Below are 53,968 nucleotides of genomic sequence, written 5' to 3' on the forward strand. Positions count from 1 at the left end.
CCGCGCGCCTTGGCTTCCTGCTTGCTCTCGCGCAGCAGCGTCTCGGAGCAGGTGTCGATCTGCGCGGGCACCACCATGCCGAAGAGACGGCCGCATTCATGCTGCTCGGCGCGCTCGATCAGGGTGAAGGCCTCCGCCATCGCCTTCTCGCCGGCGGCCTCGTCCCATTCGTATTCGACAACGTGGCCGTTCTTGGTGAACCAGCGCGCGGAGCGGAACATCGGCGCGATGCAGACGCGCATCCCCGCCTCCGCCAGAAGGTCCAGCCAGCCGGGATGCGCCATCGACAAATCGGCGACGGTGGTCACGCCCGAGAGCAGCAGCTCGCTCATCGCCACGCGCACGCAGGAGGGCACAGCCTCCGCATCGGCGCGGAAGATGGGCAGGTATTCGTACAGCGACGAATTGTAGAGGCCCGGCGTTCCGACCTCATCCGTGAAGCCCTTGTTCATGGGCTCGCTGGAGGGATGCGAGTGGATGTTGACCAGGCCCGGCATCACCATCAGCCCGGCGCCGTCGATCTCCGCGTCCGGCGTGCCCACGTAGCCGCGCCCGACGAAGGTCAGCACGCCATCCCTGAAGGCGATGTCTGCGTCGGGGAGGTAGGTGTGTTCCTTCGCCGTCGCGTCCCAGGCGATGGCGAGGTCGGCGTTGCGGATGAGCGTCGTGGTCATTCCTGGTCTCCTGATTGGCCAGGCGCGTGGCACACGGCTTCGATGTTGTGGCCATCCGGGTCGATGACGAAGGCAGCGTAGTAGTTCGCGTGGTACTGCGGCCGCAAACCCGGCCCGCCATTGTCGCGCCCGCCGGCCGCGAGTGCCGCGGCGTGGAAGGCGTCCACGCTGGCATGGTCGGGCGCGGTGAAGGCGAAGTGGAAATGCCCGGGCGGCGGACCGGCGAGAGACGCCGCACCGATCCACAGCTCGGGCTCGCCGGCGCCCGCGCCGAGCATCAGCGAGTCCGCCGTCTCCTTCTTCACGCTGAAACCGATGGGCTTCAGCGCGGCGATGTAGAAGGCGCGGCTCTTCGTGAAATCGCTGACGGAAAAGCCGAGATGATCCAGCGCCATGGAGCTCCTCCCTTACCGTGTCAGGCGGATATCGAGGCCCTTGTAGAGCCCGACGCCATAGATGCCATGCGCCCGGGCACCCTCGACCCGCTGCGCCGAAGCGACCCAAAGATTCTCCCGCGCGATCGGCAGCCAGACGTTGTTCTCGGCGGCGATACGCTGCGCCTCCGCGATCGCGGCCAGGCGGACGGTTGCGTCGAGCGCAGTCTTGGCGGTGTCCAGCGCGGTGTCAGTGCGCGGGTCGGACCAGTTCATGCGGTTCGGCGTCGGGCGGTTGCGGCTGTCGAAATACAGCCCGAACGCGTCCGTCGCGGAGATGTAGGGGTACGACATCACGAAGGCATCGAACTCCTGCGTCGCCAGGCGACCCCAGCCGACGGTCGCATCCCAGAGCTGGATGCGCATCTCGATCCCGATGCGGCGCAGATCGGCCTGGATGGCCTCGGTCGCCTGGCGCCACTCATTGGTCTGCAGGCCGTAGAGGAGGAAGGTGGCACGCTGACCGTCCTTCACGCGGATGCCGTCGGGGCCCATCACCCAGCCAGCCTCATCCAGCACGCGGCGCGCCGCGGCGGGGTCGAATTGCGGCACCAGGGCGGCGGCTTCCGCGCTGTAGCCGGCGGTGTTTGGGTTGAGGTAGGCCGTCGCCGGCTCGGCATTGCCGAACCAGACCGCGCGCACGATGGCGGCGCGGTTGACCGCGAGGTTGATGGCGCGGCGCACCGCGGGGTCGCTCACCACAGGCTTGTCGACCTTGAAGCCCAGGAAGAAATCCCAGAAGTAGTTCTCCTGCCGCGACATCCGGATGGTGGGCACGTTGCGCAGCTGCTGGATCGCGATGTTGGGGATGTATTGCGTCACGTCCCCCTGCCCCGTCTGCAGCGCGGCCAGGCGGGTATTCGCCTCCGGGATCACGCGCCAGATGACGCGCTCCACCTGCGGCGCGGGGTTGGTGTAGATCGGCGGGCCCCAGCGGTAGTTGGGGTGGCGCTGCAGCACCAGGTCCTGGCGCGGGGTCCAGCTCACCCAGCAATAGGGACCGGTGCCGTTGAAGCCCTGAGTGCCGAAATTCGCACCAAGTCGCTCAACCGAATTGCGGTCTACGACCGAGGCGAAGAACAGCGTGAGCTGGTACAGCAGCTCGCCGAATGGCTCCGTCAGCTCGTACTCGACGGTGAAGTCATCGACGGCGCGCACCTCGCGCACCGGCCCCGCGCGCCAACGCACCGGGGAGCGGTTGGCCGGGTCGACCCAGCGGTTGATGGTATAGACCACGTCCTGCGCCGTCATCGCGCGGCCGTCGCAGAAGGTCACGTCGCGGCGCAGGTGGAAGGTGTAGGTCTTCCCGTCCGGGCTCACCTCCCAGCGCTCGGCGAGGCCCGGGCGCACGGTGCGCATGTCCCAGTCGAGCGAGACCAGCGTGTCGCTCATCATGTAGACGACCTCGCCCGAGCCACGCGCGGTTGAGCGGATGGGGTCGTAGTTGTCGGCGTCGATCTCGCGCAGCACGACGAGCGTGTTGCGCGGTGCGGCCTGGGCCATGGCCTCGCCGGCGCCGAAGGCCAGCAGCAGCAGGGTGAGCAGAATTCGCATGGCCCAGTCTCCTTGGTTCAGACGCGCAGCCGGGGGTCGAGCGCGTCGCGCAGCGCATCGCCAAGCATGTTGAATGCCAGCACCACCGCGAAGATCGCGACGGACGGGATGACCGCGATATGCGGCGCGAAAAACAGGAAGTTGCGCCCTTCGCTCGCCATCGCGCCGAGTTCCGGGTTCGGCGGCTGCGCGCCGAGCCCGAGGAACGACAGCGCGGAGCCGAGCAGGATCACCTGTCCGAAGCGGAGCGTGGCGAAGACGAACAGCGCGGAGAGGCAGTTGGGCGCGAGGTGGCGCCAGATGAGGCGGAGGTCGCCCATGCCGGTGGCGCGCGCGGCCTCGATGTAGTCCGCGCGCATGACGACCAGCGCGGAGCCGCGCACGATCCGCGCCATCAGCGGCACCGTCGCGACCGAGAGTGCCAGCACCACCGCGAGCATGCCCGGCCCCAGGATCGCCGCGATGGCGAGGCCGAACAGGATGGCCGGGAAGGACAGCATGATGTCGACCAGGCGCATGATCGGCGCGTCCAGCCAGCGCTGGTAAAAGGCGGCGAGGAAGCCCAGCGCCGCGCCGATGCCGCCGCCGAGGATCACCGCGAAGAAGCCCATCGCAAGGGAGGCGCGCAGCCCGTACAGCAGCCGCGTGACCAGGTTGCGCCCCTGCGCATCGGCGCCGAGCGGAAGTCCCTCGGTGCCCGGCGGCGCCATGGAGCTGGCGAGGTCGTTGTCGAAAGGATCGGTCGGCGACAGCCACGGCGCGAAGATTGCGGCCAGCAGCACCAGAACCACGAAGATGAGCGCGGCCGCCGCGCCAGGATCGCGCGTCAGCCGGCGCAGCAGCCCGGGGCGCGCCGGTGCCATGGTGACCGTGGTCGCACTCATGCCGCGCGCATCCTCGGGTCGAGTGCGGCGTAGAGCACGTCGACGATGAGATTGACCAGGATGAAGCCGAGCGAGAGCACGATGATCGTGCCCTGTGCCATCGGCAAATCCGACGAAGTGATCGCGCCGACCGCCAAGCGTCCGACGCCAGGCCAGGTGAAGACGGTCTCGGTGACGACGGCGCCGCCGAGCAGGAAGCCGATCTGCAGGCCGATCAGCGTCACCACCGGCACCATCGCGTTGCGCAGCGCGTGGCGCATGACGACGAGCCGCTCCGACAATCCCTTCGCGCGTGCGGTCCGGACGTGGTCGAGCGATAGGACGTCCAGCACCGCCGTGCGCGTCATGCGCGACACCGGCCCCACGAAGACACCGCCCAGGGTGAGCGCCGGCAATGCCAGCGAGCGGAGCCCGTCCAGCGTCCAGATCGGCCCGCCGCGTCCGGTGAAGGGCAGCCACTGCCACTTGAAGCCGACATACCAGATCAGGATCAGCCCGAGGAAGAACACCGGGATGGACACGCCGGCCACCGAGATCGCCATCACGCCGCGATCGATCAGCGTACCCCGGTAGTAAGCGCCCAGCGTGCCGAGGAAGATGCCCAGCGGGATCGACCAGACGAGGCTCGCGAACATCAGCTCCAGCGTCGGCCCGATGGTCGCGCCGAGCTCCTGCACGACAGGGACGTTGTTGATGATCGAGACACCGAAATCGCCCTGCACCAGGCGCCACAAGTACAGGCCGAACTGCACCGCGAGCGGCCGGTCGAGCCCGAGATCGCGGCGGATCTCCGCAATGAGCTCCGCCGATGCCTGCGGCCCCGCGCGCACCGTTGCGGGATCGGTCGGCACCACCTGCATCAGCAGGAAGCCGATCAGCAGCACCCCGAACAGCACCGGCACGGCGAGCAGCAGCCGATGCAGCGCGTGGCGCAGCATCAGGCGAGGGCCCCGTGCCGGTCGAAGATCGCCGCACCTTCGCGCAGCGTTAGGTCGGCCCGCACATCGGGCAGCGCGGCATGGTCGATGGCGAAGATATCCTGCGACAGAACCGCGATATCGGCGAGCATGCCGACTTCGAGCGTGCCGCGGCGATCCTCCGCGAACTGCGTGTAGGCGCCACACCAGGTGTAGCAATGCACCGCCTCGGCGATGGTGAGCGCCTCGGATGCGCCGAGGACCGTGCCCTTGTTGGTGCGCCGCGTCGCCATCGTGAACAGGTTGAGGAAAGGATCGACGGTGGAGACCGGGCAGTCCGACGATGCGGCGGGGTTGTGGCCCTCGTCGAGCCAGGTCTTCATCGGGTAGGCCAGCTCGCTGCGGGGGAGACCGAGGTTCTTCACGTAGGTGTCGCCGAATTCGTACATGAAGATCGGTTGCGGCACCGGCAGGATGCCGCGCGCCTTCATGCGTCGTCGCTGGTCGCGCGCGAGGAAGCCGCAATGCTCGATGCGGTGCCGCCGGCCGGCGAAGGGGTGCGCGTCGCTGTCGGCCGCCTCCATGCCCAGCAGCACCTGCTCGATCGCGGCATCGCCGATGGCGTGAATGTCGAGCTGCCAGCCCTGCTCATGATACAGCTTGAGCAAGGCGTGAATCTTCTCGTCGGGGAAGGTGAAGACGCCGGTGCCGCCGCCGATCAGGTAGGGATCGAAGAAGGCAGCGGTGAGGCCACCGGCCGAGCCATCTGCGAACACCTTCACCGCGCCCCAGCGCAGGCCGTCATGGCCATCATTGGGCCGCAGCCCGGCCTCCCAGGCCTCGGCGGCGATGCCCTCGGGGTTGCCGGCGAGCACCTGCCACATGCGCAGCGGCAGACGGCCGTCGCGCTGCGCGACGCGATAGGCTTCAACCTCGGCAAACCCCGCGGACATGCCCACATTCATGTCCGTGGCACTGACAAAACCGCGGGTGGCGAGGTCGTTGCAGGCAGCCTCGATCGCATCGACCATCGCGGCCTGCCCAGGCTGCGGCATGTGGTCGCGCAGCAGGCGCATCGCGCGTTCCTGGAACAGACCGGTGAGCGCCCCGGCGCGACGCTCGATCACCCCGCCCTCGGGGTCGGGCGTGTTGTGGCCGACGCCGGCGATGCGCATCGCGGCGGTGTTCGCCACACCCATGTGGCCGCAGGTGCGGGTGATGAAGACGGGGTTGCGCGGTGCGGCGCGGTCCAGCTCGGCGGCGGTCGGATGGCGCGCGACATCCAGCGCGTCATGGTCGTAGCCGCGCCCGAGCACCCATTCGCCGGGCGCCGCTTCCGTCGCCGCGGCCGCGATGCGGCGCAGCACCTCGTCGAGCGTCGTGACCTCCTCCGCGCGGAGGTTCACCCGCGTGAGGCCGAGCCCATAGGGCAGCAGGTGCATATGCGCTTCGTTCAGGGCCGGGATCGCAACGCGCCCGGCCAGGTCCAGCAGGTAAGTGCCGGTCGGGGCCATCTGCGCCACATCCGCCGCGTCGCCGACGGCCGCGACGCGACCGTCCACGACCAGCACCGCCTCCGCAAAGCCACCCGCGAGGCCGCGGAAGACGCGGCCCCCGGTGATCAGCAGCGGTGACTGCATCAGCTGCGGTAGTCCGGCTTGTCGTTCTCGATCAACCGCAGCGCGGCCTCCCAGGCCAGCAGTTTCGTCGGGCTGTTGGGGTCGCGGGTGTATTGCGCCGCGGTGTGCCGACGCACGCTCTCGGGCGGGAAGACCAGCTCGGCGCCGCCGGACTGGGCGGCGATCTGCGCGTCGCAGGCGCGTTCGAGCGTGAAGATGTTGTCGAAGGCCTGAGCCGGATTGCGGCCCGTGACCAGCAGCCCGTGGTTGCGCAGGATCATCGCATCATGCTGGCCGAGATCGCGCACCAGGCGGTCCCGTTCCTCGAGATCGAGCGCGATGCCTTCGTAGTCATGATAGGCGAGGTGGCCGTAGAATTTCAGCGCGTGCTGGCTGATCGGCAGCAGACCCTGGCGCTGCGCGCTCACCGCGATGCCGGCGCGGGTGTGGGTGTGGATGACCACGGCGGCATCCTCGCGCGCCATGTGGATCGCCGAGTGGATCGTGAATCCGGCGGCGTTCACGCGCTTCGATTCCGCCATCTCCTCGACCACGTTGCCGTCGAGGTCGATCTTGATGAGGTCCGAGGCGCGCATCTCATGGAACATCACGCCGTAGCGGTTGATCAGGAAGTGGTGCTCGGGCCCCGGGATGCGGGCGGAGATGTGGGTGTAGATCAGGTCGGTCCAGCGGTGATGCGCGACGAGGCGATAGAGGGCGGCGAGGTCGCAGCGGATGGCCCACTCTTCCTCGGAGATGCCGGCGCGAAGCGCCAGCGGCACGGATTGGTTCATGGCGAGAGCTCCTGGCAGGACAGTCCCCGATGCTCCGCCCCGGCAGGCGCTGCGTCAACCGGATGACGGTGGGAAATCGGCTCCATCCCCTCTTGCCGCCCGGCGCGGTGGCGCATCATTGTGCATCGCACACTCCGGAGACCAATCCATGGCCCGCGCCGCCCTGACTGCCGCCATGCTGCTCGGCTGCGCGACCGCGTTCGCCCAGGCGCCGGCGCCGGGCCTGTACACGGAGCGCAGCATCAACGCCGCCCTCGCGCAGGATGCGGTGAACGCCGCGGTTGAGGCCTGCGCCGGGCGCGGGCATCGCGTGACGGCGGTGGTGGTGGACCGGTCCGGCATCATGAAGGCGCTGCTGCGCGCCGACGGCGCGGGGCCGCACGGCGTGTGGGCGGCACGCGCGAAGGCCTATACCGCGGCCTCGACGCGCATCGGGACGACGCAGCTGCTTGAGGCGGTGCGGGCCAATCCGGGAGCCTCGCGCCTGCCCGATGTGGAGGGCTTCCTGATCCTCGGCGGCGGCTTCCCGATCCGCGCCGGCGACGAGGTCGTGGGTGGCATCGGCGTGGACGGCGCGCCCGGGGGCCTGCTGGATGACCAGTGCGCGGAGGCGGGGATCGCCCGCATCCGCGACAGACTTGGCTGATGTCCTCAAGCTCCGGGCGCCGCCTTCAGCGGCTTGAAGCGCCGGGCGCCGCCTTCAGCGGCTTGGCTCGCCGGACGACCGGCGGGCCGAAGGCCGTGCGTGGCTGTTAACGCTGGCCTGCTTACCTCGGCCGCGGCGTCGTCCGGCGCGGCGCGGGGATGCGCGGCGCGGGGGTCGCCGTCCCGCCCGCTGAGGCGCGGAGGTCCGAGATCGTCACGCGGTTGGTCACCTGTTCCGGGTTCGTGCGGATCTCGACGATGGCGGGCTTGCCGCTCGCCAGCGCACGCTGCACGGCGGGGACCAACTCATCCGTCGCCTCGACGATTTCGCCGTGCCCGCCGAAGGCCTCGATGAACTTCGCGAAATCGGGGTTGGTGAGTGCGGTGCCGGAGACGCGGTTCGGGTAGGTGCGCTCCTGGTACATGCGGATGGTGCCATACATCTGGTTGTTGAACACCAGGATGATCGGGTTCACCGCATGGTGGAAGGCGGTCGCGATCTCCTGCCCCGTCATCAGGAAGCCGCCATCGCCCACGAAGCAGATCACGGTGCGATTCGGGTGCACGATCTTCGCGCCGATCGCGGAGGGCACGCCGTAGCCCATGGCGCCGTTGGTCGGGCCGAGGAAATCCTGGCCATCCTTCAGGTGCATGAAGCGCGTGGGCCAGGTCGCGAAATTGCCGGCATCGGTGGTGAAGATGGTGTCGTCCGGCAGAGCTTTTTCGAGCGCCTGCAGCGCGCGGGCGAGGTTCAGCGGGCCCTCGTAGTCCGGCGCCTCGGCCTGCTTCAGGCGCGATGCGCGCAGCGTCTCGCGCCAGCCTGACCAGGCGGTGGAGGCGACGGGCGCCATGGCATTCGCGGCCTCGGCGAAGGCATTGAGGTCGCACGGAATACCCAGGGCCGGGCGATGCACGCGCCCGATCTCGCTCTGCTCTGGATGCACATGGATGATCGGCTGCGCGCCGGCGAAGTCGAACAGCGTGTAGCCTTGGCTCACGGGCTCACCCAGCCGCGTGCCGATGGCGAGGATGAGGTCCGCCTCGCGCGCATGGGCGACCAGGCCGGCATCGGCGCCGACGCCGAGATCGCCCACGAAATTCGCGTGCGTCCCGTCGAACAGGGATTGCCGGCGAAAGGAGACGCAGACCGGCAAATCATGCGCCACGAGGAATTTCGCGATCGCCTTGCGCCCTTCCGCGGTCCATCCCGAGCCGCCGAGGATGGCGAGCGGCCGTTCCGCTGTGGCGAGCATGTCGCGCAGCCGCGCCATGGCCTCGGGCGCGGGGTGCGGTGGGAAGACTTCGGCCGGGCCGATATCCGGCACCGTCACCTGGTGCTTCTGCATCTCCTCGCTGATCGCGATCACAACGGGGCCGGGGCGCCCGCTGGTCGCGATGTCGAAGGCGTGGGCGATGATCTCGGGGATGCGCTTGGCGTCGTCGATCTGCGTCACCCATTTCGCGATGGGCGAGAACATGCGGCGGTAGTCGACCTCCTGGAAGGATTCGCGGTCGGTTTCTTCGACGGGGATCTGGCCGACGAGGAGCACCAGCGGCGTCGAATCCTGCATCGCGACATGCACGCCGATGGCGGCGTGGCAGGCGCCGGGGCCGCGGGTGACGATGGCCACGCCCGGCTTGCCGGTGAGCTTGCCATGGGCCTCGGCCATGTGGACGGCACCGGCCTCGAAGCGGCAGGTGATGAGCTGGAGCTGGTTGCGCACGGAATACAAACCGTCGAGCAGATCGAGGTAGCTCTCGCCAGGCACGCAGAAGGCGTGCGTCACGCCCTGCGCGACCATCGCATCGGCCAGCACCTTGCCGCCGCTGCGCGCCTGCGCGGTGCGCTTCACTTCATTCATGGCGAAATCCCCTCCAGCATGAGCCGGCGGGAGGGTAGGCCCGGCGGGCTGCGGGGGAAAGGTGACCCGCGTGAGAGGACGCCACCTGGCGGAAAGTACGGTCTCCTTTCCCGCCGGCGCCAGCCAAGCCATTGATCCGATGTGGCGATGTGTAAGGGCACCTTACTTTCGGCGCTTCTTACCGGGCCAGGTGCGGGGTTCGGACAAATCCCCTTCGGCACCCGCGGGCGGCTGATCCGATCCAGATTCATGGTTCAAAGAACAGAATATTTTCCTAATCTATCGCGGCCGCGTGGTGGTGTCCAGAGTTCCGGCTCACAGGTACCACCCGCGCTCCATGATCTCGAGCGTATAGGCCCGGTAGCTCATCCCCAGCGCCTCGGCGCGGGCCAGTCGGCGCAGCGCGATCTCCGGCGGCGGGGTCTTCCACGCGCGCCGATGCGCCCGGCTCCACACCCAGGCGCCCCAGCCGCCATCGGCGTCGGGCGCGTCGTCCAGCGGCGGGCCGCCATTGTCGCCGATGGAGCCCCGCTCGCGCGGCGGCGGCGCGGCATCGCGATGGCGCAGGATGGCGCCGGCGCGTCCCCTACCCCGCGACATTGTCCGGCACATGGATGCACCGCGCCGTGCGACCGGGGATCGGGCTGCGCGGCGCCGGCACGGCGGCGAGGCAGGCCGGTTCCGCCTCCACGCAGCGCGGCGCGAAGGAACAGGCGTTGGGCAGCGCTTCCAGGCTCGGCGGCGCGCCGGGGATGGTGGTCAGGCGCTTGCCGCGCATCCCGGAGTGCACCGTCGCCCCCAGCAGACCCTTGGCATAGGGGTGCAGCGGGCCGCGCATCAGCGCCGTGACCGGCCCCTCCTCCACCACGCGGCCGGCATACATCACCGCCACGCGGTCCGCGATCTCGCCCGCCACGCCCAGGTCGTGCGTCACGAACACCACGCCCATGCCGAGCTCCTGCTGCAACTGCCGCAGCAGCAGCAGGATCTGGATCTGCACGGTCGCGTCGAGCGCGGTGGTCGGCTCGTCGGCCAGCAGCAGCTTCGGACGGCAGGCGAGCGCCACCGCGATCATCGCGCGCTGCCGGAGACCGCCCGAGAGCTCATGCGGATAGGCGTCCAGCCGGCGCTTGGCCGAGGGGATCTGCACCAGCTCGAACAGCTCCAGCGCGCGCGCCATGCCCGCCGCCTGGGAGACGCCCTCATGCCGGCGCACCGTCTCGGAGATCTGCTTGCCCACGGTGAAGACCGGGTCGAGCGCGGTCATCGGCTCCTGGAACACCATGGCCACGGTGCTGCCGCGGAATTCCTGCAGCTCGTTCTCGTGCATGGCCTGAACGTCGCGGCCGTCCACCAGGATGCCGCCGGTGACCACCGCCTTCTTGGGCAGCAGCTTCATCAGCGCGCGCATCGTCACCGACTTGCCCGAACCCGACTCACCGAGGATGCACAGCACCTCGCCCGCGGCGAGATCCAGGTCCACCCCGTTGACTGCATGCACCGTGGCATCGCGCGAGACGAAGCGCACCGAGAGGTCGCGCACGCGGACCAGTGTGTCCTTGCCGGCCATCTGCAACGCCGCGCTCATGCCGCGAGCCTCCCCGCCTGGCTGTGTCCGCTGCCGGGGTCGGCCATGTGGCAGGCGGCCTGGTGGCCGCCGCCGAGATCGGCGTCGATGGGTTCGCGGGCCGCGCAGACATCCTCCGCATGCGGGCAGCGCGTGCGGAAGCGGCAGCCCGAGGGCGGGTTCACCGGGTTGGGCGGATCGCCCGACAGCGGCGGCTCGGTACGCCGGTTCTCGGGGTCCATCGAGGGGCGGGAGGCGAGCAGCGCGCGGGTGTAGGGGTGGGCGGGGCGCTCGTAGATTTCCTCGACGGGGCCCATCTCGACCACCTTGCCCAGATACATCACCAGAACGCGGTCGGAGATGTACTGCACCACGTTCAAATCATGGCTGATGAAGGCGTAGGTCAGCCCGAAGCTTTCCTTGAGATCGACAAGGAGGTTCAACACCTGCGCCTCGACCGATTTGTCCAGCGCCGAGACCGGCTCGTCCAGGATCACCAGGCGCGGCCGCAGCGCCAGCGCTCGGGCGATGTTCACCCGCTGCCGCTGCCCGCCGGAGAGCTCGTGCGGGTAGCGGCGCGCATATTGGGCGGGGGCGAGGCCCACGGCCGCGAGCAGTTCGCGGGCGCGCTCACGGGCTTCGCCGTCGCCCAGGCCATGCACCTTGGGCGCGAAGGCCAGGGAATCCTCGATCGGCAGGCGCGGGTTGAGCGAGGCGTAGCTGTCCTGGAACACCATCTGCACCTGGCGGCGATAGTCGCGCATGGTGATGCCGCCGGTCTGGGTGTTCTCCGCTACCCCCTCGCCGTCGAAGATCATGGAGCCCTTGTCGGGATCCATCAGGCGCATCAGCAGCCGCGCGGTGGTGGATTTGCCGCAGCCGGACTCACCCACGATCCCCAGCGTCTCGCCCTTGAGGATGGTGAAACTGATGCCGTCCACGGCGCGCACGGTCGCGACGGTGCTGCCGAAGAACCCGCCCTTGATGGGGAAGTGCTTCTGGATGCCGCGCACATCGAGCAGCGGTTGCGCGGGGCCGCCGACGTCGATCGGGAGAGGGCTCTCTGTCATGGCATGCACGTGAGCAAGGCGCGTGCCGGCGCTTGCAGGGGTTTTCAGCCGGACGGCGGCCGCTACTGCGCAGAATTTGGGCAGGCTGCCCCGGTTCGCGAGATTTGGGGCATGCCGCCCGATTGTGGCGTCACGAAACCACCGCCATGCCGCCTTGGTCCCACCGCGAGACGGCCATGACCCCACGCCATCCTGCACATGTTCAGGAGGGTTCCCCCAATGCGTCGCTTCCTCGCCGTCATCGCGCTCTCGGCCAGCGTCACCCTCGCCGGCTGCGTCAACAAGGATGGCAGCACCGATTGGGGCAGCACCCTGGCGGTCGGCGCCGGCATCGGGCTGGGTGCGGCGCTGATCGCGGTCGCGGCCTCGGGCGATGGTGGTGGCCGCCATCGCGACCGCGGCTATGCGCGCAATGACGGTCGGCGCGGGTATGCGTCGAACCAGGGGCGGTATTACCGCTGAGTCAGAGCCGCGCGATCGGGGCGATGAATTGCGGCTCGGTGTCCCAGGGGAACAGGATCCAGGTCTCCTGGCTCACCTCGGTGATGAAGGTGTCCACCAGCGGCTTGCCGGCGGGCTTGGCGTAGACGGTCGCGACGTGGGCGCCCGGTAGCAGCGCGCGCACGACGCGCAGCGTGGTGCCGGTGTCGACCAGGTCGTCGATCACCAGCCAGCCCTTGCCGTCGCCGGCCGCGACCGGTGTTTTCACCACCTTTGGCGCGCCGCGTTCCTCCTCGTCATAGGTGACGATGGAGATCGTCTCCACGACCCGGCATTCGAGCTCGCGCGCGATGACGGCGGCGGGGATCAGCCCGCCGCGGGTGATGGCAACGACGCCGGTGAAGGGGCCGCGCTCCAGCAGCCGCCAGGCCAGCGCACGCGCGTCGCGATGCAACTGGTCCCAGGTGACGGTGAAGTATTTGGCCGCCATCAGAACAGCTTGCCGCCATCGGGCACGCGCAGGTCGGGCTTGAGCAGCACCACCGCGCCGTTCTCGTCGGGCAGGCCGAGCACCAGGATCTCGCTCTCGAAGCCGGCGATGCGGCGCGGGGGGAAGTTCACCACGGCCAGCACCTGCCGCCCGATGAGGCGGTCGGGCGAATAATGCACCGTGATCTGCGCCGAGGATCGCTTCACCCCGAGCGGCGCGCCGAAATCCACCGCAAGCTTGATCGCGGGCTTCTTCGCCTCGGGGAAGGCCTCGGCCTCGATGATGGTGCCGACCCGGATGTCGAGCCGCTCGAAATCGGCGTAGCTGACGGTCTCTGCCATGCCCCTGGTCTAGCGGAGCGGGAGGTGGCGCGGTAGGGCCGTGTTGCAGCTTTGTGTCGAAACCGCTGATATGGGCGTCATCGCCCCGCGTCTCAAACCGATCTGGACCCGCACCGCCATGACCCGCGATTTTCACAGCCACGGTCGCTCCGCCGCCTATGCCGCGAACGGCATGGCCGCCACCTCGGTGCCTGCCGCCACGCTCGCCGCCCTCGACATCCTGCGCGCGGGCGGCAATGCGCTCGACGCGGCCATCGCCGCGGTGGCGGTGCTGTGCGTCGTGGAGCCCCAATCGACGGGGATCGGGGGCGACTGCTTCTGCCTCTATGCGCCGGCGGGGTCGTCCAAGCCCATCGCCATCAACGGGTCGGGGCGGGCGCCGCGAGGGGCGGATTTCGCGGCACTGAAGGCGAAGGGCGTCGAGGCGCTGACGCCCACATCGCCGCATTCGGTGACGGTGCCAGGTGCGATCTCCGCCTGGGCGCTGCTGAATGCCACCCATGGCCGCAAGGGCCTCGACGAGCTGCTGCAGCCGGCGATCCGCCATGCCGAGGAAGGCTTTCACCTGACGCCGCGCCTGGCCTGGGATTGGAAGGGGTCCGTCGCGAAGCTCGGCCTGCATCCGGCGACGGCGAAGCGCTTCCTGCGCGACGGCGAAGCCTATGGGTTGGGCGACCGCTTCGTGCAGCCGGAACTGGCCGCCACGCTGCGCGCCATCGCCACGAAGGGGCCGGCCGGCTTCTATGAGGGCGAGGTCGCGGCCGACATGGTCGCCACGCTCCGCGCCGCCGGGGGCACGCATACCGAGGAGGATTTCGCCCGCGGCGCGACGGTGGCGGAATTCGTGGAGCCGATCACCACGCGCTGGCGCGGGCTGGACGTGTTCCAGTGCCCACCCAACGGGTCCGGGCCGATCGTGCTGGAGATCCTCAACATCCTCAACGGCTTCTCGACCGTGGGCGAGGGCCCGCTGTCGACCGAGCGGCTGCATCGCCACATCGAGGCGGCGCGGCTTGCCTATCGCGACCGCGATGCCTTCCTCGCCGATCCGTCGCGCGTGGACGTGCCGACGGCGCACATGATCGACCCCGCCTATGGCGAGGCGCTCCGCCTGCTGATCCGCGACGACCGGGCCATGGCGGAGATGCCGGCAGCGGGGACATCCGATTTCGCGCGGCACAAGGACACGGTCTACCTCACGGTCGTGGATCGTGACGGCAATGCGTGCAGCTTCATCAACTCGCTGTTCGAGGGGTTCGGGTCGGGCATCCTCGCGGAAGCGTCGGGGGTGATGCTGCAGAACCGGGGCTATGGGTTCCGCTTCCAGGATGGGCACCCGAACTGCATCGAGGGCGACAAGCGGCCGATGCACACGATCATCCCCGGCATGGTCTATTCGGGCGGCAAGGCGATCATGCCCTACGGCGTGATGGGCGGGCATTTCCAGCCGATGGGGCAGACGCTGTTCCTGTCCAACCACTTCGAGTTCGGGCTGGACGTTCAGTCGGCCCTCGACCTGCCGCGGCTGTTCCCGACGGGCGGCAAGGTGCAGCTGGAACGCGGCATTCCGGGGCCGGTTGTGGATAGGCTCAACCGGTTGGGCCATGATTGCGAGGTGATCGACAAGCCGCATGGCGGTGGCCAGGCGATCCTGATCGACCGGGCGCGCGGCGTGCTGATCGGCGGGTCGGATCCGCGCAAGGATGGCTGCGCGATGGGGTATTAGGGCGATGGAGCCCTGTGATCTCACCGCGACCGTTGCGCGCGCGCTGATCGGGCGGAAGAAGCTCTCCCCGGTCGAGCTGCTGCACAGCTGCTTCGGGCGGATCGATGCGGTGAACCCCGCGGTCAACGCCATCGTCGCTGAAGATCGCGACGCGTCGCTTGCCGCTGCCGTGGATGCGGAGCAGGCGGTGATGCAGGGCGACACGCTCGGCGTGCTGCATGGCCTGCCCGTGGGCATCAAGGACCTGGTCGATGTGAAGGGGCTGCGCACCACCTATGGCAGCCCGATCTTCGCCGACCACGTGCCGGAGGCGGATTGGAGCCTGGTCACCAATCTGCGCCGCGCCGGCGCGGTGATCCTTGGCAAGACCAACACGCCGGAGTTCGGCGCCGGTGCGAATACGCGCAACACCGTCTATGGCGCAACGGGCAATCCGTTCGATCCGTCGAAGAGCGCGGCCGGGTCTTCGGGCGGGTCGGCGGTCGCGCTCGCGGCGGGGATGGTGCCGTTGTGCTCGGGGTCGGATACGGGGGGAAGTTTGCGCAATCCCGCGGCGTTCTGCGGCATTTTGGGGTATCGGCCCTCGGCGGGGTTGGTGCCGTATGAGAAGCGCGGGCATGGGTGGTCCAACCTGCCGGTGCAGGGGCCGATGGCGCGGAATGTGGCGGATGCGAGCCTGATGCTCTCAGCAATGGCGTCCGACAATGCGGGCGACCCGTTGGCCTATACGCTGCATGACCGTGCCGTGCGCGGAAAGCCGGCGCTGTTCTCGCCGCCGCGGGGGATCGACCTGGCCAGATTGCGCCTGGCCTTCACGCCGGATTTCGGAGTCGCGCCGACCGAGAAGCATGTGCGCGGCGTCTTCGCGGAGCGGGTCGCGGCCATCGCGCCGCTGTTCGCGGGGGCAGAGGAAGCGAGCCCGGATTGTGCGGGCGGGGACGAGGCGTTCGAGATTCTGCGCGCGGCCGGGTTCCTCGCGGCGCATGGGCAGAAGGTGCGGGAGCGTCCGCAGGATTGCGGCCCGAACATCATCGCGAATGTCGAGGAGGGGATGGGTTACAGCCTCGACGATTATGCGCGGGCGGCGACGATCCAGACTCGGATGTATCGGGCCTGGCAGGGGTTTTTCGGCAAGCATGATGTCTTGATCACGCCGTCGATCACGATCAGCCCGCGGCCGTGGCGGGAGCTGTATCCGGCCGAGATCGATGGGGCGCCGACGCGGACCTATTTCCACTGGCTGTCGCTGGCCTACTACGTGACGCTGGTGGGCCATCCGGCGGTATCCTTGCCGATGGGTCTTGACCGGAACGGCATGCCGTTCGGGTTGCAGATCGTGGGTCCACGGGGTGGGGATGCGTACGTACTTGGGGTGGCGGCGGCGATCGAGGCCGCGTTCGCGGCGGATACGGCGCTGGCGCGCCCCGTGCCCGATCTGGCTGCTTTGCGCGCCGCACCGCCGATCTCCAATTCCGAGGCCTTTTTGAGCTGGGGCTGAGTCCCTCCCTCAAGTAGCCAAAAATAAAAGAAGGGGTCCGGGGAATTCTTTCCCCGGCCTTTTTTGTCCGGCACGCCGTTTGCTCGGTTGTTGGCATGCCTGTCCTGCACGCCGAGCCTTCGCCCCTGGAGTTCGAGCCCGCGCAAACCGCGCTGGTCATCATCGACATGCAGCGCGATTTTCTCGAGCCTGGCGGTTTCGGCGCCGCGCTCGGCAATGACGTGTCGCTGCTGCATGCCGCGGTGGTGCCGTGCCGCGCCATGCTGCATGCCGCGCGCCTGGCCGGGATGCTGGTCATCCACACGCGGGAGGGCCACCGCCCGGATCTGTCGGATGCGCCGCAGGCGAAAGTGGCGCGGGGTGCGCCGTCGATGCGCATCGGCGATGCCGGCCCGATGGGCCGGATCCTGATCCGCGGCGAGGCCGGCCATGGGATCATCGCCGCGCTGGCGCCGATCGAGGGCGAGCCGGTGATCGACAAGCCCGGCAAGGGCGCCTTCTACGCGACGGAGCTGGAGCCGATGCTGCGCAACCGCGGCATCGAGGTGCTGCTGGTCGCGGGCGTGACCACGGAGGTGTGTGTGCACACCACCATCCGCGAGGCCAATGACCGCGGTTTCCGCTGCGTGGCGCTGGCGGATGCCTGTGCGTCCTATATCCCGGCATTCCATGCGGCGGCGCTGGCGATGGTCAGCGCGCAGGGCGGGATTTTCGGGTGGGTGTCGGATACGGGGCGCGCCATCGCGGCGCTGCGGGGGGAGAGCGTCGCATGAGCAGCACCACGGCGAAGCCGGCCTTGTGGACGCCGGGGGATTGGAACGCGCTGTTCGGCTTCGGGACGAACATCCTGGTCAACCTGCTGGTGCTGACGGGGCTGCTGCGCTTCGTGCTGAACCTGCCGGCGGATATCGTGTTTCAGCGCATCCTGCCGGCGGCGGGGCTGATGATGGCGCTGTCCACGGGGTATTACGCCTGGCTCGCCTATCGCCTGGCGGTGCGGACGGGGCGGAGCGATGTGTGCGCCCTGCCCTCGGGCATTTCGGTGCCGCATATGTTCGTCGTCGTGCTGGTGATCATGCTGCCGATCGCGCAGCGGACGGACGATCCGATCAAGGGGTGGGAAGCCGGGCTCACCTGGGTGTTCATCCAGAGTTTTATCCTGATGATCGGGGCGTTTGCGGCGCCGGTGGTGCGGCGGATCACGCCGCGCGCCGCGCTGCTCGGGACGCTGGCGGGGGTGTCGGTGACGTTCATCTCCATGCGCCCGGCGCTGGAGATGTTCATGACGCCGGTGATCGGCGTGGTGTGCTTCGGCATCGTCATCGCGGCGTGGTTCGGGGGGCTGCGCTATCCGCGCGGGCTGCCCGCGGGGCTGGTGGCGATTGCCTTCGGGGTGGTCGTCGCATGGGGGGCCGCGGCGCTGGGGCTGGGGGTCGGGGGGCGCAGCCTGACGTCGCTGACGGCGGGGCTTTCGACCATCGGGTTTTCGGTGCCGATGCCGGCGTTTGATCATGTGTTCGGGGGGTTCGAATTCATCGGGATCATTCTGGTCACGGCGATTCCGTTCGGGATCTACGATCTGGTCGAGGCGATGGACAATGTGGAGAGCGCGGAGGTCGCGGGGGACCATTTTCCGACCACGCAGGTGCTGACGGCGGATGGGGCGGTGTCGTTGGTCGGGTGCCTGATGGGGAACCCCTTTATCAACGCCGTCTATATCGGGCATCCGGGCTGGAAGGCGATGGGGGGGCGCATCGGGTATTCGGCGGCGACGGGGGCGCTGGTGCTGGCGCTGACCTGGCTGGGGATCGTGTCGCTGCTGTTGGATTTGGTGCCGGTGGTCGCGATCTCGCCGATCCTTTTGTACATCGGGATGCTGATCGGGGCGCAGGCCTTCCAGGAGACGCCGAAATCCCACGCGCCGGCGGTGGTGCTGTCGTTGATCCCGCATCTCGCGGCCTGGGCGAAGACGCTGATCGACGGCGCGCTGGGGGCTGCGGGGACGAGCGCGGCGGCGGTCGGGATGGACAAGCTCGCGATGGCGGGGGTGCTGTATCCGGGGCTGGAGGTGCTCGGCGAGGGCGCGATCCTCTCGGGGCTGATCCTGGCGGCGATTGCGGTGTTCGTGATCGAGCGGGAATGGGAGAAGGCGGCGTATTTCGCCGGTGCGGGCGCGGTGCTGACCTTCTTCGGGCTCATGCATGGCCCGGCGGTGGGGTTTGCGGTGACGCCGGGGGTGGCGCTGGCCTATGCGCTGCTTGCGGGCGGGCTGTTCGCGGTGGGGCGGGTGCCGGTGATGGCGATGAAGCCGGCGGAGTAGAACTGCCACAAACCGGTCGGTTGACGCGCCAATCGAAACGTTCCCAATTGGCGCGTCGAGCCACCATCGCATCGATGGCGCCCGATGCAAGAAAACCGCAGCCGAGGACGCGCCAAGATCATGCCCGATGTCGATGACTTCATCGCCCACCCCCGCACCTTCATGCGGAACAACGTCGTCATGGTCGTCGGGCCCGGCCAGGGCGGCCCCGGCGGCGTCCGCCGCTTCTCCTTCACCGCCGCCGGCGGCGGCACCGTCGCCCGCAACATGCTCAACGGCGGCGCACACATGCCCGTCTTCTTCCTGGTGACCCCGTCCAAGAACACCGGAAGCCCGGTCGACGCCTACTGGTGCCCCTACGAGCCGAACAATTCGCTCGGCACCGTGCTGCCTGGCGCCGGCGGCCCGGACTTCATGTTCACCTACGCGATGGACGGCTGCACCTTCGTCGCGGGCTCCGTCCAGGTGGACCACAGCGTTTCCGTGCACCACGTCAACATGGGTCGCTCGGCCAATCTGGGTCCGGAAAGCACCGCGCCCCAGCGCGACGAGAACCAGCGCAAGATGCAGCGCAACATCGCGAAAAGCCTGGTCACCAACCCCTCACTGGTCGAACCCGACGACTACTACGACCCGAACAACGCCAACGTGGTGATCCCGCTCGGCGCCAAGATCTCCACCGTCACCTTCGGGCGCCGCAGCACCTCCGGCGCGTGGAAGTTCTATACGCACCAGTGGTACACGGTGTCGGGGGACCGGACGACGCTCAACTTCATCGGCACGCAGCGGGTGATCTGAGGGAAAAAGGACCCGGTCTTTCCGGCCGCGGCGATGGCCGGGCCGGGTCGCCGCTAGCCGCGGGTGAAGATCTGCGAAAGATCGACGCTCCAGTCCGCCCCGTCGAGCGACATCTGGCCTTTGCTGACGAGGCGATCGCCGTCGCCCCCCGCCACGATGGTCGCGCGCTGCGCCAGGCGGGGATCGTCCCGGTGCCAGCGCATGGAGCGATCGCCGGCGGTGACCTGATAGAGGCGCGAGACGCCACGCTCGTCGAACCAGTTCATCGCCAGGGAGCCCGCGTCCCGGTCGGCGCTGAAGATCGCGACGCCGTCCGGAAATTCCGGGTGATCGACCTCCGAGCGCATGATCAGGAACGCGCCACCTTCATGCCAGGCGAAGCTCGTGCGGCCTTCAAGCGTCTGGCCGGGCACGCCGGGGTGGGTCCCCATGGTGCGCCATTCGCCGAGCAGAAACGCGAGCGGCGCCAGGGCAGCGTTGGCCTTCAGGGCGTTGATGCCGATTTGCTTTGCGGAACTCATCGTCTCGCACTCCCCGATCGCTGGCGGGACAACGCGCCCGAGAGCCATCGGGTCCGCGGACACGGCTTCAAATGCGCGGGAAATATCCCGTCGCGTGCCGCTAGCCGAAGCTGGCGAACACCTTCTGGTCCTTGTTGTCCTGCATCAGCTTGTTCAGCCCCGGCATCTTCTCCATGCCCAGCCCCTGCGGCAGCCCGGTCTCCTCATCCGCCTTGATATCGGCGTAGGCGGCGGAGCCGATCTTCTCCCAGGTGCCGGAGGGCTTCTTCACCTCGAACTGCACCACCGTCGCCTTGAACAGCAGGCGCGCGATCGCTTCTTTCGGCGATTTCGGCTTGATCAGCGACGGCGCGCCGCCCACGTCGCGCCAGCCGTTGCTCATCGCCCATTGCGTAATCTCGGCCTGATCCATGGTCATTGTCCTCCGCTCGCGGAGTCGTCCCGCACGGCCAGCACCTTGTCCACCCGCCGGCCATCCATGTCCACGATCTCGAAGCGCCAGCCGGCCCAGGCGATGCGGTCGCCCTCCTTTGGCACGCGCTGCAACAGCGCGAGCATCAGCCCCGCCACCGTGTGGTAGGTGCCGGCGTTGGGCAGCTCGGGCAAATCGAGGCGCGCGCGCAGCTCGTCCGATGGCAGCATCCCGTCGATCAGCATGGAGCCGTCATGGCGCGTGACCGGCACGCCCGCGACCGGCTCCTCCACCGGCCCGAGTTCGCCGATGATGGCCTCGAGCAGGTCCGAGGCGGTGACCACGCCTTCGAAGCTGCCATACTCGTCCATCACCAGCGCGATCCCGAGCGGGTCGCCCTTCAGGCGGTCCATCGCACCCAGCGCGGAGAGCGTGTCGGGCAGGATCAGCGGCTGGCGCAGCGCGGTCGCTATGGTCAGCACCTCGCCGCGCAGCAGCTGGTCGAGCAGATCCTTCGCGATCACCACGCCCACCACATTGTCGACCCGGCCATCGGCGACGACGAAGCGCGTCACCTCCTCCGACCGCAGACGCTCGGCCAGTGCCTCGGGCGTGTCGCCGCGGTCGAGCCAGGCGACCTCCGGGCGGGGCGTCATGATGGCGCGCACCGGCTTGTCGGCCAGGCGCAGCACCCGCTCGATCATGTGGCGCTCCTCGGTCTCCAGAACGCCGGATTCGGCGCCCTCGGCAACGACCGCCTTCACCTCCTCTTCCGTCACGCCCTGATCGATCGGGCGCGACTGGCCGAGCAGCTTCATCACCACCGCGGTCGAGGCGCCGAGCAGCCAGACCAGCGGCGTCGAGGCGCGGCCGATCCAGGCGAGCGGGCGCGCCACGATCACCGCCACGCCCTCGGGGTGGCGGAGCGCAACCTGCTTGGGCACCAGCTCGCCCAGGATCAGCGACAGGTAGGTGATCAGCAGCACCACCAGCGTGAGCGCGAGCTCATTGGCGATGGGCGCGATCAGCGGGACGTCCCTGAACCATTCGCCGAGCTTCGCACCCAGCCGCGCGCCGCCGAAGGCGCCGGCGAAGATGCCCACCATGGTGATGCCGACCTGCACCGTGGGCAGGAAGCGCTGCGGGTCCTCCCCCAGCGCGATGGCGGCGGCGGCCCCCTGGCTGCCGCGACGCTGCATCGCCTGCAGCCGCGGCCGCCGCGCCGAGACGATGGCAAGTTCGCTCATCGAAAAGCAGCCGTTCAGCAGCACGAGCAGGAGGAGGATGAAGATCTCGAGGGCGATGTCCATGGCGGGGCTTATAGCCGAATCCCTGGCACGCGCGCAGGCCGCCGCGTCACGCTTCGGACAGCCCAAAAATCGCGCCGACGCCGAAGGTTGCAGGAGAATTTTCGTCGCGCGCCAACGTGAGCCGCAACATTCGGCTACAAAAGATGGTGCGCCGCAATATTGCCATTTTCCGGTCCGGGCGCCGCCTTGATGCCGGTGTTCTCTCTGCACCAAGCGGAGGTCAAACCCTGGCCGCCGCGTCGGAGAGATACGCGTCCATGAACGCCCCCCTTCGCATGACGGTCCCGGCCAAGGCCCCGCAAGGGCGCCTGCGGGGCATGCTCCACCCGGTGACGCTGGCGATGCTCGCGCTGGTCACGCTCGCACATCTGGGCACCTGGTGGGCGCTGAACCGCCCCGCCCAGATCGCCGAGTTCCGCGGCCAGGTTGCGGGCCTCGCCTTCGCCCCCTACCAGCGCGGCCAGTCGGCCGAGGGCGATCGCTGGCCCTCGGCCGACGAGATCGCCTCCGACCTCCGGGTCGTGGCACCCCATACCCGCAACATACGGAGCTACGCCGTGCATGGGGGGCTCGAGCGCATCCCCGAACTCGCCGCGGCGCAGGGGTTGGATCTGCGCGTGGCCCTCGGCGCCTGGCTGGACCGGCATCTGGACCGCAATGCGGTCGAGATCCGCTCGCTGATCGACACGGCGCGCGCCAACCGGAACGTCAACCGCGTGATCGTGGGCAACGAGTCGATCCTGCGTGGCGACCTCACACCGGCGCAGCTCATCGGCTACATGGAGCAGGTGCGCCGCCAGGTGCGCGTGCCCGTGACCACGGCCGAGCCCTGGCACGTCTGGGTGGACCACCCCGAGCTGGGTCGCGCCGTCGACGTCATCACCATCCACCTGCTGCCCTATTGGGAAGGCCTGCCGGTCGACGAGGCCCTGCGCTACATCATGGACCGGTATGACCAGGTGCAGGCGCTGTTCCCGGGCAAGCCGATCGTCATCGGTGAGGTGGGCTGGCCCTCGGCTGGCCGCGACATTGGCGCGGCGCGCGCGACGCGCGTCAACCAGGCCGAATTCCTGCGCCGCTTCTTCGTCGAAGCCGAGCGCCGTGGCCTGAACTACTACGTCATGGAAGCCTTCGACCAGCCGTGGAAGGTGTCCTTCGAGGGCCGTGCGGCCGGTCACTGGGGCATGTTCGACCTCGACCGTGCGCCGAAGTGGAGCCTGACGGGCACCGTGAGCGAGACGCCGGCCTGGGCGTGGTGGGCGGGCCTGTCCTCGCTCTTCGCCTTCGCCGCGAGCCTGTTCTTCCTGATGCGCCGCCCGGATATCCGCTGGCAGGGCAAGCTGATGCTGGCCGGGCTGGCGCAGCTCTTCGTGGCGGGCACCACGCTGACGCTGCTGGCGATGAGCGAGACCTACCTCTCGCTCTCCGCGGCGATGGTCTGGGGCACGCTGGTGGCGGGCCAGGTGATGCTGCTGGCACTACTGCTCTCGGACAGCTTCGAGCTGGCCGAGACCATCTTCGGGCGCGTGTGGAAGCGCCGCTGGCCGGCCCTGCCGGCCGCGCGTGGCGACACACTGCCCAAGGTCTCGATCCATATCCCGATCTGCAACGAGCCGCCCGAGATGGTGCGCCAGACGCTCGACGCGCTCGCCGAGCTCGACTACCCCGACTTCGAAGTGCTGGTCATCGACAACAACACGATGGACCCCGCTTTGTGGGAGCCGGTGGCCGAGCATTGCGCGCGCCTGGGTGAGCGCTTCCGCTTCTTCCACCTCGGCAAGTGGAAGGGTTTCAAGGCCGGCGCGCTGAACTTCGCCATGCGCGAGACCGCTGATGACGCCGAGATCGTGGGCGTGCTGGACTCCGACTATGTGGTGAACCCGGACTGGCTACGCCGCATGGTGCCGTTCTTCGCCGACCCGAAGGTGGGGTTCACGCAGTCGCCGCAGGATTATCGCGACGCGAACGAGAGCGTCTTCAAGCGCATGATGTTCTGGGAATATGCGGGCTTCTTCAAGGCCGGCATGGTCACGCGCAACGAGCGCAACGCCATCATCCAGCACGGCACCATGACGCTGGTCCGCAAGTCTGCGATGGCCGAGGCCGGTGGCTGGGCCGAGTGGTGCATCTGCGAGGATAGCGAGCTCGGGCTGAAGCTGATGCGGCAGGGCTGGGAAGCCGTCTACGTACCCGACAGTTTTGGGCGCGGCGTGATGCCGGACGACTTCGCGGCGTACCGCAAGCAGCGGCACCGCTGGGCGTATGGCGCGGTGCAGATCGTGAAGGGACATCTCGGCGCGCTGCTGAACCCGTTCCGCCGCGACCTGACAGCCGGCCAGAAATGGCACTTCGTGATGGGCTGGATGCCGTGGCTGGGCGACGCGTTGGGCCTGATCTTCGTGCTCGGCGGCATCGCCTGGTCGATGGGACTGATCTTCATGCCCGTCAGCACCGAGTTCCCGATCCTGCTGTTCATGCTGCCGAGCCTCGGGCTGTTCGTCTTCAAGCTGGTGCAGATCATGGCGCTGTACGCGGCGCGGGTGCCTTGCGGCTGGCGTGACCGGATCGGGGCGGCGGTGGCCGGGCTCGCGCTGACGCACACCATCGGCAAGGCAGTGCTGATGGGCATCTTCACCAAGAAAGCACCATTCCTGCGGACGCCCAAGATGAAGGATGCGCCGGCGCTGGTGCAGGGCCTCGTCATGGCGCGTGAGGAACTGGCGCTGCTGATGCTGCTCTGGGGCTCGGCGATCGGCGTCAGCATCGTCCACCAGGGAAGCACCTGGGAAGCGCTGCTGTGGACCGCGGTGCTGCTGGTCCAGTCCGTGCCCTACCTGGCGGCGGTGTCGGTGAGCATGATCGCGGCGATGCCGGCTCGGCGCACCGTGCCGGCGGCCCTGCTGCCCGCGCCCGTGTCGCAGACCAGCAAGGCGGGCAGCGTGATGGCGCGGTCGGGCGAAGGCCTCTAGGACCTTACCCACGACGCGATAGAACAGGGTCCGGGAGAACCACTCTCCCGGACCCTTTCCTTGTCCGAGGTGCCTCGATGCGTGACCTGCCCGTGCCCGCGCGGATCTTCGGCCTCGCGGGGCTGCTCCCCTTTCTCGCCTTGGCCATCGGCTGCTGGTTTCGACCGGCATTTGGCTTTCCCCTTTCGGCCTATGGCGCGACCATCCTCGCCTTTCTCGGCGCGGTGCATTGGGGCTTCGCGTTGAGTGACGGTCGAGCGCCGTGGGGGCGCTTCGGGCTCGGCGTCGTGCCGGCGCTCGTGGCGTGGGTCGCGCTGCTGCTGCCGCTCGTCGCCGGCCTGCTGGTGCTTGCGGCGGGCATTGCCAGCACGGCGCTGGTGGAGCGCCTGGCAGCGCGGCGCGGTCTGGTACCGTCACCCTATCTTGCGCTGCGCCTGGTGTTGAGCGGTGGCGCCGTCTTCGGGCTTCTCCTCGGTGCCATTGCGCTCGCTTGAGCTTGCGTTGAAGATCATCTCATTTTATGAGATTTGTTAATTCCACCTTAAGCACAATCACAGGTCGAGACAGCCATGGGCGCCGCTAATAACGTCATCAGCTTCCCGCCGAGCACGGAGGATCGCCGTCGCATCGCCATCCGCCGCCTCTTCACCGCCTTCGAGGCCCAGACCCAGGCCATGGCGGATCTGCGCAGCTTCCTCGGGGTCAATCCGGCCTCGGAGACGGAGGGCACCGACCAGGTGCTGAACTAGCCGCGGCTTGCAAGGGCTGACACGCGACGCCCGGACGCCCATCCTCCCCATGATCCCAGGGAGGCAGCCATGGCAGAGCACACGCTGATCGCAGAATTCCGCGCCGCGCGGCTGATCCCGGTGGTGCGGACCTCGACCGCCGCGCACGCGGCCCAGGCCGTCGCCTGGCTCCGCGAAGCCGGGCTGCGCATCTTCGAGATCACCATGACCATCCCCGACGCGCCGGCGCTGATCCGCAGCCTCGCCGCCGACCCTGACCTGCTGGTCGGCGCCGGCACGGTCGTCGACGCCGAAGCCGCCCGCGCCTGCCTCGCCGCGGGGGCGCGCTTTCTCGTCAGCCCCTGGGTGAACCCGGCGATCGTCGCCCCCGCCCGTGTGGTCGGTGCCTGCGTCATGCTCGGTGCCGCCACCCCCACCGAAGTGCGCGCCGCGCTCACCGACGGCGCCGACGTGGTGAAGATCTTCCCCGCCGCCTCGCTCGGCGGCCCCGGGCACATCAAGGCACTGCGCTCGGTCTTCCCGCAGGTGGTGTTCTGCCCGACCGGCGGCGTCGATGCCGGCAACATGGGCGACTACCTCGCCGCCGGCGCCGCCTTCGTGGGCATCGGCGGCAAGCTGGTCGACGAACGCGCCATCGCGGCCGGCGACCGCGCCAGCGTCATCGCCGCCGCCCTGGCCGCCCAGGGCATGGCCGCGGCATGAGCACCCCCGCCCTGCTCTGCATGGGCGAGCCGATGCTGGAACTCAACCGCCAGCCCCCCGACGCCGAAAGCCGCGCGCTCTACCTCGAAGGCCATGGCGGCGACACCTCCAACGCCGCCATCGCCGCCGCGCGCAGCGGTGCGAGCGTAGGCTACATCACCGCCATCGGCAGCGACGCGGCCGGCCAGAGCTTCCTCGATCTGTGGAAGCGCGAAAACGTCGACACCGCCACCGTCACCATCCGCCCCGACGCCCCCACCGGCCTGTACCTCGTCACCCACGGACCCCAGGGCCACGAATTCACTTTCTACCGCACCAACTCCGCCGCCGCGCAGATGACGCCCGCCGACATCCCCGAAGCCGCCATCCGCGCCGCCCGCATTCTCCACGTCTCCGGCATCAGCCAGGCCATCTCGGCCACCGCCTGCGACGCCGTCTTCCACGCCATCCACACCGCCCGCGCCGCCGGCACCCTCGTCTCCTACGACACCAACCTGCGCCTGCGCCTGTGGCCCGCCGCCCGCGCGGCCGCCATCATCCACGCGGCCCTGGCCCTCAGCGACATCGCCCTGCCCTCGCTCGACGACGCCCGCACCCTCACCGGCCTCGACACCCCCGACGCCATCGCCGATTTCTACCTGACCCTCTGCCCCACCGTGCTCCTCAAGCTCGGCGCCCAGGGCGCCCTCTGCGCCACCCGCACCCACCGCACCCACATCCCCGCACACCCCGTGACACCCATCGACGCCACCGGCGCCGGAGACTGCTTCGCCGGCGCCTTCCTGGCCCGACATCTCGCCGGAGACACCCTCGAAGACGCCACCCGCTACGCCACCATCGCCGCCGCGTTGAGCACAACCGGCTTCGGCGCCGTTGCTCCCATCCCGACGGCGGAGGCGGTCCTGGCGGCGAGGGGGTAAGAATAAGCAAGGCGGGGGGGCTTTGCCCCCTCGACCCCCACCAGGAGCCTGGAGGCCCCTGGACCCGCATTACTTGGTGCTGAGCTTGGAAGGTGATTCTGGACTTTTATCAGAGCCTGTCATCGGGAGAGGGTGGCCGGTGAGCGCTCACCAGTTGGGCGCGAACAGCCGGCCACCCTCTCCCGATGACAGGCATTCCGGACAACGACCCAGTACCAACCCTACCAAGACCCGGTACCAAACAAATCCGGGTCGAGGGGCCTGCAGGCTCCTCGCGGGGTCCAGGGGCAGAGCCCCTGGCCTTGCTCACTTCTATCCCACCGCCAGCAGTGCCTGCACCGCCGCGGCTTGGCAGGGTTCGATGACGGCGACGCCGGCGGCGTCTTCGGCGGCTGCGCGGTGCCCGGCCATGCCGGCGCAGCCCAGGATTATGGCTTGGGCGCCGCCAGCGGCGAGTTCTTTGGCGAGTTCGCGAATGCGGGCGCGGGGGGCGATGGGGTCGGTGAGTGTTTCCATGTCGAGGTTGAGCGGCAGGGATTGGGTAAGGCGCGCTTCCAGCCCCATGGATTGCAGGGCGCGGAGCTGGCGGGCTTTGCTCTGGTCGGTGAAGCCGATGATGCCGAAGCGTTCGGCGCGCGCCACGGCGGCGGCGATGGCGGAGCGAAGCACGCCGAAGACGGGGCGCTGGGTCGCGGTTCGAGCAGCTTCGAGGCCGGGGTCGGAGACGCAGGCGATGATGTAGGCGGCCGCGTCCTGGGTCTCGATCATGCGGCAGAGCGGTTCGGCGGCCGCGTACCAGTGGCGCCAGGTGATGATGGCGGGCGGGCCACCGGGAAGCGAGAGCACTTCGATGCGCGGCAGGGTAGGTGCGGCAAAGCGCGCCAGAGAGGCGGCGATGCCCGCGGTGCAGCTGGCGGAGCTGTTGGGGTTGATGACGAGGATGCGGCGGCTGGCTTGGCTCATGGCGGCATCTTTTCGCAGCCTGTTGCGCATCGCAACCCTTGCCTTGTTTTCAGGCTTGATCTGGGATGAGAGCTTAACTTGCCGGCAACGCTTGTTTGTGTTGCAGCGCAGCATAGGCGGGTGCATATCAGGATGATGCCGGAGCCAACCTCTCCCTTGAAGCAGTGGCGCCCACCTGTCGTCGGTGCGAGCACCTTGCCTCCGTTTGGAACGATGATCGGGCGTGGCCTGCGCAATCGCTGCCCTTATTGCGGCGAGGGCAAGGTCTTTCGCGGCTATCTGAAGGTGGTCCCTGCATGTTCGGTATGCGGCGCGCCGCTGGGGCGGCTGCGCGCGGATGACGCGCCGCCCTACTTTACCATCCTGCTGGTCGGCCATCTGGTGGTGCCGGCGGTTTTCATGGTGGAGCGCGCCTACCAGCCGCCGATGTGGCTGCACATGGCGGTGTGGCTGCCGCTGTTCACCATCCTGTGCATGATCGCGCTGCGCCCGATCAAGGGCGCTGTGGTCGGCTGGATGTTCCGGCTCGGCATGGCCGACCAGGCGGACGCCGCCGATGGGTAGCGGGGCCGTCGCCGACACGCGCGACCTAGTGCGCATCACGCTGCCCGACGAGGCGCCGCTGCAGTCGGCCTATGCCGAGGCGGACCGGCGCCAGGCCGTGGCGGACCTGCTCACCGGCAATCGCTTCGCGCCGACCGAGCTTGGGCCGGGGCCATGGAGCCTAGCGCTGGCGGTGCGCGACGGGCGGCTGGTGTTCGACATCCGCGACGCGGAGGACCAGCCGCTGCGGGCAATCATCCTCGCGCTCGGTCCCTTCCGCCGGCTGATCAAGGACTACCACCTGGTGGTCGAGAGCCACGAGCGCGCGGTGGTGGAAAACCACGGCGAGGCGCGGGTGCAAGCGATCGACATGGGCCGGCGCGGGCTGCACAACGAGGGCGCAGAGCTGCTGATGGAGCGCCTGCGCGAGCGCGTGGTGGTGGACTTCGAGACCGCGCGGCGGCTGTTCACCCTGGTCTGTGCGCTGCACCAGCGGATCTAGGCGCGGCCGGTTGGACCTCTACCAAGCCCTCATCGCGCCTTTCGTCGAATTCGGGTTCCTGCGCCGCGCGCTGGTGGGATGCCTCGCTCTGGCGGTGGCGGCGCCGGTGCTGGGCGTGTTCCTGACCTTGCGGCGGATGAGCCTGACGGCGGAGGTGCTGGGCCACGCGATCCTGCCCGGCATCGCGGGGGCCTATTGGGTCGCGGGGCTGTCGGCGGCGGCGATGTGGACGGGCGGGCTGGTCGCGGGCCTGGCGGTGGCGCTGGGTGCGGGCGCGCTGGCGCGGGCGACCGAGAGCCGGGAGGATTCGACGCTGACGGCGCTGTACCTGCTGGCGTTGGCTGCGGGTGTGGCGATGATCTCGGCGAGTGGTGGGTCTGGCGACCTGCAGGCGCTGCTGTTCGGTTCCGTGCTGGGCGTGGACGACGCCGCCCTGCTGCTGATGGCGGTGGCAAGCACCGTGACGCTGGTGGGGCTCGCCTTCGCCTGGCGGCCGCTGGCGCTGGAATGCTTTGACCCGGGCTTCGCGCGCGGCGCGGGGGCGCGGGGCGGGGCCTGGCACATGCTGTTCCTGGCACTCGTGGTGCTGAACGTGCTGGCCGCGTTCCAGGCACTGGGCACGCTGATGGCGGTGGGGCTGATGATGCTGCCGGCGATCGCGGCGCGGCATTGGGCGCGCAGCCTGGCCGGGATGGCCTATGCGGCCGTGGCGGTGGCGGTCTCATCAAGCGTGGCGGGGCTGCTGCTCTCCTACCATGCAGACCTGCCGACCGGGCCCGCGATCGTGCTGACGGCGGGGGCGGTGTGGTGCGGCTCCTTGCTCGCGGGGCCCGTGGACGGGGTGCTGGGGCGCGCCTGGCGTCGGCGGCATCTGGCGGGATGACGGTGCCCGACGAGGACGCGGTTGTCGCCATCGCGCGTGCGGCGGCGGAGGGCGAAGGATGGCCCTTCGTCGAACCGCTCAGTGTCACGCGGCACGGATCAGCGTGGCATGTGATGACCAATGTGCCGATGCGCGGCAGCAACGTGAATGTCTGGGTGGATGCGACGACCGGCGCGGTACTGAAGCAGGCCTTCGCGCGCCGCTGATCAGCGGCGGACGAAGCCGAACCGAACCGGGGTGCCTTGTGCACGGGCGCGGCGGATGCGCCACCACAGCGTGGCGCCGCCGATGAGCCCCGCGATGATCGCCACCGGCAGCAGCACGGCAACGGCCATCACGGCGACTGCCGCCAGCACCAATGCGCCGGAGAGGATCGCGAGCAGCATCGCCATGCCGCCGACACGGGTCAGGATACGGTCCAGCCGACCGGGCGCGGGGCGCGGCGCGGGGTCGCGGAACTCGCCCTCGGGGGTCATGTCGATGATCGGTGGGCGGCGGGTGGTGTTCATGGTGGGAAGCACGTGGCCCGTCGCGAGGCCGGGTTCAAGACGGGGTGCGGGGAAGGTAGTGGACGCGCCCATCCATCAGCCGGCGCGCTGTGCGGAAGACAATGGCGCTGTCGGCGTGCCAGGTGTCGCCGGTGCGGGTAAGCACGCCGCCCACCGAGAGTACGCCCGAGGGGTTGCCGACACGCACCTCCTCCCCCACCACGGCGCGGGCGAGCAGGTTCGGCAGGGTGCCGGGGATGCGAGCGGCGACGCCGAGGCACATGGCGCTTGTCAGCGGGGTGGCGCGATGCGCGCGCTCCATCGAGAGGACGCGTGTGGCGATGTCGAACTGCTCCGCGGCGATGGTGGTGCCATCGAGTGCCGTGAAGTCGCGCGGCGGGGCGACCATCGCGATCTTGGGCACGGCGAGACCGGCGGCTTCCGGCGTGGCGGACATGGCCATGGCGACCGAGGCCGTGCGGCGCAGCGCGTCGAGCCGCGCCATGAGGCCAGGCTTCGCCTCGATTGCCTCGGGACTTTCGGTGCCGTCGCAGCCCAGCGCCTCGGCATCGACGAAGACCATCGGGTTCGCGGCGTCCACCAGCGAAGCACGGATGCCGTCGAGGGTTTCGATAACATGGCCCGTCGGCAGCAGGCTGGCGGTGCGGGTGCCGCCGGGGTTGAGGATGTCGATGCGCACGCGGGCACCGGTGCCCGCGACCCCGGCGATGGCGAGGTCGCCCGCCACCTGCGCGCGGCCATCCTTCATGGGGAAGCGGGCGTGCATGATCTTGCGCGTGTTGGTCTGGTGGATGCGCACGAACGCCTCGCCATCGCGGGGCGCTTCGATCAGGCCCTCATCGACGGCGAAGGGGCCGACGGCGCCGGAGAGGTTGCCGCAGTTGGAGCCCCAATCCACCACAGGCCGGTCCACCGCGACCTGGGCGAAGGTGTAGTCCACATCGGCGTCGGGATGCGTCGGCGGCCCGATGATGACGGCCTTGGAGAGCGAGGAAATGCCGCCGCCCATGCCGTCCAGCTGTCGCCCATAAGGGTCCGGGCTGCCGATGACGGCGAGGAAGATCGCTTCCTGTTCAGCGCGGTCCGAGGGTAGGTCGCGCGCGTGGAAGAACACGCCCTTGGAGGAGCCGCCGCGCATGAAGGTGGCGGGGATGGAGCGTTGGGTCATGGGCGATCCGCGATGTAGGTTTGGCACCGTTCCACTAGCATCGCCGGCGACAAGACTGCGCTGTCGAGGCGAAGGTGCGCATCCTCGCGCGGTTCGAAATGGCGGATGGTCACCGCGTTCCAGTCGGGCAGGGCCAGGCCGGGGATGTCGCCAACACGGCGCTCCACGCGCCTCCGGTGCTCGGCCGTGTCGGAACAGACGAGCATGATGTTGACCAGCTTGGCTGCGGCGCGTTCGGCCACGCCACGCCAACCCTCTCGGCTTTCCCGGACGGGGTCGACACAATCGGCGACGACGTCTTGGCCCAGCCGCAGATTGGCCTCGGCGACGGCGTTCGCCACCGCGTATCCGGCGGGGCCAATCTGCATCGAACCCGCGTTCTTGATCGCCTGCTCGATGGCGTCGATGCGGAGGTACAGCGCCGAGCGGCGGGCCGCGAGTTCGCGCGCGACGGTGGTCTTCCCGGTCCCCGGAAGGCCGCTGAAGACCACCAGCAGCGTCACTCCCGCCAGCTCGTATCCGTGCGGTCCAACTTCCGCATCAGCGCCGGCCACTCAAGCTTCCCGAACGGCCGCCGCGTGGTCGGCTTGTACAGGTGGTTCGTCGCCGCGATCACATCCTGCGGCGGCAAAATCATCTTCCCATTCGACGCCATCGCCAGCACCTGCGCCTTGCACGCCAACTCCGCGCGATAGATGTTCGAAAACGCCTCCGCCACACTCGGCCCGCACACCAGCAGCCCGTGATTGCGCAGCACCATCAGATCCGCATCGCCGAGATTGCGCACCAGCTCTTCCTGCTCCGCCATGTCCACCACCACGCCGTGGTAGTCGTGGTAGGCCACCTTGGAAAACCGCATCGAAGTTTGCGTCATCGGCAGGAAGCCGCACTCCATGGACGACACCGCCATGCCCACCGGCGTGTGCGTGTGGATGATGCAGGCCGCATCATGACGGTGCCGATGGATCGCCGAATGGATCACGAACCCCGCACGGTTCACGCCATAGTCGAATTCCGGCTTCCACAGGATCTCGCCGGCCAGGTTGATGCGGATCAACGACGACGCCGTGATCTCCTCATACAGCAGCCCATAGGCGTTGATGAGGAACTCGTCCTCCGTCCCCGGCACGCGCACCGAGATGTGGTTCGCGATCATGTCGGTCATGTCCCACAGGGCCACCAGCCGGTAGCACGCGGCGAGGTCCTGGCGGGCCTGCCACTCCTCCGGGCTGACCTTGCCTTGGAGGGACGTGATTCCGAGGGAGGCGTTTGACATTCGACGGTTCCTTTGACGACAGCATGGGGGAATGAATTCCCCCAAACCCCCTTCTTTTATTTTTATCTATTGGTGCTTCCTCACAGCCGCACCAAAAAATCAGAAATAAAAGAATGGGGGTCCGGAGGAAATTCTTTTCCCCCATCTCACTGCTTATGAATGGGATCAATCCAAGCCACATTCTCCGGCTTCTCCGCCGGCTCGATATCCAAATTCACCACCACCGCCTCATTGTCCGACCGCACGAGCACGCATTCCAGCGTCTCATCCGTGCTGGCGTTGATCTCCTGGTGCGGCACGTAGGGCGGGATGAAAATGAAGTCCCCGGCATTGGCCTCGGCGACGAATTCCAGCTTCTCGCCCCAACGCATCCGCGCCCGGCCCTTCACCACGTAGATCACGGATTCCAGCGCGCCGTGGTGGTGTGCGCCGGTCTTTGCATTGGCATGGATGTGCACCGTGCCGGCCCAGATCTTCTGCGCGCCGACGCGGGCGAAGTTGATGGCGGCGGCGCGGTTCATCCCCGGCGTCTGCGCGGTGTTGGCGTCCAGGCTGTCGCCCGGGATCACGCGAACCCCGGTGTTCTTCCACCCATCAGGCGGGATGTCGTGGCTATGGTCGTGCCCGTCATGCGGCATGGCACTTGCTCCCTGCATCGAGGGACGAGGCTAGCGCGGCCGCACCCCGCACGTCACCCCCAGGCCGGCACCAGCGCGTCCATGATGCGGGAGACGTCGTCCATCGCGTTATAGCCGTGGAAGGAGAACCGGATACGCCCGCGGCCGCCCCACGCCAGCACACCCTTCTCCCCCATCGCGACGACCATGGCGTTGGCATCCGGAGTGGCCACGCAGACGCTGGCGCCGTGCGCGGCCGGGTCGCGCGGGGTAATGGTGGGGATGCCGGCGGCCTCAAGCCGTTCGAGAAGGGCCACGGTCAGCGCCTGCACGTGGCGCTGCACGGCGGGCGTCTCCCACTGGTCGAGATAGTCGAGCGCGGAGCCCAGCACGTACAGCGGAAGGTGCGCGGGATTGCCGCGGCAGAAGCGCATCGCGTCCGCCACCAGCGGGATGCCGGCATTGTAGTCGAGCCGTCCCGGCCCCGGCGCGATGGAGTTCCACCCCGCGCTGGACGGCACCCAGCCCGGCTGGCGTTCGCGGTTCCAGAAGGCGGTCGCGATGCCGGTGGTGCCGAGCTGCCATTTGTAGCTGGCCGCGAAGGCAAAATCGGCGATGCGCGCGTCGATCGGCAACCAGCCCGCGGCCTGCGTGTAGTCCACCACCAGCCAAGCGCCCACGCTGTCGGCCAGCTTGCGCAGCAAGTGCAAGTCCGGCCGCGCGCCGTTGAGGTAGGAGGCGGCGCTCGCGCCGATGACGCGGGTGCGCGCATCGACCAGGTCGGCCAGGTTCGCGGAATCCTTGAAGCGGATTTCCGCGCGCCCGCCGGCCATGAAGGGCGCGACGACGGAGGGGTATTCATCGGGCTCGAACAGCACGTTGTCGCCGCTACGCCAGTCGATGCTCTCGGCGAGCATGGAGACACCTTCGGCCACCGAGGAGACAAGGCCGATGTCGCCGGTCTCGCAGGACCAGCGGCGGGCGAGCGAGGCGCGCACGCGCTCCACCTCCGCCTCCTGCTTCGTGCGGCCTGGCAAACCCTCGCCCTTGTCGCGGGCGTAGGCCGCGAAGGCGTGGGCGTGGCGCAGCAGGAAGGGCGGCTCGCCGCCGGCGCAGACATGCGCGATGCCCTCGGGCAGGCCGAAATCGGCGCGGGGAAACAGCGGCGCGTTGCTCATGCGGGGCAGCATGGCGCAGCTTCGCTTGGCCTGGAAGGCAGGCCCGTGTATGCCGCTACCTCATGCTGACGCAGAAAGCGAAATACGCGCTGCGCGCCCTCGTGGTGCTGGCCGATGCGAGTGCCGAAGGTCCGCTGCCCATCCAGCAGGTCGCCGAGCGCGCGCATGCGCCGCACAAGTTTCTCGAAGCCATCCTGCTGGAGCTGCGCCGCGGCGGCGTGCTGCGCAGCACGCGCGGGAAGTCCGGCGGCTATGCGCTGGCGCAGCCGGCCGCCGATATTCGCCTTGGCAATGTCATCCGCATCGTCGATGGGCCGCTGGCGCTGATCCCCTGCGCGAGTCTCACCGCCTATCGCCCCTGCGCGGACTGCGAACAACCGGAGATCTGCACCATCCGCGCCCTGATGCGCCAGGTGCGCGACGCGACGGCAGCGATTCTCGACGAGGCGAATATCGACACGCTGCGCGCGCAGCCGGCACTCGCGGCTCAGTAGGTCGCGGCTTCGTCCAGCGCCGCGCGGTATTCGGCGGTGAGGCGGGCACAGAGTTCGGCGGTGGTTGGGATGTCGCGGATCGCGCCCACCCCCTGCCCCGCCGACCAGATGTTCTTCCACGCGCGCTTCTCGTGGCTGCCGACGTTCATCGCCTTCTTCTCGGGCAGGTTCTCGGGATCGAGGCCCGCATTCTCCAGCGAGGCGCGCATGAAGCTGCCCTTCACCCCGCTGATCGCGTCCGTATAGACGATGTCCTTGGCCGAGCTGTTGAGGATCATCTGCTTGTACTCCTCGCTCGCCATGCTCTCTGTCGTCGCGATGAAGCGCGTGCCGAGATAGGCGAGGTCCGCGCCAGCAACGCGCGCCGCGGCGATGTGGCGCCCGGTGGAGAGGCTGCCGGCGAGCAGCAGCGTGCCCTCGAAGATGGCACGCAGCTCGGTGAGGAAGGCGAAGGGGTTGAGCAGCCCGGCATGGCCGCCGGCGCCGGCGGTCACCGCGATCAGCCCGTCCACCCCGGCCTCGGCCGCCTTGGCCGCGTGGCGGAGGTTGATCACGTCATGGAAGACCATGCCCCCATAGGATTGCACCGCCTGGACCAGCTCGCTCACCGCGCCGAGCGAGGTGATCACCAGCGGCACGCGGTGCTTCACCACGGTGGCCAAGTCCTCATCCAGCCGCGTGTTCGACTTGTGCACGATCAGGTTCACGCCGTAGGGCGCGGGCGTGTTGCCCAGTCGTTCGCGGATCTCGTCCAGCCAGTCGGAGAAGCCCTCGTTGCTGCGCTGGTTCAGCGCGGGGAAGGTGCCGAGCAGGCCGGCCTTGCAGGTCTCCACCACCAGATCGGGGCCGGAGACCAGGAATTGCGGCGCGGCGACAGCTGGCAGCGTCAGGCGGCCGCGAAGCGATTCGGGAAGCGCCATGGACCGTGTTCTCCCTCGTGCGTTCGACGCATGTTGCCAGCGCGTGCGGCACATGCCTAGCTTGCCCCGACATCAGGGGGCGTCGCAGCCCCGAGGCTCCGCATCAGATGGGACCCGCGCGACGCCGAAGGAGACGCATGGCGACAGTCGGCATCCGGGACGTCCGGAAGAGATTCGGCAATTTCGAGGTGCTGCACGGCGTCAGCGTCGATATCGCCGATGGCGATTTCGTGGTGCTGGTCGGCCCGTCGGGCTGCGGGAAATCCACGCTGCTGCGCATGCTGGCGGGGCTCGAGAACATCTCGGCCGGGGAGATTTCCATTGGCGGGCGCGTGGTGAACACGGTGCCGCCGAAGGATCGCGACATCGCGATGGTGTTCCAGAACTACGCGCTGTATCCGCACATGACCGTCTTCGACAACATGGCCTTCTCGATGAAGCTCGCCGGTGCCCCGCGCAACGTCATGGAGCAGGAGGTCGGGCGCGCGGCGAAGATCCTGGGGCTCGAGACGCTGCTGGAACGCTTTCCGCGCCAGCTCTCCGGCGGGCAGCGCCAGCGCGTGGCAATGGGGCGTGCGATCGTGCGCAACCCGCAGGTGTTCCTGTTCGACGAGCCGCTGTCGAACCTCGATGCCAAGCTGCGCGTGCAGATGCGCTCCGAGATCAAGGAGCTGCACCAACGCCTCAAGGTCACCACGGTCTACGTCACGCATGACCAGATCGAGGCCATGACCATGGCCGACCAGATCGTGGTGATGAACCACGGCATCATCGAGCAGGCGGGGCCGCCACTCGCGCTCTACGACAAGCCCGCGAACATCTTCGTCGCCGGCTTCATCGGCAGCCCGGCGATGAACCTGGTCGATGGTGTGGTCAAGGGCGGGGTGTTCCGCACCCCCGATGGCACGCCCTGGCCATTGCCGCCAGGCACGAACGCGGCGCCCGGCCCCGTCACCTACGGCATCCGCCCAGAACACCTCCGCCTAGACCCCGAGGGCATGCCCGCGCTTGTGCAGCTGGTGGAGCCCACGGGGTCCGAGACGCAGGTGCTGTTCCGTCTGGGTGAGACGCAGTTCAGCGGCGCCTTCCGCGAACGCGTCACCGCGCGCCCCGGCGACATGCTGCGCGTCGGGCCCGACCCGGCGCTGGTGCACCTGTTCGACAAGGCGACCGGCCAGCGTATCTGATCACCGAAAAACCAGGGAGAGAACGACAATGGTAGACGTGACCCGCCGCAACGCGATCGGCCTTTCGGCGGCCGCACTCGCGGCCATGGCGATGGCCGAGAAGGCCCAGGCGCAGGCGAGCCGCATCACCGCGGCCGACGCGACTGCCCCTCGCCTGGCCATCGAGCCCGGTGCCACCCTGCGCATGCTGCGCCCGGTGCGCTTCGTGGCCCCCGACGAGGAGGTCTTCCGCGCCAATTGCGCGCGCTTCACGGCGGCCACGGGCGTCGAGGTGCGGGTCGATTTCGTGGGCTGGGAGGACATCACCCAGCAGACCGCGGTCACCGCCAATACCGGGGCGGGGCCGGACGTCATCATCGGCTTCAACGAGGCGCCGCACGTCTACACGGACAAGCTGGTCGAGACGACCGATGTCGCGGAATACCTCGGCCGGCGCTATGGCGGCTGGCTGCCGCTCGCGCAGCGCTACGGCAAGAAGCACAATTCCAACAATTGGATCGGCCTGCCCTTCGGTGCGTCCGGTGGCCCGACCGTGTGGCGCAAATCCGCGGTCAACGCCGCGGGCTTCGAACGGCCGCCCGAGGACCACGCGGGCTTCCTCGACCTGTGCCGCAAGCTCAAGCAGGCGAACAAGCCGGCCGGTTTCGCGCTGGGCAATGCTGTCGGCGACGGCAACGGTTTTGCCAATTGGCTGATCTGGTCGCATGGCGGGTTTTTGGTGAACGAGGATGGGAGCGTCGGCATCAACAGCCGCGAGACCATCGCCGCTCTCACCTACCTCAAGGACCTCTACGCGACCTTCATCCCCGGCACGATCGCCTGGGGTGATATCAGCAACAACCGCGCCTATGCGGCGAGCGAGTGCTGGCTCACCTCGAATGGCGTGTCGCTGTATTTCGGGCTGAAGAACGACCCAGCCACGCGCGCCGTCGCCGAGGACACCGAGCACACGCTGCTGCCCAAGGGTCTGGCACCCTTCTCGCCGATGGCGGGACTCACGCTCAACGCCATGGTGTTCAAGCATTCGCGCTTCCCGAATGCGGCCAAGGCGCTGCTGATGTTCCTGCTCGAGCGCGAGCAGTACGACCCGTGGCTGAACGCGAACCTCGGCTACTGGGCACATCCGCTCGAGAATTATTCGGCGAGCGCAGTGTGGACCGAGGACCCCAAGGTCACGATCTTCCGCGACACGATGAAGAGCCCCTTCTGGATCGGCTACAAGGGCCCGATCAGCGAGGGCTCGGCCGCGGCGAACGCGGATTACGTGATGGTGCAGATGTGCGCTTCGGTCGCATCCGGACAGGCGACGCCCGAGGCCGCGGCGCGCGAGGCCGAACGGCGCGCCACGCGCTTCTTCCGCCGGCGCTGAGTTGTTTTCCGGGCGGCGTTTGATGGCGCCGCCCTGTCGGAGTACCCGCCATGTCCGCCGTAACCGCCGCTGAATGGATCAAGGCCAGGCGCGATCCGTCCTGGATCGTGAAGCTGTTCGACTGGAAGCCATTTTTGGTGATCGTCTGCCTGTTGCCGGCGGTCGGGTTGCTGATGACCTTCCTCACCTACCCGCTCGGCCTGGGCATCTTCCTCGCCTTCACCGACACCACGATCGGGCGGCGCGGCGTCTGGGTGGGGTTGGAGAATTTCGAGTACCTGCTGAGCGACCCGATCTGGCGCAACGCGGTGTTCTACTCGGTCTTCTATACGGGCATCGCGACCATCGGGAAGTTCGGCCTGGGGCTGTGGCTCGCGCTGCTGCTCAACCAGCACATGCCGTTCAAGTCGATCATCCGCGCGATCATCCTGCTGCCCTGGATTGTGCCGACGGTGCTGTCCGCGATCGCCTTCTGGTGGATCTACGACCCGCAATTCTCGATCATCTCGTACATCTTCGTCGAGGTGCTGGGCTGGCGGAGCACGAACATCGACTTCATCGGCACGGAATGGCCGGCGCGCTTCTCGCTGATCGTCGCCAATATCTGGCGCGGCATTCCCTTCGTCGCGATTTCGCTGCTCGCGGGGCTGCAGACCATCTCGCCGTCGCTGTATGAGGCCGCGCTGCTCGATGGGTCCACGTCGTGGCAGCGCTTCCGCTTCATCACCTTCCCGATGCTGCTGCCGATCCTGGCCATCGTGATGACCTTCTCGATCATCTTCACCTTCACTGATTTCCAGCTGGTCTACGCGATCACGCGCGGCGGCCCTGTGAACTCGACGCATCTGCTGGCGACACTCGCGTTCCAGCGCGGCATCGCCGGCGGCGAGCTGGGCGAGGGTGCCGCCATCGCCGTCTCCATGATCCCCTTCCTCGTCGCGGCCACGCTGTTCAGCTATTTCGCCCTCGCTCGGCGCAAGTGGCAGCAGGGAGAGAGCAATGACTGACGCAGTCGTCTCGACCGCCTCCACCAACACGGCATCCGCCCAGCCGGAAACGATGGCCTGGGACAGCCGCGCACGCCGCGTGGTGATGCTGTGGATCCCGCTGGGCTGCTTCCTGCTGATCCTGCTGTTCCCGTTCTACTGGATGGCGGTGACGGCCTTCAAACCGAACGCGGAGCTCTACGACTTCCGCAACCACAACCCGTTCTGGATCTCCTCGCCGACGCTCGACCACATCTATCTGCTGCTGTTCCAGACGAGCTATCCGCGCTGGCTGTGGACCACGATGATCGTGGCGATCTCCTCGACCGTGCTGTCGCTGTTCGCGAGTACGCTCGCGGCCTATGCGATCCAGCGGTTGCGGTTTCGCGGCAGCCAGTATGTAGGCTTGGGGATCTATCTCGCCTACCTGGTGCCGCCGTCGATCCTGTTCATCCCGCTCGCGACCATGGTCTATAATCTGGGGCTGTTCGACACGCCGTTCGCGCTGATCCTCACCTACCCGACCTTCCTCATTCCCTTCTGCACCTGGCTGCTGATCGGATACTTCAAATCCATCCCCTATGAGCTCGAGGAATGTGCGCTGATCGATGGCGCGACGCGGTTGCAGATCCTCCGCCGCATCACCCTGCCACTCGCCGTCCCGGGGTTGATCAGCGCGGGCATCTTCTCCTTCACGCTGTCCTGGAACGAGTTCATCTACGCGCTCGCCTTCATCCAATCGTCCGAACGCAAGACGGTGCCGGTGGCGATCCTGACGGAACTCGTGACGGGCGACGTTTATCAATGGGGCGCGTTGATGGCGGGCTCACTGCTGGGCTCGCTGCCCGTCGCGATCTTCTATTCCTTCTTCGTGGACTACTACGTCTCCTCGCTGACCGGTGCCGTGAAGGAGTAGCGCGCCATGAAGATCGACCACATGGAGTGCATGATCGCCGATGCCGGCTGGCGCACCTTTTCCTTCCTGAAGATGAGCACTGCCTGCGGGATCACCGGCTGGTCCGAATACAATGAAGATTTCGGGTCCAAGGGGTTGTCCGATGTCATCCGCGCGCTGTCACCGCTGGTGATCGGTGCCGATCCACGCGCGTCGGAAGCCATCGTCGCGCGGCTGCATGTCGGCACGCGACAGGCGCGCGGCGGGCTGAACCAGCAGGCGATCGCGGCCATCGAGAACGCCCTGCTCGACATTCGCGGCAAGGAGGCGGGAAAGCCGGTTCACGCGCTGTTCGGCGGGCCGATCCGCGACCGCATCCCGGTCTATTGGTCCCACTTCGGCACCTACCGCGTCTCCGGCCGCTCCACGCAGTTCTTCCGGCCCATTGCCGATTATGAGGCGCTGGGACGGCATGCGGAGGAGGTGAAGGCGGCCGGGTTCCGCTGCCTGAAGACCAACATCTTCCCCTGGAAGGACGGCGCCTTCTCGCAATACGCGCCGGGGTTCGGGCGCGCGGCGGGGTGGCCGGAACTGAACTGGGACAATGCGCTGCTGGGCGACCTGACGCGCGAATTGATGACCATCCGCGACGCCGTGGGCCCCGAGATGGGGATCATGCTGGACACGAATATCCACTTCAAGACGGAGGGGTTCCTGCGCGTCGCCGCCGCGGTGGAGCCCATCGGACTGACGTGGCTCGAGATCGACACGCACGACCCGCCCTCGCTCGCGATGATCCGCGGCCGCGCACCCTGCCCCATCGCGTCGTGCGAGACGCTGCATGGGCGGCGCGACTTCAAGCCGTATCTCGAGCAGTACGCGATGGATGTGGCGATCGTGGACGTGCCGTGGAATGGCTTGGGCGAGAGCATCAAGATCGCGTCCATGTGCGACGCCTATGAGGTGAACTGCGCGCCGCATAATTTCTACGGGCATCTGTGCAGCTTCATCAGCGCGCATTTCTGCGCGACGATCCCGAATTTCCGCATCATGGAAATCGACATCGACTCCTGCCCGTGGCGCGACGAGTTCGTGACCAATCTTCCGACCTTCGAGAATGGCTGCTTCGTCGTGCCGACCGCCGCTGGCTGGGGCACCGACATCAACGAGGCCGCCGTCCGCGCGCGCCCACCCAAGAGCTGAGAGAGTCTGACATGGCCGCCTACACCATCCTCACCCCTGCCCTCGCCACGCCTGGCGCCAAGCTCGGCGACTACGGCTATGAGCGGGAGGGGCTGGGCACGCTCGATGCCGAGTTCGTCGAGGTAGAACCGACCGAGGAGGCGCTGATCGCGGCGGCCGGAAGTGCTGACGTGCTCTACGCCAAGGGGATGAAGTTCTCCGCGAAGCTCATCGCGGCGCTGGGGAAGTGCAAGCATATCGCGTGTGCTTCGGTGGGGGTGGACTACGTCGATGTCGCGGCGGCAACGGCGAAGGGCATACCCGTCACCAATTGCCCGGACACCTTCATCGAGGAAGTCGCGGACCACGCGATGATGCTGCTGCTGTCCACGCATCGCCGCGCGCTGGAACAGGACCGCATGGTCCGCGAAGGGCGCTGGCGCGCCGGACGGCCGCAGCTGAATCTTATCCCGCGCCTGATGGGGCAGACGCTGGGCCTGATCGCGTTTGGGCGCGTCGCGCGCGCAGTCGCGCATCGCGCGAAGGCGTTCGGGCTGCATGTCGTCGCATATGACCCCTATGTGGATGAGATGATGATCTCCTCGCACGGCGTGCAGCCGGTGAGCCTGCCGGAGCTGCTGGCGATATCGGACTTCATCTCCATGCACGTCCCCGCAACGCCGGAGGCGAATGGCCTGCTGAAGGAGCAGCATTTCCGCGCCATGAAGCCTACCGCCATCTTCATCAACACGGGCCGCGGCCCGACCGTGGATGAGGGCGCGCTGATCCGCGCGCTCGATGAGAAATGGATCGCGGGCGCAGGGCTGGACGTGCTGGAGCAGGAGCCGCCGCAGCAGGACAATCCACTGCTGCAGATGCCGCATATCATCCTATCGCCGCACAATGCCTCGGCGAGTGCGCGGTTCGATCCGGCGCGGCGTCGGCGGGCGGGGCAGGAGATGGCGCTGATCCTCACCGGGCGGTGGCCGATGAGCTGCGTGAACCCGACGGTGCTGCCGGGGTCCGATCTGAAGCGGTGGCAGCCCTACGCGATGGATCGCGGGCCGAATAGCTGAGCGCCGAAGCCGGACGCGACTTCGGCCAGCAGTTCCGCCGGCTTGTAGCGGGCGGCGAAGTGGAAGGGCTCCACGCTGCCGGCGCCGGCGGCGCGGGCGATCTGACCGGCCGTGAGCGCGCTGATGTGGCCTCGCTCGGGCGGCGTGGCCTCGCCGCCATGGAGGAAGGGCGCCTCGATGAAGAGCGTATCGACCTTTGCGACCAATGTCTGGGCAGCCAGGCGATTGGCGGGGGTATCCGCCATATCGGTAACGTAGCCGAGCGAGTGGCCCGGCACCACGCGCACCATGTCCGCGAGTGCGACAAGCGACATGGCGCCGCCAGGTGTGCCCAGGGATTTGCTGCCAGCAAGCACTGCCGTCTTCAGCCTGGCGACCCACGGTCCCAGGCTCCAGCCACGGTCCAGGATGGCACCTGCATCGACGGTGACAATCGGCGGCGTCTCGGCGCGAAACGCAAGCACCGGCCCGTGGTGGCGCAGCACCGCGGCACGCACCTTGAGCCAAGGCTCGTCGAACAGAAGGTCGCCGGCGGTAAGGATCGGGGGCAGGCCTTCCGGCTTGAAGCGCTGTTGAAGAACGAAGCGGGCGCGCTTCAGCGTGTCGCCGGAGGCCTCGTGGACGGTGAAGGCCAGCACGGGTTCGATCCGCCCGACCAGATCCCATTCATAGCCACGCAGCCGATGCCCGATCTTCCCGATGATGCCGTGCGGTCCGAAGACGGCGACCTCGCTCGCATGGTGCACCTTGGCACGCAGCAGTGCGTCGAAGCCGATGATGTGGTCGATATGCGCGTGGCTGAGGAACAGGTGGCTCACGCGTTGGAGTGCGCGCGCGTCCAGCTTGGACAGATCGCCGGCATCGAAAAGGACGGCCCGACCCTGCCGCGGGAATTCCAGCAGCAATGCCGAATCCCCTTGGCGTCCGTTGATCAAGGTGGCGTTGAAGTGCGCGTTCATCACCGCACCCAGTAGCAAAAATAAAAGAATGGGGTCTGGGGAAATTCTTTTCCCCAGTCTTTCTTATCGCAGCGCGGCCATTCTGATGTCGTCTGGCCGCTGCTCCCCGCGCAGCGCGGTCTCAACCTGCGCCGCGACGCTCGGCGCGATCTCCACCTGCGTTTCCTTCGACGCGATGCGAATGGAGCCGATCTCCGCCTTGGTGATGTTGAATCGGCGGCAGAGGTAGGGGATCAGCCACTTGGGGTCGGCGTTCCCCGCGCGCCCGATGCCCATGCGGAACCAGGCGCCGGCGGCGCTTGCGTCGCGCGGTGCCACGCGTTCGCGCGGCTTGGGGACGGGGGCTGCGGCGGCCAGGTCCTCAGGCTCGGGCAGGCGGGCGCGGGCCATCCGGGCGAAGGCGGCGGCGACGGTCTCGGCGCCGCGGGCTTCGATCATCTTGCGGCCGATGGCCAGGTCGTCCTCGCCGGGTTCCTCGCGCAGCGCGGGGTCGTCGAGTAGGCGTTCCTCGTCGCGTGCGCGGACTTCGGCGGCGGCCGGCGCGGGCGACCAGGAGGGGGTGACGCGGGCGCCCTGGAACAGGCGCTCGGCGCGCTTGCGGGCCGGGTAGGGTACCAGGAAGACCGAGACGCCCTTGCGCCCGGCGCGGCCGGTGCGGCCGGAGCGGTGTTGCAGGGTTTCTGCGTCGCGGGGAAGCTCCGCATGGATGACCAGGCCAAGGTCGGGCAGGTCGATGCCGCGTGCCGCGACGTCGGTGGCGACGCAGACGCGGACGCGGGCGTCGCGGAGGGATTGGAGGGCGCGGGTGCGCTCGTTCTGGGAGAGTTCGCCGGAGAGGGCGACGACGGAGAAGCCGCGCTCCTGCAGGTTGCCTTGCAGGCGGTTGACGGATTCGCGGGTGTTGCAGAAGACCAGCGCGCCGCCGGCTTCATACCAACGCAGCAGGTTGACGATGGCTTTTTCCATCTCGTGCGCGTTGCACAGGACGGCGCGGTGTTCGATGTCGGCGTGGCCGCCGCCCTCGCGGCCGACTTCGATGCGCAGCGCGTCGCGCTGGTAGCGGCGGGCGAGTTCCTGGATGGCGCGCGGCATGGTCGCCGAAAACAGCAGGCTGCGGCGGGTCTCGGGCGCTGCGGAGAGTATCTTCTCCAGCTCCTCGCGGAAGCCGAGGTCCAGCATTTCGTCGGCCTCGTCGAGGATGACGGTGCGCACGGCGGAGGCATCGAGGCTGCCGCGCTCGAGGTGGTCGCACAGGCGCCCGGGCGTACCGACGACGATGTGGACGCCCTGCTGGAGCATCCGCATCTCGCGTTTGATGTCCATGCCACCCACGCAGGTGGCGATGCGCGCGCCGGTCGGGCCGTAGAGCCATTCGAGCTCGCGGGCGACCTGCAGGGCGAGTTCGCGCGTGGGTGCGACGGCGAGTGCCAGGGGCGTGCGGGTCTGGTGAACGCGCTGGCCCTCCGGCAACAGCTCGGCGGCCATGGCCAGGCCGAAGGCGACGGTCTTGCCGGACCCGGTCTGGGCGGAGACCAACAGGTCCCGCCCCGGCTCGGCGGCGAGAACGGCGTCCTGCACAGGGGTTGGTTCAGTGTAGCCGCGTTCGGCAAGCGCCGCGGCGAGCAACGGGGGTAAATTCGGAAAGGGCATGATGGGCGGGGCTTAGGCCCCTGCCCCCGCCCTGTCCAGTTAAGCCTCAGCGCGCCAACGATCGCAGCCCGTCGCAGACGCGTTTCACCTGGCCGTCGGTCAGCTCCGGATACATCGGCAGCGAGAACACCTCCCCGGCCGCGCGCGCCGTTTCGCCGCAACCCGCCGGACCCAGCGCCACCCGGTCCTTGTACGCGCCCTGCAGATGCACCGGGACCGGGTAGTGGATGCCGGTACCGATGCCCTGCGCCTTCAACGCCGCCTGCGTCGCAGCCCGGTCGTCGCTGCGCAGCACGTACTGGTGGAACACGTGCTCCACGCCCTCGCGCCGCAGCGGCGCGGCGAAGGGGCCACCGGCCAGCGCCGCGTCATAGGCCGCCGCGACTTCCCGCCGGCGCGCATTGCCGGCATCCAGCAGCGGAAGACGCACACGCAAAATCGCCGCCTGCAGTTCATCGAGCCGGCTGTTCACGCCAACCTCGGCGCTGATGTAGCGCTCATGCCAGCCATATTGCCGGATCGCGGCGATCCGCTTCGCCAACGCCGCATCCGGCGTCGCCAGCACCCCGCCATCGCCCAAGGCACCCAGATTCTTCGTCGGATACAGGCTGAACGCGGAGGCATGCCCGATGGTGCCCACCATCCGCCCATCCAGCCGCGCGCCATGCGCCTGCGCGCAATCCTCGATCAGAAACACCCCTTCGCGATCACACGCCGCCCGCATCGGCGCCAGGTCGCAAGGCTGCCCATAGATGTGAACGGGAATGACGGCGCGGATCGGCGGAAGCCCCGGCGGCGGGTCCTCCAGCACGGCCACCAACTCCTCCGCATCCATTGTGTAATGCTCAGGGACGATATCGACGAGCAAGGGCGTCGCCCCCACCATCTCGATCGCCGCGACCGTCGCCACTGCCGTGTGGCTCACCGTCACCACCGTCGACCCGGGTCCAATATCCAGCCCGCGCAGAATCAACGCCAAGGCGTCCGTGCCGTTCGCACACCCCACCGCATGCATGCCCTCGCCCAGCCAGGCGCCGTACTCACGCTCGAACGCCTCGCCCTCCTTGCCCAGAATGTACCACCCCGACCCCAACGCGCGCGCGACGGCCGCATCAATGGCGTCCTTGTGCGCGCGATATCCGGCGCCCGGATCGGCCTGGGGAATCACGGGAAGGGTGCTCGCGTTCATCTGGGTGATGTCCTGTGGAGAGTGAGCGAAGAAAGCATGGGGGCGCTGCCCCCAAACCCCCGCCAGGAGCCTGTGGCCCCTGGACCCCCATTTGTGGTTCTGGGTTTTGGGAGGGTGTTGAGCCTCGCCGGAGGCGAGCCGGGGTTGGGAGGGGGCGCGTCGAGGGAGCTCGCATGAAGATGGCACCGCAGGCGCCCCCTCCCAACCCCGGCGCTTTCGATGAAGCCCAGCCCTTCCAACTCAGAACCACAAAGGGACGGGTCCGGGGATCGACACGATCCCCGGCGGAGGTTTGGAGGCGGAGCCTCCATGCTTGCTTCCCTCAGCCTCACAGGTAATCACCCAGGCGGGCGCGGTACCATTCCAGGGAAAGCCGCAGCCCTTCGTCGATGTCGGTGCGGGGCCACCAGCCGGTGGCGGCGCGGAAGGCGCGGTCGTCGGCGGCGTAGCTGCCGATGTCGATCTGGGCGCGGTCGGCGGGGAATTCCTTGTTCTCGTAGCTGCCGACACCGTTGTTCGCGGCGATCAGGCGGTCGGCCAGGTCGATCAGCCGGATGGGCGGGCTGCCGCCGAGGTTGAAGACCTGGCCCATGACCTGAGGCGCTGCTGCCTGTTCGGCGGCGCGGAGGAAGGCGTCCACCACGTCGTCGAGGTAGGCGAGGTCGCGGAGTTGTTCGCCGCCCCAGACTTCGAAGGGTTCGTTCTCGATGACGCGGCGCAGCCAGATGCCGAGGAAGGTCTGGCGCGCGTCCTTGATGCGCAGGCGGGGGCCGTAGCAGTTGGTCAGGCGGAGAGAGACCACAGGGCGGCCATGGACGCGGCTTTCGAGCAGCCAGTACTGCTCGCCGGCCCATTTTGAGACGCCGTTGGCGTCGGGCGGGTTGACCTGGTGCTTTTCGTCGACGGGCAGGTATTGCGGGCGGCCGTAGAATTGCCGGGTGGAGGCGTGGACGACGGCGGCCTTGGGGGCGACCTCGCGCATCACCTGGATCAGGCGGACCTGGGCCACGGCATTGATGCCGATGTCGGCGACGGGGTCGCGCTGGCCGCCCATGTGGCTGGTCTGGGCTGCCATGTTGAACAGCACATCGCAGCCTTGCGCGAGCGAGTGCAGCTCGGCGTCGCGCAGGTCACCGCGGACGAGCAGGACGCCCGCGCCTTCGAGGTTGGCCGGGTTGGCACCACCATCGGGCATCATGGCGTCGAGCGCGGTGACGCGGGCGCCGAGGCCCACCAGCGCATGGCACAGCCCGGCGCCGAGGAAGCCCGCCCCGCCGGTGACCAGCACGCGCTTGCCGCGCCAATAGGAAGCCGCCATCTCACGCACCCTTTGCACCGAGAAATCTAATCTGCCGAACGATTGCGGCGCGGATGCGCCGGAGGTTCGACGGGATCGGGGCGCGGCGCGCCTCGCGGCTCGCTGCGCCCCCGCATCAATTCGGAAAACCCGAACAGCAGCAGCAGCTGGCCGAACATGACCTGCGCCGCGGCCAGCAGGCGAACGCCATCATCATGGGGCGTCACGTCGCCATAACCCACCGTCGCCTGGGTCACCAGACTGAAGTAGAGCGCGTCGGGAAAGGCCAGCCAGCGCGCGGCGCCAGCGATGTGGAACAGCGGGTCGCGGGAGAGGCCGTCGGAGATGCGGTAGAGCGCGCCGAAGGCGACGACCAGGATCAGGTAGACCATGGTGAAGGCCACCATCGGCACCGCGACGACGGCCAGGCGCTCGCCCAGGTCTTCCATGATGGTCGCGGTATCGACCAGCAGCAGCACCACCCCCTGGATGGACGCTGCGACGATGACCCCGATCGTGGCCATGCCGGTGATCAGCGCGATGCCCTGCATCGGCGCCGAGAGGCGGTTGACCGGGAAGGCCATGCAGCATGCGCCGACCAGAAACGCCGGCACGAGCCAGCGCCCCATGCGGCGGAGGTGGCGAAGATCCACGGGTCCGGCCCGCTCGGCGATCATCCGCAGTCGCCGCCGGCGCACCAGGAAGGCGCCGAGGAAGCCCGCGATCGGCGCGAGGAAGCCCGGTCCCATCGCCCAGTCTTCCGCATGCGGGAAGGCGGCGCGGCCGATGATGACGAACAGCGCCATGTAGATGCCCAGGCCCGCGGTGGTGCCGATGGCGAAATGCACCCCGCGCGGCATCATGAAGTGCAGCGCGCCGAGGCCGACGGCGGCCATCGCCATCGCCCAGCCGGGCGGCGCCCAGGCGTTGCGGTCGGCGACGGCGGCCGCGACCAGGCCGGCGAAGGCGAGCGTGAGGACCAGCGGCGTGAACCAGGCCGGCGCGGCGGCGGCGCGCGGCAACTTCACGCCGGGGTCCCGCGTGGCAGGGGCATGCGCATCCTTCCATATCCAGGCCCGGCGTCGGCTGGTATCTGACGCCGGCAATCCGGGACCATGGCATGCAGGGCGCGCTCGAGAAATCCATCCTCGCCACACGGTGGCTGCTGGCGGTGTTCCTGGTCGGGCTCGGCGTGGCGCTGGCGCTCTATGCCGTGCGCTTCGTGTGGAAGCTCGGCAAGCTCGCGGCCGACCTGTTCGAGCCCGATGACAGCGTCTTCCTGCTCGGCGTGCTGCACCTGCTGGATGCGGCGCTGGTCGCCTCGCTGATCGTCATGGTCGTGATCTCCAGCTGGGACAGCCTGGTGAGCAAGCTCACCGACGACAACGGCACGTCGAAGGTCGCCTGGGCGACCAAGATCGACGCGACCAATCTGAAATTGAAGCTGGCGACCGCGATCGTCGCCATCTCCTCGATCCACCTGCTGCAGATCTTCATGAGCGTGGGCAGCTATGGCGATCGGGAGATCATCTGGGCGCTGGCCCTGCACGGCATGTTCGTGGGCGGCGGGTTCCTGCTCGCGGTGATGGACAGGCTCGGCGCAAAACCCGAGCCGGGCTGATCGGGTCAGACGATGGGCGTTTCGGCGGCCATGCGGCGAAACCCGTCTTCCAGGTGGCGAGTGAAGCTGTCGGCGTCGGTCAGCCGGGTCGTGTCGATGCGTGCGCGCAGGCGCTGCATCGCGCCGGCGTCGCGCCCGAGCGCTATGGCGCGGGCGACATAGTCCTCCGCGTCGGCGGCGATGGCGTCGGGGATGCCGGCGGCGCTGAGCAGGGTCTCGCCGTTGCGGCTCATCATCCCGAACCGCCCGCGCATGACGAGCACCGGGGTTCCCGCCCAGAGGGCCTCGGCGGTCGTGGTGCCTCCGGGGAAGGGAAACGGGTCGAGCATCAGGTCGATGCCGGCATAGCGCGCGAGGTATTCGCCCCGCGCGAGCGTCGGAGCGCAGCGCAGTCGGGCGGGGTCGCCGCCCTGGGCCGCGAAGCGGGCGGCCAGCGCCGCTGCGGTCGCCGGTTCGCCCAGCGCGCGGGTGCGCAGCTCGAGGGTCGAACCAGGGAGGGCGGCCAGGATGCGGGCCCAGGCGCGCAGCACCGCGTCGTTGAGTTTCGCGAGGTTCGCGAAGCAGCCGAAGCGGGGCGTGCCGCCGGCGAGCATCGGCGCCTGGCCGCGCGCCAGCGTGATGTCGGGCGGGCGGAAGCTCAGGTAGCAGCCGGGGAGGCGGAGCGCGCGCTCCGTGTAGAGCGCTTCGTCCTCGAGCGGCAGGGCTATCGCGTCGGCGATGATCCAGTCCATGGCGGGCAGGCCGGAGGGGCCGGCATAGCCAAGCCAGGTCGCAAGGATCGGGGCGGGGCGCTGGGTCAAGACGCGCAGGCGGTTGGCGGCGGTGTGGCCGGAGAGGTCGACGAGGATGTCGATCGTATCGGCACGGATGCGCGCCGCCAGCGCCGCGTCGTCGAGACGGATGACCGGCACCAGGGCTTCGACGTGCGCGGCGATGCGACGGGTGGTGCCGTCGGCAACGTGCTGGTTGGCATAGGCGAAGGGAGCGACGACGCCGCGATCATGGGCGGCGAGGACGCCTTCGATGAAATAGCCGACCGGGTGGGCGCGGAAATCGCCGGAGAGGTAGCCGATGCGGAGGCGAGGATCGCCCTTCGCCCGGTCCCGGCGCGGCGGGCGGGGCGGGTTGCCGGCCCCGGCCGTGACGCGGGCGCCATAGACGCGGTGGGCCTGGAGGTAGGCGTCGACCGTCAGTTCGGGCCGGTAGTGCAGGCCGAAGATCCGGGCGTGGTGGGCATCGAGCGGTGCGTCGGGATCGGCGAGGACGCGCTCGATCGTGGCGCTGGCGCGCGCCACGTCACCAGCCAGGTTGCAGGCGTTGGCGAGGTTGACGCCGACGGCGGCCTGGTACTCCGGGGCGACCAGGGGTGCGGCTTCCTCGAAGCGGGCGATGGCCTCCATCGGGCGACCGAGCTCGACCAGGACATTGCCCAGGTCGCTGCGGGTGGCGCCGCGGGTGTCGCCGCGGGCGATGGCGTCTTCGAAGGCGGTGACCGCGAAGTCGGGGCGGTTGCGGCGGCTGTGCAGGGCGGCGAGGCGGCGGTACGGGCCGGGCTTGTCGGGGGCGAGGCGGCAGAGCGCGAGGATATGGGGTTCGGCGGCATCCCAGTCCTTGGCGGCGACCAGGGTCTCGACGAGGTCGTCGCGCAAGTAGGGGTCCTCGGGCGCGAGCGGCAGGGCGGCGCGCAGCGCATCCAGCGCTTCCTCGGGCCGGCCGAGCCCGTTGAGGCATCGGGCGCGGCCGCGGTAAGGCCCGGCGTCGCTCTGGCCCGTGGCGATCAGCGCGTCGAAGAGCGGCAGGGCTTCGGCGTAGCGGCGTGCCTTCAGCTGCGCGAAGGCGGTGGCGAGATCGGTCATGCTGCGTCAGACCGGATCAGGGGCATGCGTGCCCCCCGAACCGAGAGGCCGGAGCCCGGCATCCGGCACTAGGCGCCGACCGGGCGCACCACCAGGGTCATGCCGTCGACCGCCTCGACGCGGACGGTGGCGCCTTCGGCCGTGCGCTCGACATCGCGCGGCAGGCGGGCCGGCCAGTCGCTGTCGCCGATGCGCACGCGGATGCCGACGCTGTCGGCCGAGATCACCAGGCCGGAGCGGCCGACCAGGCCGGAATTGGCCATGTTCACCGCCGGGTGGCCGCGCGTCTTCGGGCGGAACTTGATGCCCATGAAGACGCCCGCGAGAAGCAGCATGTTGAACATCAGCACCGTGCTGCCGAAGGTGGGTTCGAGCAGCATCACGAGCAGGCCGGTCGCGATGGTCGCGAGCCCGATCCAGAGCAGGAAGATGCCGGGCAGCAGCAACTCGCCGAACAGCATCAGCACGCCGGCGAGGATCCAGATCAGCCCCGGATCCATGGGGACCCCGGCGCGGCTGGCGTCATGGCGGAAGCGCCGACCGGCGGCGGGCCGGCGAGCGGTGCGGGGCGCGGCGTGATCGGCGTGCGCGGCTGCGGCGGTGCCCCGCCCTCGGCGCTGTTGCGCAGCAGTTCGAGCGCGGCGGTGATGCCGCCGGCGAGCGCGGTGCTCTCCATCGGCACCAGGACGAGCTTCTGCGCGGGGTTGCCGGCCAGCACCTCGAAGGCCTTCACGTATTTCTCGGCGATGAAGTATTGCAGCGCCTGCACGCCGGCACCGGCCGCGACCTGGGCGACCATCTCGGTGGCGCGCGCCTCGGCCTCGGCGGAGCGTTCGCGCGCCTCGGCGTCGCGGAAGGCGGCCTCCTTGCGGCCCTCTGCGGCGAGGATGGCGGCCGAACGCGCACCCTCGGCGCGCTTGACCTCGGCCTCGCGATCACCTTCCGCCTTGGCGACGGTGGCGCGGCGTTCGCGCTCGGCGGTCATCTGCAGGTTCATCGCGCGGATGAGGTTTTCCGGCGGCTCGATGCGTTTGATCTCGACGCGGCTGATCTTGGCCCCCCAGGGCTCGGTCGCGCCGTCGAGAATGTTGAGCAGCGCGGTGTTGATGCGGTCGCGCCCGGACAACGTGGCGTCGAGATCCATCTCGCCAACGACGGAACGGATGTTGGTCATCGACAGCTGCTGCAGCGCCTGCGTCAGGTCCTGCACCGCGTAGGCGGCTTTGGTCGCATCCATGACGCGGTAGTAGACGATGCCGTCGACCTGCACCGTCGCGTTGTCGCGCGTGATCACGTGCTGTTCGGGGATGTCGAGCACCTGCTCCTGCACGTTCACGCGCCGGCCAATTCCATCGATGTAGGGGATGATAAAGTTGAGGCCGGGCTGCAGGATGGAGGTGAAGGCGCCGAAGCGCTCCACCGTCCAGACCTCGCCCTGCGGCACCGTGCGGATGCCCTTGGCCGCCGTCACCACCGCGAGGATCAGCAACGCCACGAATATGACGGTGCCGATTCCCAAGCCGAGATTGATGTCCATCTCCATACCCCAAAGACCGGAGCCAGCTTAGCCGCGAACGGCCGATACGGGAACGGTCGGAATGTCCCGCACCCTTGCGCTGAACGTCGCGGCGCCGGACGATGCGGAAAAAGGGGAGCAACGCCATGATCGACGCCTGCACCACGCCACTCACCGTGGACCTCACCGGCCTGCGCGTCGCGATCAGCGCCGGCGCGGGCGGGATCGGCCGCGTCATGGCGGACGGCTTCGCCGCCTGCGGTGCCCGCGTCTTCCTCTGCGACGTGGATGCGGAGATGCTCGCTGCCTGTCCGCACCCGAACATGCGTGCCGACATGGCCGACGCGCCCGCCTGCGAGGACTTCGTCAATGCGGCTGTCGCCCATCTCGGCGGCCTCGACGTGATGGTGAACAACGCCGGCATCGCGGGTCCCACCGCGCGGGTCGAGGATGTGCGCACCGAGGACCTCGAACGCACCATGGCGATCGACATCGAGAGCTTCTTCCACTGCGCGCGCCGCGCGGTGCCGGCGCTGCGCGCCACCGGGAAGGGTGGCGCCATCATCAATCTCTCCTCCGCGGCCGGACGCTTCGGCTTTCCGCTGCGCAGCCCCTACGCGGCGGCCAAATGGGGCGTGATCGGCTTCACCAAGTCGCTGGCCATCGAGCTCGGGCCCGAGGGGATCCGGGTGAACGCGATCCTGCCGGGCCTGGTCGCGGGCGACCGCATCCGCCGCGTCATCGAGGCCAAGGCGCAGGCCGAGGGCACGCCCTTTCGCGACAAGGAGGCGCAGCTGCTCGCCGCGAACTCGCTGCGCACCTACGTCACCCAGCACGACATCGCGAACATGGCGCTGTACCTGTGCTCGCCCTTCGGGCGCAGCATCTCCGGGCAGGCGCTGGCCATCGACGGCG

At 68.7% G+C, this 53,968-nt stretch carries 57 protein-coding genes (2 of these 57 running past the window's edge); 25 read left to right on the forward strand and 32 right to left on the reverse strand.

What is annotated here, in order from left to right:
* The 7 genes in view from GXW79_RS13055 to GXW79_RS13085 are tightly spaced (at most 17 nt apart) and all read right to left on the reverse strand, a layout consistent with a single transcriptional unit that may run on beyond the window.
* Positions 1-674 carry the beginning of an amidohydrolase family protein gene (locus tag GXW79_RS13055; protein ID WP_211874837.1) on the reverse strand. It extends 760 nt beyond the left edge of the window, so 674 of the gene's 1,434 nt are visible here — the first part of the coding sequence; the start codon lies at positions 672-674; the stop codon falls past the left edge of the window.
* Positions 671-1,069 (reverse strand): VOC family protein, encoded by a 399-nt coding sequence (locus GXW79_RS13060; RefSeq protein WP_211874838.1) that lies wholly within the window; start codon positions 1,067-1,069, stop codon positions 671-673. Before GXW79_RS13060 ends, GXW79_RS13055 begins: the two co-directional genes overlap by 4 nt.
* 12 nt (positions 1,070-1,081) lie before the next feature.
* On the reverse strand, positions 1,082-2,662 hold the full coding sequence (locus GXW79_RS13065) for an ABC transporter substrate-binding protein (protein ID WP_211874839.1): 1,581 nt from the start codon (positions 2,660-2,662) through the stop codon (positions 1,082-1,084).
* A 17-nt stretch (positions 2,663-2,679) separates the two neighbouring features.
* On the reverse strand, positions 2,680-3,546 hold the full coding sequence (locus GXW79_RS13070) for an ABC transporter permease (RefSeq protein WP_211874840.1): 867 nt from the start codon (positions 3,544-3,546) through the stop codon (positions 2,680-2,682).
* Positions 3,543-4,484, reverse strand: coding sequence for an ABC transporter permease (locus tag GXW79_RS13075; RefSeq protein WP_211874841.1), 942 nt, complete (start codon positions 4,482-4,484; stop codon positions 3,543-3,545). The genes GXW79_RS13070 and GXW79_RS13075 overlap by 4 nt, the downstream gene beginning before the upstream one ends.
* Positions 4,484-6,103 carry an amidohydrolase gene (locus GXW79_RS13080; RefSeq protein ID WP_211874842.1) on the reverse strand — a complete coding sequence of 540 codons (1,620 nt, stop codon included), beginning with the start codon at positions 6,101-6,103 and terminating at the stop codon, positions 4,484-4,486. The genes GXW79_RS13075 and GXW79_RS13080 overlap by 1 nt, the downstream gene beginning before the upstream one ends.
* Positions 6,103-6,876 carry a class II aldolase/adducin family protein gene (locus GXW79_RS13085; RefSeq protein WP_211874843.1) on the reverse strand — a complete coding sequence of 258 codons (774 nt, stop codon included), beginning with the start codon at positions 6,874-6,876 and terminating at the stop codon, positions 6,103-6,105. Before GXW79_RS13085 ends, GXW79_RS13080 begins: the two co-directional genes overlap by 1 nt.
* 148 nt (positions 6,877-7,024) lie before the next feature.
* Between GXW79_RS13085 and GXW79_RS13090 the strand changes: the two genes are divergently transcribed.
* A complete protein-coding gene (locus GXW79_RS13090) occupies positions 7,025-7,522 on the forward strand; it encodes a GlcG/HbpS family heme-binding protein (protein ID WP_211874844.1) in 498 nt (165 codons plus the stop codon).
* Positions 7,523-7,643: 121 nt separating this feature from the next.
* Here GXW79_RS13090 and GXW79_RS13095 read toward each other — a convergent pair whose 3' ends face one another.
* The 4 genes from GXW79_RS13095 to GXW79_RS13110 all read right to left on the reverse strand — a co-directional run bounded on the left by GXW79_RS13095 (position 7,644) and on the right by GXW79_RS13110 (position 12,020).
* Entirely contained in the window at positions 7,644-9,383 is a 1,740-nt protein-coding gene (locus tag GXW79_RS13095; RefSeq protein WP_211874845.1) for a thiamine pyrophosphate-dependent enzyme, read from the reverse strand.
* Positions 9,384-9,698: 315 nt separating this feature from the next.
* On the reverse strand, positions 9,699-9,983 hold the full coding sequence (locus GXW79_RS13100; protein WP_246503977.1) for a hypothetical protein: 285 nt from the start codon (positions 9,981-9,983) through the stop codon (positions 9,699-9,701).
* Positions 9,970-10,971, reverse strand: a complete 1,002-nt coding sequence (locus tag GXW79_RS13105) for an ABC transporter ATP-binding protein (protein WP_246503978.1) — start codon at positions 10,969-10,971, stop codon at positions 9,970-9,972. Before GXW79_RS13105 ends, GXW79_RS13100 begins: the two co-directional genes overlap by 14 nt.
* Positions 10,968-12,020, reverse strand: coding sequence for an ABC transporter ATP-binding protein (locus tag GXW79_RS13110; RefSeq protein ID WP_211874846.1), 1,053 nt, complete (start codon positions 12,018-12,020; stop codon positions 10,968-10,970). The genes GXW79_RS13105 and GXW79_RS13110 overlap by 4 nt, the downstream gene beginning before the upstream one ends.
* Positions 12,021-12,239: 219 nt before the next feature.
* Between GXW79_RS13110 and GXW79_RS13115 the strand changes: the two genes are divergently transcribed.
* Positions 12,240-12,482: a hypothetical protein gene (locus GXW79_RS13115; protein WP_211874847.1), complete on the forward strand. Its 243-nt coding sequence runs from the start codon at positions 12,240-12,242 to the stop codon at positions 12,480-12,482.
* A gap of 1 nt (position 12,483) precedes the next feature.
* Here the strand turns inward: GXW79_RS13115 and gpt are convergent, their stop codons facing one another.
* Both gpt and GXW79_RS13125 read right to left on the reverse strand, forming a co-directional pair.
* On the reverse strand, positions 12,484-12,951 hold the full coding sequence (gene gpt, locus GXW79_RS13120; RefSeq protein WP_211874848.1) for a xanthine phosphoribosyltransferase: 468 nt from the start codon (positions 12,949-12,951) through the stop codon (positions 12,484-12,486).
* Positions 12,951-13,292 (reverse strand): tRNA-binding protein, encoded by a 342-nt coding sequence (locus GXW79_RS13125; RefSeq protein WP_211874849.1) that lies wholly within the window; start codon positions 13,290-13,292, stop codon positions 12,951-12,953. Before GXW79_RS13125 ends, gpt begins: the two co-directional genes overlap by 1 nt.
* Before the next feature lie 118 nt (positions 13,293-13,410).
* Here GXW79_RS13125 and GXW79_RS13130 point away from each other — a divergent pair, with 118 nt between their 5' ends.
* The 5 genes from GXW79_RS13130 to GXW79_RS13150 all read left to right on the forward strand — a co-directional run bounded on the left by GXW79_RS13130 (position 13,411) and on the right by GXW79_RS13150 (position 19,634).
* Positions 13,411-15,018, forward strand: a complete 1,608-nt coding sequence (locus GXW79_RS13130; protein WP_211874850.1) for a gamma-glutamyltransferase family protein — start codon at positions 13,411-13,413, stop codon at positions 15,016-15,018.
* Between the two features lie 4 nt (positions 15,019-15,022).
* Positions 15,023-16,516 (forward strand): amidase, encoded by a 1,494-nt coding sequence (locus GXW79_RS13135; RefSeq protein ID WP_211874851.1) that lies wholly within the window; start codon positions 15,023-15,025, stop codon positions 16,514-16,516.
* A 95-nt stretch (positions 16,517-16,611) separates the two neighbouring features.
* Positions 16,612-17,289 (forward strand): cysteine hydrolase family protein, encoded by a 678-nt coding sequence (locus GXW79_RS13140; RefSeq protein WP_211874852.1) that lies wholly within the window; start codon positions 16,612-16,614, stop codon positions 17,287-17,289.
* Positions 17,286-18,836 carry a hypothetical protein gene (locus GXW79_RS13145; protein WP_211874853.1) on the forward strand — a complete coding sequence of 517 codons (1,551 nt, stop codon included), beginning with the start codon at positions 17,286-17,288 and terminating at the stop codon, positions 18,834-18,836. Before GXW79_RS13140 ends, GXW79_RS13145 begins: the two co-directional genes overlap by 4 nt.
* A gap of 120 nt (positions 18,837-18,956) precedes the next feature.
* Positions 18,957-19,634 carry a hypothetical protein gene (locus GXW79_RS13150; RefSeq protein ID WP_211874854.1) on the forward strand — a complete coding sequence of 226 codons (678 nt, stop codon included), beginning with the start codon at positions 18,957-18,959 and terminating at the stop codon, positions 19,632-19,634.
* Positions 19,635-19,687: 53 nt separating this feature from the next.
* On the opposite strand, the gene GXW79_RS13155 is transcribed toward GXW79_RS13150, so the two are convergent.
* The 3 genes from GXW79_RS13155 to GXW79_RS13165 are packed head-to-tail and all read right to left on the reverse strand — an operon-like array spanning position 19,688 to position 21,877.
* Positions 19,688-20,218: a hypothetical protein gene (locus tag GXW79_RS13155; RefSeq protein ID WP_211874855.1), complete on the reverse strand. Its 531-nt coding sequence runs from the start codon at positions 20,216-20,218 to the stop codon at positions 19,688-19,690.
* A 37-nt stretch (positions 20,219-20,255) separates the two neighbouring features.
* The gene (locus GXW79_RS13160; protein ID WP_211874856.1) at positions 20,256-20,567 is read right to left on the reverse strand and encodes a hypothetical protein; all 312 of its coding nucleotides are present in this window, start codon (positions 20,565-20,567) and stop codon (positions 20,256-20,258) included.
* 2 nt (positions 20,568-20,569) lie between these two features.
* The gene (locus tag GXW79_RS13165; RefSeq protein ID WP_211874857.1) at positions 20,570-21,877 is read right to left on the reverse strand and encodes a hemolysin family protein; all 1,308 of its coding nucleotides are present in this window, start codon (positions 21,875-21,877) and stop codon (positions 20,570-20,572) included.
* Positions 21,878-22,134: 257 nt separating this feature from the next.
* On the opposite strand from GXW79_RS13165, the gene GXW79_RS13170 reads away from it, so the two are divergent.
* From GXW79_RS13170 to GXW79_RS13190, 5 genes are all read left to right on the forward strand, one after another.
* Positions 22,135-24,846 carry a glycosyltransferase gene (locus GXW79_RS13170; protein WP_211874858.1) on the forward strand — a complete coding sequence of 904 codons (2,712 nt, stop codon included), beginning with the start codon at positions 22,135-22,137 and terminating at the stop codon, positions 24,844-24,846.
* A gap of 77 nt (positions 24,847-24,923) precedes the next feature.
* Positions 24,924-25,340, forward strand: coding sequence for a DUF3429 domain-containing protein (locus GXW79_RS13175; RefSeq protein ID WP_211874859.1), 417 nt, complete (start codon positions 24,924-24,926; stop codon positions 25,338-25,340).
* Positions 25,341-25,415: 75 nt separating this feature from the next.
* Complete coding sequence (locus GXW79_RS13180; protein ID WP_211874860.1) at positions 25,416-25,595, forward strand: hypothetical protein; 180 nt, start codon at positions 25,416-25,418, stop codon at positions 25,593-25,595.
* Positions 25,596-25,664: 69 nt separating this feature from the next.
* The gene (locus GXW79_RS13185) at positions 25,665-26,297 is read left to right on the forward strand and encodes a bifunctional 4-hydroxy-2-oxoglutarate aldolase/2-dehydro-3-deoxy-phosphogluconate aldolase (RefSeq protein ID WP_211874861.1); all 633 of its coding nucleotides are present in this window, start codon (positions 25,665-25,667) and stop codon (positions 26,295-26,297) included.
* Positions 26,294-27,217: a sugar kinase gene (locus GXW79_RS13190; protein WP_211874862.1), complete on the forward strand. Its 924-nt coding sequence runs from the start codon at positions 26,294-26,296 to the stop codon at positions 27,215-27,217. The genes GXW79_RS13185 and GXW79_RS13190 overlap by 4 nt, the downstream gene beginning before the upstream one ends.
* Positions 27,218-27,529: 312 nt before the next feature.
* Here the strand turns inward: GXW79_RS13190 and GXW79_RS13195 are convergent, their stop codons facing one another.
* Positions 27,530-28,180, reverse strand: coding sequence for an aspartate/glutamate racemase family protein (locus GXW79_RS13195; RefSeq protein WP_211874863.1), 651 nt, complete (start codon positions 28,178-28,180; stop codon positions 27,530-27,532).
* A 213-nt stretch (positions 28,181-28,393) separates the two neighbouring features.
* Between GXW79_RS13195 and GXW79_RS13200 the strand changes: the two genes are divergently transcribed.
* The 4 genes from GXW79_RS13200 to GXW79_RS13215 are packed head-to-tail and all read left to right on the forward strand — an operon-like array spanning position 28,394 to position 30,314.
* Complete coding sequence (locus GXW79_RS13200) at positions 28,394-28,744, forward strand: DUF983 domain-containing protein (protein ID WP_246503979.1); 351 nt, start codon at positions 28,394-28,396, stop codon at positions 28,742-28,744.
* Positions 28,737-29,225 (forward strand): UPF0262 family protein, encoded by a 489-nt coding sequence (locus tag GXW79_RS13205; RefSeq protein ID WP_211874865.1) that lies wholly within the window; start codon positions 28,737-28,739, stop codon positions 29,223-29,225. The genes GXW79_RS13200 and GXW79_RS13205 overlap by 8 nt, the downstream gene beginning before the upstream one ends.
* Positions 29,226-29,235: 10 nt before the next feature.
* On the forward strand, positions 29,236-30,108 hold the full coding sequence (locus GXW79_RS13210) for a metal ABC transporter permease (RefSeq protein ID WP_211874866.1): 873 nt from the start codon (positions 29,236-29,238) through the stop codon (positions 30,106-30,108).
* A complete protein-coding gene (locus tag GXW79_RS13215) occupies positions 30,105-30,314 on the forward strand; it encodes a hypothetical protein (RefSeq protein ID WP_211874867.1) in 210 nt (69 codons plus the stop codon). Before GXW79_RS13210 ends, GXW79_RS13215 begins: the two co-directional genes overlap by 4 nt.
* Here the strand turns inward: GXW79_RS13215 and GXW79_RS13220 are convergent, their stop codons facing one another.
* The 6 genes from GXW79_RS13220 to GXW79_RS13245 form a co-directional block, all read right to left on the reverse strand.
* Entirely contained in the window at positions 30,315-30,617 is a 303-nt protein-coding gene (locus GXW79_RS13220) for a hypothetical protein (protein ID WP_211874868.1), read from the reverse strand.
* Positions 30,618-30,651: 34 nt separating this feature from the next.
* Positions 30,652-31,785: a 2-methylaconitate cis-trans isomerase PrpF family protein gene (locus GXW79_RS13225; RefSeq protein WP_211874869.1), complete on the reverse strand. Its 1,134-nt coding sequence runs from the start codon at positions 31,783-31,785 to the stop codon at positions 30,652-30,654.
* Complete coding sequence (locus tag GXW79_RS13230; protein ID WP_367614904.1) at positions 31,782-32,288, reverse strand: AAA family ATPase; 507 nt, start codon at positions 32,286-32,288, stop codon at positions 31,782-31,784. The genes GXW79_RS13225 and GXW79_RS13230 overlap by 4 nt, the downstream gene beginning before the upstream one ends.
* Positions 32,285-33,061 (reverse strand): class II aldolase/adducin family protein, encoded by a 777-nt coding sequence (locus GXW79_RS13235; protein WP_211874870.1) that lies wholly within the window; start codon positions 33,059-33,061, stop codon positions 32,285-32,287. Before GXW79_RS13235 ends, GXW79_RS13230 begins: the two co-directional genes overlap by 4 nt.
* Before the next feature lie 146 nt (positions 33,062-33,207).
* The gene (locus tag GXW79_RS13240) at positions 33,208-33,699 is read right to left on the reverse strand and encodes a cupin domain-containing protein (protein ID WP_211874871.1); all 492 of its coding nucleotides are present in this window, start codon (positions 33,697-33,699) and stop codon (positions 33,208-33,210) included.
* 53 nt (positions 33,700-33,752) lie between these two features.
* Positions 33,753-34,856, reverse strand: a complete 1,104-nt coding sequence (locus tag GXW79_RS13245; protein WP_211874872.1) for an aminotransferase class V-fold PLP-dependent enzyme — start codon at positions 34,854-34,856, stop codon at positions 33,753-33,755.
* A 62-nt stretch (positions 34,857-34,918) separates the two neighbouring features.
* Here GXW79_RS13245 and GXW79_RS13250 point away from each other — a divergent pair, with 62 nt between their 5' ends.
* Positions 34,919-35,350 carry an RrF2 family transcriptional regulator gene (locus GXW79_RS13250; protein WP_211874873.1) on the forward strand — a complete coding sequence of 144 codons (432 nt, stop codon included), beginning with the start codon at positions 34,919-34,921 and terminating at the stop codon, positions 35,348-35,350.
* Here GXW79_RS13250 and GXW79_RS13255 read toward each other — a convergent pair.
* Positions 35,344-36,270 (reverse strand): NAD(P)H-dependent flavin oxidoreductase, encoded by a 927-nt coding sequence (locus GXW79_RS13255; RefSeq protein WP_211874874.1) that lies wholly within the window; start codon positions 36,268-36,270, stop codon positions 35,344-35,346. The two genes, GXW79_RS13250 and GXW79_RS13255, sit on opposite strands and share 7 nt — an antisense overlap.
* A 137-nt stretch (positions 36,271-36,407) precedes the next feature.
* On the opposite strand from GXW79_RS13255, the gene GXW79_RS13260 reads away from it, so the two are divergent.
* Genes GXW79_RS13260 through GXW79_RS13285 form a run of 6 tightly spaced genes read left to right on the forward strand, consistent with a single transcriptional unit; the run spans position 36,408 to position 42,965 of the window.
* The gene (locus GXW79_RS13260; protein ID WP_211874875.1) at positions 36,408-37,457 is read left to right on the forward strand and encodes an ABC transporter ATP-binding protein; all 1,050 of its coding nucleotides are present in this window, start codon (positions 36,408-36,410) and stop codon (positions 37,455-37,457) included.
* A gap of 28 nt (positions 37,458-37,485) precedes the next feature.
* Entirely contained in the window at positions 37,486-38,826 is a 1,341-nt protein-coding gene (locus tag GXW79_RS13265; protein WP_211874876.1) for an ABC transporter substrate-binding protein, read from the forward strand.
* 50 nt (positions 38,827-38,876) lie between these two features.
* Positions 38,877-39,833 carry a carbohydrate ABC transporter permease gene (locus tag GXW79_RS13270; protein ID WP_211874877.1) on the forward strand — a complete coding sequence of 319 codons (957 nt, stop codon included), beginning with the start codon at positions 38,877-38,879 and terminating at the stop codon, positions 39,831-39,833.
* Positions 39,826-40,728 carry a carbohydrate ABC transporter permease gene (locus tag GXW79_RS13275; protein ID WP_211874878.1) on the forward strand — a complete coding sequence of 301 codons (903 nt, stop codon included), beginning with the start codon at positions 39,826-39,828 and terminating at the stop codon, positions 40,726-40,728. The genes GXW79_RS13270 and GXW79_RS13275 overlap by 8 nt, the downstream gene beginning before the upstream one ends.
* Positions 40,729-40,734: 6 nt before the next feature.
* Positions 40,735-41,910, forward strand: a complete 1,176-nt coding sequence (locus tag GXW79_RS13280) for a mandelate racemase/muconate lactonizing enzyme family protein (protein WP_211874879.1) — start codon at positions 40,735-40,737, stop codon at positions 41,908-41,910.
* Between the two features lie 11 nt (positions 41,911-41,921).
* Entirely contained in the window at positions 41,922-42,965 is a 1,044-nt protein-coding gene (locus GXW79_RS13285; RefSeq protein ID WP_211874880.1) for a C-terminal binding protein, read from the forward strand.
* Here the strand turns inward: GXW79_RS13285 and GXW79_RS13290 are convergent.
* The 5 genes from GXW79_RS13290 to GXW79_RS13310 form a co-directional block, all read right to left on the reverse strand.
* The gene (locus GXW79_RS13290) at positions 42,935-43,924 is read right to left on the reverse strand and encodes an MBL fold metallo-hydrolase (protein WP_211874881.1); all 990 of its coding nucleotides are present in this window, start codon (positions 43,922-43,924) and stop codon (positions 42,935-42,937) included. The genes GXW79_RS13285 and GXW79_RS13290 overlap by 31 nt on opposite strands.
* Positions 43,925-43,987: 63 nt before the next feature.
* Positions 43,988-45,502 (reverse strand): DEAD/DEAH box helicase, encoded by a 1,515-nt coding sequence (locus tag GXW79_RS13295; protein ID WP_408901556.1) that lies wholly within the window; start codon positions 45,500-45,502, stop codon positions 43,988-43,990.
* A gap of 118 nt (positions 45,503-45,620) precedes the next feature.
* On the reverse strand, positions 45,621-46,763 hold the full coding sequence (locus tag GXW79_RS13300; RefSeq protein ID WP_211874883.1) for a DegT/DnrJ/EryC1/StrS family aminotransferase: 1,143 nt from the start codon (positions 46,761-46,763) through the stop codon (positions 45,621-45,623).
* A 328-nt stretch (positions 46,764-47,091) separates the two neighbouring features.
* Entirely contained in the window at positions 47,092-48,081 is a 990-nt protein-coding gene (locus GXW79_RS13305) for an NAD-dependent epimerase/dehydratase family protein (protein WP_211874884.1), read from the reverse strand.
* A gap of 26 nt (positions 48,082-48,107) precedes the next feature.
* Positions 48,108-49,088 carry an ion channel gene (locus GXW79_RS13310; protein ID WP_211874885.1) on the reverse strand — a complete coding sequence of 327 codons (981 nt, stop codon included), beginning with the start codon at positions 49,086-49,088 and terminating at the stop codon, positions 48,108-48,110.
* Positions 49,089-49,180: 92 nt separating this feature from the next.
* Between GXW79_RS13310 and GXW79_RS13315 the strand changes: the two genes are divergently transcribed.
* Positions 49,181-49,681: a YqhA family protein gene (locus GXW79_RS13315; RefSeq protein ID WP_211874886.1), complete on the forward strand. Its 501-nt coding sequence runs from the start codon at positions 49,181-49,183 to the stop codon at positions 49,679-49,681.
* A 5-nt stretch (positions 49,682-49,686) separates the two neighbouring features.
* On the opposite strand, the gene GXW79_RS13320 is transcribed toward GXW79_RS13315, so the two are convergent.
* The 3 genes from GXW79_RS13320 to GXW79_RS13330 all read right to left on the reverse strand — a co-directional run bounded on the left by GXW79_RS13320 (position 49,687) and on the right by GXW79_RS13330 (position 53,074).
* Entirely contained in the window at positions 49,687-51,537 is a 1,851-nt protein-coding gene (locus GXW79_RS13320) for an O-linked N-acetylglucosamine transferase, SPINDLY family protein (RefSeq protein ID WP_211874887.1), read from the reverse strand.
* Positions 51,538-51,605: 68 nt separating this feature from the next.
* On the reverse strand, positions 51,606-52,037 hold the full coding sequence (locus GXW79_RS13325) for an NfeD family protein (RefSeq protein ID WP_211874888.1): 432 nt from the start codon (positions 52,035-52,037) through the stop codon (positions 51,606-51,608).
* Complete coding sequence (locus GXW79_RS13330) at positions 52,022-53,074, reverse strand: SPFH domain-containing protein (protein WP_211874889.1); 1,053 nt, start codon at positions 53,072-53,074, stop codon at positions 52,022-52,024. Before GXW79_RS13330 ends, GXW79_RS13325 begins: the two co-directional genes overlap by 16 nt.
* A gap of 125 nt (positions 53,075-53,199) precedes the next feature.
* Between GXW79_RS13330 and GXW79_RS13335 the strand changes: the two genes are divergently transcribed.
* Positions 53,200-53,968: the 5' portion of an SDR family oxidoreductase gene (locus GXW79_RS13335; protein ID WP_211874890.1), read on the forward strand. 20 nt of this gene lie beyond the right edge of the window; 769 of the gene's 789 nt are visible here — the first part of the coding sequence; it begins with the start codon at positions 53,200-53,202; the stop codon falls past the right edge of the window.

This window comes from Plastoroseomonas arctica (genome assembly GCF_018128965.1).
GTDB lineage: Bacteria > Pseudomonadota > Alphaproteobacteria > Acetobacterales > Acetobacteraceae > Plastoroseomonas > Plastoroseomonas arctica.

Coding starts and splice junctions, on each gene's coding strand:
- GXW79_RS13060 (WP_211874838.1), bottom strand. CDS start 1,069: ATGGCGCTGGATCATCTCGGCTTTTCCGTCAGCGATTTCACGAAGAGC.
- GXW79_RS13065 (WP_211874839.1), bottom strand. CDS start 2,662: ATGCGAATTCTGCTCACCCTGCTGCTGCTGGCCTTCGGCGCCGGCGAG.
- GXW79_RS13070 (WP_211874840.1), bottom strand. CDS start 3,546: ATGAGTGCGACCACGGTCACCATGGCACCGGCGCGCCCCGGGCTGCTG.
- GXW79_RS13075 (WP_211874841.1), bottom strand. CDS start 4,484: ATGCTGCGCCACGCGCTGCATCGGCTGCTGCTCGCCGTGCCGGTGCTG.
- GXW79_RS13080 (WP_211874842.1), bottom strand. CDS start 6,103: ATGCAGTCACCGCTGCTGATCACCGGGGGCCGCGTCTTCCGCGGCCTC.
- GXW79_RS13085 (WP_211874843.1), bottom strand. CDS start 6,876: ATGAACCAATCCGTGCCGCTGGCGCTTCGCGCCGGCATCTCCGAGGAA.
- GXW79_RS13090 (WP_211874844.1), top strand. CDS start 7,025: ATGGCCCGCGCCGCCCTGACTGCCGCCATGCTGCTCGGCTGCGCGACC.
- GXW79_RS13095 (WP_211874845.1), bottom strand. CDS start 9,383: ATGAATGAAGTGAAGCGCACCGCGCAGGCGCGCAGCGGCGGCAAGGTG.
- GXW79_RS13100 (WP_246503977.1), bottom strand. CDS start 9,983: ATGTCGCGGGGTAGGGGACGCGCCGGCGCCATCCTGCGCCATCGCGAT.
- GXW79_RS13105 (WP_246503978.1), bottom strand. CDS start 10,971: ATGAGCGCGGCGTTGCAGATGGCCGGCAAGGACACACTGGTCCGCGTG.
- GXW79_RS13110 (WP_211874846.1), bottom strand. CDS start 12,020: ATGACAGAGAGCCCTCTCCCGATCGACGTCGGCGGCCCCGCGCAACCG.
- GXW79_RS13115 (WP_211874847.1), top strand. CDS start 12,240: ATGCGTCGCTTCCTCGCCGTCATCGCGCTCTCGGCCAGCGTCACCCTC.
- gpt (WP_211874848.1), bottom strand. CDS start 12,951: ATGGCGGCCAAATACTTCACCGTCACCTGGGACCAGTTGCATCGCGAC.
- GXW79_RS13125 (WP_211874849.1), bottom strand. CDS start 13,292: ATGGCAGAGACCGTCAGCTACGCCGATTTCGAGCGGCTCGACATCCGG.
- GXW79_RS13130 (WP_211874850.1), top strand. CDS start 13,411: ATGACCCGCGATTTTCACAGCCACGGTCGCTCCGCCGCCTATGCCGCG.
- GXW79_RS13135 (WP_211874851.1), top strand. CDS start 15,023: ATGGAGCCCTGTGATCTCACCGCGACCGTTGCGCGCGCGCTGATCGGG.
- GXW79_RS13140 (WP_211874852.1), top strand. CDS start 16,612: ATGCCTGTCCTGCACGCCGAGCCTTCGCCCCTGGAGTTCGAGCCCGCG.
- GXW79_RS13145 (WP_211874853.1), top strand. CDS start 17,286: ATGAGCAGCACCACGGCGAAGCCGGCCTTGTGGACGCCGGGGGATTGG.
- GXW79_RS13150 (WP_211874854.1), top strand. CDS start 18,957: ATGCCCGATGTCGATGACTTCATCGCCCACCCCCGCACCTTCATGCGG.
- GXW79_RS13160 (WP_211874856.1), bottom strand. CDS start 20,567: ATGGATCAGGCCGAGATTACGCAATGGGCGATGAGCAACGGCTGGCGC.
- GXW79_RS13165 (WP_211874857.1), bottom strand. CDS start 21,877: ATGGACATCGCCCTCGAGATCTTCATCCTCCTCCTGCTCGTGCTGCTG.
- GXW79_RS13170 (WP_211874858.1), top strand. CDS start 22,135: ATGAACGCCCCCCTTCGCATGACGGTCCCGGCCAAGGCCCCGCAAGGG.
- GXW79_RS13175 (WP_211874859.1), top strand. CDS start 24,924: ATGCGTGACCTGCCCGTGCCCGCGCGGATCTTCGGCCTCGCGGGGCTG.
- GXW79_RS13180 (WP_211874860.1), top strand. CDS start 25,416: ATGGGCGCCGCTAATAACGTCATCAGCTTCCCGCCGAGCACGGAGGAT.
- GXW79_RS13185 (WP_211874861.1), top strand. CDS start 25,665: ATGGCAGAGCACACGCTGATCGCAGAATTCCGCGCCGCGCGGCTGATC.
- GXW79_RS13190 (WP_211874862.1), top strand. CDS start 26,294: ATGAGCACCCCCGCCCTGCTCTGCATGGGCGAGCCGATGCTGGAACTC.
- GXW79_RS13195 (WP_211874863.1), bottom strand. CDS start 28,180: ATGAGCCAAGCCAGCCGCCGCATCCTCGTCATCAACCCCAACAGCTCC.
- GXW79_RS13200 (WP_246503979.1), top strand. CDS start 28,394: ATGATCGGGCGTGGCCTGCGCAATCGCTGCCCTTATTGCGGCGAGGGC.
- GXW79_RS13205 (WP_211874865.1), top strand. CDS start 28,737: ATGGGTAGCGGGGCCGTCGCCGACACGCGCGACCTAGTGCGCATCACG.
- GXW79_RS13215 (WP_211874867.1), top strand. CDS start 30,105: ATGACGGTGCCCGACGAGGACGCGGTTGTCGCCATCGCGCGTGCGGCG.
- GXW79_RS13220 (WP_211874868.1), bottom strand. CDS start 30,617: ATGAACACCACCCGCCGCCCACCGATCATCGACATGACCCCCGAGGGC.
- GXW79_RS13225 (WP_211874869.1), bottom strand. CDS start 31,785: ATGACCCAACGCTCCATCCCCGCCACCTTCATGCGCGGCGGCTCCTCC.
- GXW79_RS13235 (WP_211874870.1), bottom strand. CDS start 33,061: ATGTCAAACGCCTCCCTCGGAATCACGTCCCTCCAAGGCAAGGTCAGC.
- GXW79_RS13240 (WP_211874871.1), bottom strand. CDS start 33,699: ATGCCGCATGACGGGCACGACCATAGCCACGACATCCCGCCTGATGGG.
- GXW79_RS13245 (WP_211874872.1), bottom strand. CDS start 34,856: ATGAGCAACGCGCCGCTGTTTCCCCGCGCCGATTTCGGCCTGCCCGAG.
- GXW79_RS13250 (WP_211874873.1), top strand. CDS start 34,919: ATGCTGACGCAGAAAGCGAAATACGCGCTGCGCGCCCTCGTGGTGCTG.
- GXW79_RS13255 (WP_211874874.1), bottom strand. CDS start 36,270: ATGGCGCTTCCCGAATCGCTTCGCGGCCGCCTGACGCTGCCAGCTGTC.
- GXW79_RS13260 (WP_211874875.1), top strand. CDS start 36,408: ATGGCGACAGTCGGCATCCGGGACGTCCGGAAGAGATTCGGCAATTTC.
- GXW79_RS13265 (WP_211874876.1), top strand. CDS start 37,486: ATGGTAGACGTGACCCGCCGCAACGCGATCGGCCTTTCGGCGGCCGCA.
- GXW79_RS13270 (WP_211874877.1), top strand. CDS start 38,877: ATGTCCGCCGTAACCGCCGCTGAATGGATCAAGGCCAGGCGCGATCCG.
- GXW79_RS13275 (WP_211874878.1), top strand. CDS start 39,826: ATGACTGACGCAGTCGTCTCGACCGCCTCCACCAACACGGCATCCGCC.
- GXW79_RS13280 (WP_211874879.1), top strand. CDS start 40,735: ATGAAGATCGACCACATGGAGTGCATGATCGCCGATGCCGGCTGGCGC.
- GXW79_RS13285 (WP_211874880.1), top strand. CDS start 41,922: ATGGCCGCCTACACCATCCTCACCCCTGCCCTCGCCACGCCTGGCGCC.
- GXW79_RS13290 (WP_211874881.1), bottom strand. CDS start 43,924: ATGAACGCGCACTTCAACGCCACCTTGATCAACGGACGCCAAGGGGAT.
- GXW79_RS13300 (WP_211874883.1), bottom strand. CDS start 46,763: ATGAACGCGAGCACCCTTCCCGTGATTCCCCAGGCCGATCCGGGCGCC.
- GXW79_RS13305 (WP_211874884.1), bottom strand. CDS start 48,081: ATGGCGGCTTCCTATTGGCGCGGCAAGCGCGTGCTGGTCACCGGCGGG.
- GXW79_RS13315 (WP_211874886.1), top strand. CDS start 49,181: ATGCAGGGCGCGCTCGAGAAATCCATCCTCGCCACACGGTGGCTGCTG.
- GXW79_RS13320 (WP_211874887.1), bottom strand. CDS start 51,537: ATGACCGATCTCGCCACCGCCTTCGCGCAGCTGAAGGCACGCCGCTAC.
- GXW79_RS13325 (WP_211874888.1), bottom strand. CDS start 52,037: ATGGATCCGGGGCTGATCTGGATCCTCGCCGGCGTGCTGATGCTGTTC.
- GXW79_RS13330 (WP_211874889.1), bottom strand. CDS start 53,074: ATGGACATCAATCTCGGCTTGGGAATCGGCACCGTCATATTCGTGGCG.